Genomic DNA, 57333 nt, shown 5'->3' with positions numbered 1-57333 from the left:
GCACCGCCGCTCACTATGACGAGGGTCCGATCGCCTTCCGCTACCCGCGCGGCAACGGCGTCGGCGTCGACATGCCGGAGCGCGGCTCGGTGCTCGACATCGGCAAGGGCCGCATTCTCAAGGAAGGCACCAAGGTGGCGCTACTTTCCTTCGGCACCCGCCTGCAGGATTGTCTGATCGCCGCCGAGGAACTCGGCGCCGCCGGGCTATCCGCCACCGTCGCCGACGCCCGTTTCGCCAAGCCGCTGGACGAGGATCTCGTGCGCCGGCTCGCCCGCTCGCATGAGGTGCTGGTGACGGTGGAAGAGGGCGCGGTCGGCGGCTTTGCCAGCCAGGTGCTACAGTTCCTCGCTCATCAAGGCCTTCTGGAAGGCGGCCTCAAGGTGCGCCCGCTCGTGCTGCCGGACGCGTTCACCGATCACGCCAAGCCCGAGAAGATGTACGCCGATGCGGGCCTGGACGCGGCCGGCATCGTGCGCACGGTGTTCGCCGCCCTCGGCCACGCGGCCAGCGCCAGAAGCGCCTGACTCAAGATATCAGCATCCTGAATCGCTTTGCCGGCTTGCTGTCGTAATCGATTGTTTACGCTGCCATTTGGCGCTTTGCTTACCCTGTCTCTTGGCCGTTTCTCAACGGCGGCCTGCTAGAAGCCTGCCGAGGGATAGGGGCAACGACAATGAACAGGTTTCTGTGCGGCATCGCCTTTTTGGCGCTCGCCGCTGGACCGGCGAAGGCCGAGACGCGCTACGACCGCAATCTCGAAAAAGCGGCTATTGACATAGTCGCCGGCAAGATCGGCGGCATCCGCGGAGGCTTCTCCTACAAGCAGGTTCCGCAGCTCGTCGTGCTGCCCGAGACCGCGCCGGCGGTGCCGGTCGAGCCGCAGCCCCGGCAAGCTTCCGGCGACAGGAATGACGGTCTGGCGCCCGCCGTCGAACGGCCGGTTTCGCGGACCATCTTCTAATCCCCTTCTTGCCTTCGCGACCGGCTTTCGCCAAGGAAGGCCGATGAACTCCACTTTGCCAGCCAGCGCGCGCCTCAGGCTCGACGAACTGCTCGTCCAGCGCGGCCTGTTCGCCAGCCGCTCGCGCGCCCGCGACGCCGTCGAGCGCGGCACCGTAACGGTTGACGGCACCATCGCCCGCAAGCCCGGCCAGAGCGTCCAGGCCGATTGCCTCGTTGCAATCGACGACCCAGCGCAGGCCTATGTCTCGCGCGCGGCGCTGAAGCTGATCGCCGGGCTTGACCGGTTCGGCCTCGACCCCACCGGCAGCGAAGCGCTCGATATCGGCGCCTCGACCGGCGGCTTCACCCAGGTGCTGCTCGAGCGCGGCGCCGCGCACGTCACCGCGATCGATGTCGGCCACGGCCAGATGCATCCGGAGATCTCAGGCGATCCGCGCGTCACGGCCATCGAGGGCCTCAATGCCCGCGATCTCTCGTCCGCCGACCTGGGCGGCGTTGTCCCCGATTTCATCGTCTGCGATGTCAGCTTCATCTCGCTGAAGCTGGCGCTGCCGCCGGCTCTTGCCCTCGCCGGAGATGGCGCCAGGGCGCTGCTTCTGGTCAAGCCGCAATTCGAGGCCGGCCGCGAGGCGATCGGCAAGGGCGGCCTGCTCAGGGATCAGGCTGACGCCGAACGCATCGCCGGCCTGCTCGGCGACTGGCTTGGCGGCATTCCCGGCTGGCGCGTGCTGGGGCGGCATCCTTCGCCGATCGAGGGCGGCGACGGCAACCGCGAATTCCTGCTCGCCGCCATCAAGGATGAAAAATGAGCGCGCGTTTCACCATCGCCAGGCTTGGCTCGCAGGGCGACGGCATCGCCGAGGCCGACGGCGGCGAGGTCTTTATTCCCTTCACGCTGCCGGGCGAGACGGTCACCGCCGCCCGCGAAAAGCACCGCGCCACGCTGATGTCGGTGCTGGAGGCATCGCCGCTCAGGATCGATCCGGCCTGCCGGCATTTCACCGAATGCGGCGGCTGCGCGCTGCAGCATTTCGAGGCTGAAGCCTACCGCCAGTGGAAGCGCGACAAGGTTATGCAGGCATTGAAGGCCAAGGGCATCGCTTTCGATGTCGCGGCGCTGGTGCCATGCGCGCCCGAGACCCGTCGCCGCGTCGTCTTCAGCGCCCGGCGCACCGAGGCCGGCATGCTGCTTGGTTTCGTGCGCGCGCTTTCCTCGGAGATCATTCCGATCGAGGAATGCCCGATCTCGCTGCCGGCGATCGTTGCCGCGCTGGGTCGCCTGCGGGCGTTGGCCGACCTGGTCTGCGCCACTTCGAAAGCCTTCCACATGACCGTCACCGTGACCGCATCCGGTCTGGATGTCGCGGTCCAGGACGGAGGCAAGCTCGGCGATCATCAGCGCCGCATCGCGTCGAATTTCGTCACCGCCGAGGGGTTGGCCAGACTATCGGTCGATGGTGAGATCGTCGTCGAGCCGAAGAAGCCTGTGGTGCAGTTTGGATCGGTCGCCGTAGCCGTGCCGCCCGGCGCTTTCATGCAGGCGACCGAAGCCGCCGAGCGGACCATGGCCGAGCTGGTCGGCCAGCACCTGTCGCGCGCAAAAAAGGTCGCCGACCTGTTCGCCGGCTGCGGCAGCTTCGCGCTGCGGCTTGCGGCGAAGTCGGAGGTTCATGCCGTCGAAGGCGACGCGCCGGCCCTTGCAGCGCTCGACCGCGCCTTCCGTTTTGCCAACGGACTGAAGCGGGTGACCAGCGAGCGCCGCGACCTGTTCCGGCGGCCGCTGACGTTCAAGGAATTGAACGCCTTCGACGGCCTGGTCTTCGATCCGCCGCGCGCCGGAGCCGAGGACCAGTCGAAGCAGATCGCCCGCTCGGACGTGCCGCTGGTGGCCGCAGTGTCCTGCAACCCGGTGACGCTGGCGCGGGATCTGCGCATCCTGATCGATGGCGGTTACGCGCTGAAAAGTGTCGCTCCGATCGACCAGTTCCTGTGGTCGCCGCATGTCGAGGCCGTCGCACTGCTGGAGAAGCCGAAGCGAAGGCGGTAATCGCTCAAACCCTGGTGCCGCCGACCGTCATCTGGTTCATCCTCAGGTGCGGCTGGCCGACGCCCACCGGCACGCCCTGTCCGGCCTTGCCGCACATGCCGATGCCGTTGTCGAGCTTCATATCGTTGCCGACCATGGTGACGCGGTGCATGGCGTCCGGCCCGTTGCCGATCAGCATCGCGCCCTTGATCGGCTGCGTCACCTTGCCGTCCTCGATCATGTAGGCCTCGGTGCAGCCGAAGACGAATTTGCCCGACGTGATGTCGACCTGGCCACCGCCGAAGGAGACCGCGTAGATGCCGTTCTTGACCGAGGCGATGATCTCTTCCGGCTGCATGTCGCCGGCGGTCATGTAGGTGTTGGTCATGCGCGGCATCGGCTGGTGCGCATAGCCTTCGCGCCGTCCGTTGCCGGTCGCCTTCATGCCCATCAGCCTCGCGTTCTGGCGATCCTGCATGTAGCCGACCAGCTTGCCGTCCTCGATCAGCACGTTGCGCGCCGAGGGCGTGCCCTCGTCGTCGACGGTCAGCGAGCCGCGCCGTTCGGGTAGCGTGCCGTCGTCGACGACGGTGACGCCTTTCGCCGCCACCTGCTGGCCCATCAGCCCGGCGAAGGCCGAGGTCTTCTTGCGGTTGAAGTCGCCCTCCAGCCCATGGCCGACGGCCTCGTGCAGCATGACGCCCGGCCAGCCGCTGGAGAGCACGATGTCGAATGTGCCGGCCGGCGCCGGCACGGCCTCGAGATTGACCAGCGCCTGCCTCAGCGCCTCCTTGGCTGCGTGCTTCCAGCTCTCCTCGACCAGGAACTCGCCGAAGCTCTTGCGGCCGCCCATGCCGTAGGAGCCGCTTTCCTGGCGGTCGCCGCTGCCGACCACGACCGACACGTTGATCCTGACCATCGGGCGGATGTCGCGCACCATCTGGCCGTCGGCGCGCACGATCTCGACATGCTGCCAGGAAGCCGCCAGCGAAGCCGTCACCTGACGCACGCGCGGATCCTCCGCGCGCAGCCAGGCGTCGATCTCCTGCAGCAGCTTCGCCTTGGTCTCGAAGGAAGGCGAGGGGATCGGGTTTTCCTCGCCATAGAGATGGCGGTTGGTGCGGGCGGGCGGCGCGGCAAGCGTGCCGGAATAGCCGCCCTTGACCGCCGAGACGGCGTCGGCCGCGCGCAGCAGCGAGGCTTCGGAAAGATCGCTCGAATGCGCATAGCCGCTGGCCTCGCCGGCCACCGCGCGCAGTCCGAAACCCTGGTCTGTGTTGAAGTTGGCGGTCTTCAGCCGGCCATTGTCGAACATCAGCGCCTCGCTCTCGCTGTATTCGAGGAAAAGCTCGCCGTCGTCGGCGCCGCTGATGGTCTCGGCGACGATCTTCTTGATGCGATCGTCGGAAATGTCGAATTGGCCGATCAGGCTGTTCATGGCAGGTCCGTCCGCAGGATTGGTCGTTTCCCCCGATGTAGGGGCGAAGGCGCGCCGAGACAATCGGCAACAGCGCCGATCACCGGCGGTGTCAGGCCCCCGACGTCGTCGAAGCCTTGCCGGCCAGGATCAGGGGAGGGCGGCAAAACCGTCGGCGAAACCCTTGAGGTCGACGGGAATGCCGATGCCTTCTTCCGGCGTCTGGAAGACGATGAAGGTGGCCGAGGTGCCGGTCTTCAGCGTATCGAGCAGCGGCTTTTCGAGGATCACCTCGGCATAGCAGCCGTCCTGGAAGCAGCGCACGAAATAGGCCCGCCCGATGTCCTTGCCGTCGACGTTGAGGCCAAGCCCGTTGGGCAGGAGAACGCCGAGCGGCGCCAGCACGCGCAGGATCTCGGCCTTGTTGTCGGCGGTGCGCAGCACGACCACCGACAGCCCCATCTCCGGACGGTCCTCGGCGACGACGTTCTGCATCATCACGCATTGCTCGGAGGTCGCGCCCGCCGGCGTGTCGCAGATGATCGACCACGCGCCATGCGTCGAGCGCACCGTGCCGCTCGGTTGCTGCGCGGCATTGGCCTGGGCAGCATTCGACGCGCCAGTTCCGGACAGGCCGGCGCCAAGCACGGCGGCGAGAAAGATGACCTTCGCCAAGGTTCTCGAAAGCCAGGATCTCATGACGGCTCCATTGCGAATCACGGCACTTTGAAGCCGCGCGACTGCCAAGTAAAGGACGGTGCCGGGGCCGGCCCGCCCGGATATGGGCAATCAAGCGCTTTTCCAAGCCAATTTCGCCCGAATTGCGACCGTCCGGCGGACGGCTCCGGGGTGTTCGTCGCCGATCACGCGGCGGTGATCGGCAGAGGCCGCTTTGCCCTCTTCAAGGCGCGGCTGCACTTGCGCGCAAAAATGCCGCACGGTTTCCTCCGCTCCTTTCTTGCGGAGGCAATTAGAGTATGGTTTGAACCACCCTTGGGACTGTCCGGGATTCCCGTCCCGGCGCTATTCGATATTCTTGCGCGCACGGCCGCGAGGAAATGGGAGATGATGAGGGCGATGAGAAAATTCCTAGCAAGCGCCGCTGCCGCCGCCGCAGTCTTTGCCGGCGCATCCGCCCATGCGGCCCAGCCGCAGCCGTGGGAGATGACCTTCCAGCCCGCCGCCACCGACATCATGCGGCAGGTCACCTGGTTCGAGCACTACACGCTGTGGTTCATCGTGCCGATCACGCTGTTCGTGCTGTTTTTGCTCGCCTATTGCATCGTGAAGTTCCGCGCCAGCGTCAATCCGGTGCCCTCGCGCACCAGCCACAACACGCTGATCGAGGTGATCTGGACGGTCGGGCCGGTCGTCATCCTGCTTTGCCTTGCCATCCCTTCCTTCCAGCTGCTGACCGCGCAATACACGCCGCCGGAAGAAGCCAAGCTGACCCTGAAGGCGACCGCAAACCAGTGGAACTGGGACTACGAGTACCAGGTCGACAAGACGCTCACCTTCAACTCCGCGATCCTCCAGGACGCCGACCGCGCAGCCGCCGGCAAGGAAGACCGCAAGCTTTATCCGCGCCTGCTGGCCGTCGACAATGAGATGGTCGTGCCGGTCAACACCATGACCCGCGTCCTGGTGACGGCGACCGACGTGATCCACGCCTTCGCCATGCCGTCCTTCGGCGTCAAGACCGACGCCGTGCCCGGCCGCATCAACGAGATCTGGTTCAAGGCCGAGAAGGAAGGCCTCTACTACGGCCAGTGCTCGGAACTGTGCGGCAAGGACCACGCCTTCATGCCGATCGCCATCCGCGTCGTCTCCGACGCGCAGTACAACACCTGGCTGGCCGCAGCCAGGACCGACCTGCCCGGCGCCAACAAGGCGCTGATGGCCGAGGTCGATGCTCAAGACAAGGTAGCGGCCGCCGGCAACTGATGCCGCGGCCAGGAAAGATTCAGGGAACGGAGCGGAACATGGCAGAGGCTGCAGCTCACGACGATCACGACCACAAGCCCTATCATGGCTGGGTCCGCTGGGTCTATTCGACCAACCACAAGGACATCGGCACGCTCTATCTGATCTTCGCGATCTGCGCGGGCATCATCGGCGGCGCGCTCTCGGTCGTCATGCGCATGGAGTTGCAGGAGCCGGGCATCCAGATCTTCACCGGTCTGGCGCAGATGGTCTACGGCATGAGCGGTGACGCCGCCATCGACGGCGGCAAGAGCATGTACAATGCCTTCACCACCGCGCATGCGCTGATCATGATCTTCTTCATGGTCATGCCGGCGCTGATCGGCGGCTTCGCCAACTGGATGGTGCCGATCATGATCGGCGCGCCGGACATGGCCTTCCCGCGCATGAACAACATCTCGTTCTGGCTGCTGCCGCCGGCCCTGATCCTGCTGCTCACCTCGATGTTCGTGCCGAGCGCGCCGGGCGCCTTCGGTGTCGGTGGCGGCTGGACGATCTATCCGCCGCTGTCGACATCCGGTCAGCCTGGGCCCGCCATGGACCTGGCGATCCTGTCACTGCACATCGCCGGCGCCTCGTCGATCCTCGGCGCCATCAACTTCATCACCACCATCTTCAACATGCGCGCGCCGGGCATGACGCTGCACAAGATGCCGCTGTTTGCCTGGTCGGTGCTGATCACCGCCTTCCTGCTGCTGTTGTCGCTGCCGGTCCTGGCCGGCGGCATCACCATGCTGCTCACCGACCGCAATTTCGGCACCACCTTCTTCACGCCGGATGGCGGCGGTGACCCGATCCTGTTCCAGCACCTGTTCTGGTTCTTCGGTCACCCGGAAGTCTACATCCTGATCCTGCCGGGCTTCGGCATCGTCAGCCACATCGTCTCGACCTTCTCGAAGAAGCCGGTGTTCGGCTACCTCGGCATGGCCTACGCCATGGTCGCGATCGGCGCCGTCGGCTTCATCGTGTGGGCGCACCACATGTACACGACCGGCCTGTCGCTCGACACGCAGCGCTACTTCGTCTTCGCCACCATGGTCATCGCGGTGCCGACGGGCGTGAAGATCTTCTCCTGGGTCGCCACGATGTGGGGCGGGTCGATCTCGCTCAAGACCCCGATGCTGTGGGCGATCGGCTTCATCTTCCTGTTCACCCTGGGCGGCGTCACCGGCGTCCAGCTCGCCAATGCCGGCCTCGACCGCCCGCTGCATGACACCTATTACGTCGTCGCGCACTTCCACTACGTGCTGTCGCTCGGCGCCGTCTTCGCCATCTTCGCCGGCTGGTACTACTGGTTCCCGAAGATGACCGGCTACATGTACTCGCCCGTCATCGCCAACACCCATTTCTGGGTCACCTTCGTCGGCGTCAACCTGATCTTCTTCCCGCAGCACTTCCTCGGCCTTTCGGGCATGCCGCGCCGCTACATCGACTATCCGGATGCCTTCGCCGGCTGGAACATGGTCTCGTCCTACGGCTCCTACATCTCGGCCGTCGGCGTCGTGATCTTCCTCTATGGTGTGTTCGAAGCCTTCCAGAAGAAGCGGGTGGCCGGCGCCAATCCGTGGGGCGAGGGTGCGACCACGCTGGAATGGCAGCTGCCGTCGCCGCCGCCGTTCCACCAGTGGGAACAGCTGCCGAAGATCAAGTAGGCGGCAGCCTTGCTTGAATACGAGACCGCCGGCTCGTCCGGCGGTTTTGGCCAACGGAAATAATGGACTTTAAGTACGCATGGCCCTTGTCGACGAGAGATTGATTGACGAAGCGGGCTTTCGCATGTCGGAAGCGACGGCGGGTGATTTCTTCGCCCTCCTGAAGCCGCGCGTCATGTCGCTGGTGGTGTTCACCGCCTTTGTCGGCCTGGTTGCGGCGCCCGTCACCATCAATCCGCTGCTGGCGGTGATCGCCATCCTGTCGATCGCCATCGGAGCGGGCGCCTCCGGCGCGCTCAACATGTGGTACGACGCCGACATCGATCGGGTGATGACCAGGACCAAGAGCCGTCCGGTTCCGGCCGGCCGCGTCACGCCCGGCGAGGCGCTGAGCTTCGGCCTGGTGCTGTCGGTGCTGTCGGTGATGACGCTGGGCGTGCTGGTCAACTGGCTGTCGGCGTCGCTTCTTGCCTTCACCATCGTCTTCTACGCCGTCATCTACACGATGTGGCTGAAGCGCTGGACGCCGCAGAACATCGTCATCGGCGGTGCGGCCGGCGCCATCCCGCCCGTCATCGGCTGGGCGGCGGTGACCGGCAATGTCAGCCTGGAAAGCCTGATCCTGTTCCTGATCATCTTCCTGTGGACGCCGCCGCATTTCTGGGCGCTCGCGCTGTTCAAGTCCGAGGACTATCAGCGCGCCGGCATCCCGATGATGCCGAACGTCGCCGGGCAGGCCTCGACCCGCCGCCAGATCTTCGCCTATTCGCTCATCCTGGCGCCGGTTGGCGTGCTGCCCTGGGCGCTTGGTTTCACCACGGCAGCCTATGGCGCCGTTGCCGCCGTGCTTGGCGCCGGCTTCGTCTGGTACGCCTGGAAAGTGCTTGGCATGGCCGATGACGACAAGGAGATGAAGCCGGCCAAGGCGCTGTTCGGTTATTCGCTGCTCTATCTCTTCGCCATCTTCGCCGTCTACCTCGCCGACTGCGTGGTCGGGCGCGCGCTCGCCATGGGGGGGATGTGATCGTGGCCGACAAGAACCTCGAGCTCGTAACGCTGACCGAACGCCAGCAGAAGGCGCGGCGCAGCCGCTCGGTCGCCATCGGCGTGGCGCTAGCGGTGCTGGTCATCATCTTCTACATCGCCACCATCGTTAAGTTCGGCCACAATCTCTCCGGGACGATGTGAGGTCGATCATGGCGCGCGAAACGGTCACCGATCCCACCAAGAAGAACACCAACCGCGTCGTCGCCGGCGTCTGCATCGCCTTCTTCGGCGGCATGATCGGCATGGCCTATGCCGCAGTGCCGCTCTACACCATGTTCTGCCAGGCCACCGGCTATGGCGGCACGGTCAAGCGCGCCACCCAGCAATATGCCGACCGGGTGCTCGACCGCGACATCACCGTCCGCTTCGACGCCAACACCGCCGGGGTTCCTTGGGAGTTCCAGCCGGTCGCCCGCTCGGTCACCATCAAGATTGGCGAGACGGTGCAGGCGCATTTCAGCGCCACCAACAAGTTCGACCGCCCCTTCACCGGCCGCGCCACCTTCAACGTGCAGCCGGAATTGGCCGGTCCCTACTTCAACAAGGTGGAGTGCTTCTGCTTCACCGACACGACGCTGAAGCCCGGTGAATCGCTGGACATGCCGGTCGTGTTCTATGTAGATCCCGACATCGTCAACGTGCCGGAACTGAAGGACTTGAAGACCATCACCCTGTCCTACACCATGTTCCCGGTCGACAAGAACAAGCCCGTCGCATCGTCGGCGCCGGCCCAAAGCACCAACAAAGTTCCGAATACCGAAGCAAGCCTCGGGGGTTGATATGGCAGACGCACACGCAAAACCACAGCACGACTACCATCTCGTCGACCCCAGCCCGTGGCCGTTCCTGGGCTCCGTCGGCGCCCTGGTGACCGCCATCGGCGGCGTCTGCCTGATGCAGTATCTGAAGGCCGGCAGCTTCCCGATCTTCGGCCACAACATCGCCAATCCGTGGCTGTTCTTCATCGGCCTCCTGATCGTGATCTACACCATGTTCGCCTGGTGGTCCGACACCATCAAGGAAGCGCATGAGGGCCATCACACCCGCGTCGTGTCGCTGCATCTGCGTTACGGCATGATCATGTTCATCGCTTCCGAGGTGATGTTCTTCGTCGCCTGGTTCTGGGCCTTCTTCGACGCCAGCCTGTTTCCGGGCGAGACGCAGCAATATGCCCGCACCGCGTTTACCGGCGGCGTCTGGCCGCCGAAGGGCATGGAGGTCCTCGACCCCTTCCACCTGCCGCTCTACAACACCATCATCCTGCTTCTGTCGGGCACGACGGTGACCTGGGCGCACCATTCGCTCATCCATGGCGACCGCAAGGGCCTGATCAACGGCCTGGTGCTGACCGTCGGCCTCGGCATGCTGTTCACCATGGTGCAGGCCTACGAGTACATGCACGCGCCGTTCGGCTTCAAGGATTCCATCTACGGCGCCACCTTCTTCATGGCCACCGGCTTCCACGGCTTCCACGTCATCATCGGCACCATCTTCCTGCTGGTCTGCCTGGTGCGCGCGATGAAGGGCGACTTCACCCCGAAGCAGCATTTCGGCTTCGAGGCGGCTGCCTGGTACTGGCACTTCGTCGACGTGGTCTGGCTGTTCCTGTTCAGCGCCATCTACGTCTGGGCCTCGAACGGCGCGATGATCGAAGCCCACTGACAGCAGTCCGAGGAATGTGACGAGGCGGCTGCGGCGACGTGGCCGCCTTCTTCTTTTCGGCGCAATGGCCCGCCATCGGTAGCCGATGTCAGCGAGAATTCTTTCTGCGTTCTGCGCATGCATGGTCTGGGCTTTCCCTGCGCTTGCAGGGGAGCAGGTCTATCTGGTTCGGGTCGAGAAATCGGAACGGCGACTTGATCTGATCGGCGATGGCGGCAAGATCCTTCGCAGCTACGGCATTGCGCTGGGCGGGGAGCCGCTTGGCCACAAGCGCCAGAAGGGCGACGAGCGAACACCCGAAGGGCGCTACGTTCTCGACTGGCGCAACGCAAACAGCGCGGCCTACAAATCGATCCACATCTCTTATCCAAACGCCGAAGATCTCGCGGCGGCAAAGGCTCGCGGTGTCGACGCCGGCGGGATGATCATGATCCACGGCCAGCCAAATGGTTTTGGCTGGCTGGGTTGGCTGCTTCAATTGGTCGACTGGACCGACGGCTGCGTAGGGGTTACCGACTCCGACATGGATGAAATCTGGACAATGGTGGCCACCGGCACACCGATCGAGATCAGGCAATGAGCGAGGACAAGGCAATCTGGCCACCGATCGAGCCGATCTCGGCCGGCCTGCGCGGCCGCTGCCCGCGCTGCGGCGAGGGTAAGTTGTTTTCGGGCTTCCTCAGCGTCGGCAAGCGCTGCGTCAATTGCGGCCTCGACTATTCCTTCGCCGATGCCGGCGACGGGCCTGCCGTGTTCGTCATCCTGATCATCGGATTCATTGTCGTCGGCCTGGCGCTGTGGATGGAGGTGACGCTCGGGCCGCCGCTCTGGGTGCACCTGCTGCTGTGGATACCGCTGGCACTGGCGCTGTGCCTGACGGCGCTCAGGTTGATCAAGGGTGTGCTCCTGACGCTGCAATACCGCAACAAGGCCGCCGAGGGCAGGCTGGACACCGACCAATGAGCGGGGCATCCGGCGTGGCGGCGGGCCGCTCGCGGCCGAAGCGGGCGTTGCTGCTCATCCTTGGCATGGCGCTGTTCGCCGTCCTGATCGGCCTTGGCACCTGGCAGGTCCAGCGCCTGCACTGGAAGGAAGGCCTGCTCCAGACCATCGACCAGCGCACACATTCGGCGCCACGCCCTCTGGCCGAGCTCGAAAAGCAGTTCGTAGCCACAGGTGACGTCGACTACACGCCGGTCACGGTGACCGGCACCTTCCTGCACCAGGGCGAGCGCCATTTCTTCGCCACCTGGGAGGGCGCCTCCGGCTTCGACGTCTTCACGCCCCTGCAGCTCGACGACGGCCGCTTCGTGCTCGTCAACCGCGGCTTCGTCCCCTACGACCTGAAGGATGCTGCCAAGCGGCCGCAAGGCGAGGTCGCCGGCAAGGTCACAATTGCTGGGCTCGCCCGCAATCCGCTGGCGGGGAAGCCCTCGATGATGCTTCCCGACAATGATGTGCAAAAGAACATCTTCTACTGGAAGGACCGCGATGCGATGGCTGCGAGCGCCGGCCTGCCCGCCGGGGCCGGACTGGTGCCGTTCTTCATCGATGCCGACAAGACGCCGAATCCCGGCGGTCTGCCGGTCGGTGGCGTCACCATCATCGATCTGCCGAACAGCCACCTGCAATACGCCGTCACCTGGTACGGCCTTGCCGCCGCCCTTGCCGGCGTCCTGCTGTTCAGGCTCCGCCGCCCGGCGAAAGCAGGGTGATGGAGACGCTGCCCTTGACAGGGCAGGGGTGCGCGCCTCATTTCGCGCGCTAGGTATTCGCGCTTGAGTTAGTTCCGATCAACCGGTCCGCAATCATGCTTCAGACAAAGCCACCGCTGACGATCAGGCTCTGCCAGCCGCGCGGCTTCTGCGCCGGCGTCGACCGCGCGATCCAGATCGTCGTGCTGGCGCTGAAGAAGTATGGCGCGCCGGTCTATGTCCGCCACGAGATTGTGCACAACCGCTATGTCGTCGAGGGGCTGCAGAGCCTGGGCGCGGTGTTCATCGAGGAACTGTCCGAGATACCTGCGGAGCATCGCCAGAGCCCGGTCGTCTTTTCCGCGCATGGCGTGCCGAAATCGGTGCCGGCCGATGCCCAGGCGCGCAACCTCTTCTACCTCGACGCCACCTGCCCGCTGGTGTCCAAGGTGCACAAGCAGGCAATGCGTCACCAGCGCCTCGGCCGCCACGTGCTCCTGATCGGCCACGCCGGCCACCCGGAGGTGATCGGCACCATGGGCCAATTGCCGGACGGCGCCGTCACGCTGATCGAGACCGAGGCCGATGCCGCCGTCTTCGAGCCGGCCGACCCCGCAGCCCTCGGCTTCGTCACCCAGACGACGCTCTCGGTCGAGGACACCGCCGGCATCATCCGGGCGCTCGAGCAGCGCTTTCCAGAGCTGCACGCGCCGGCCGCCGAATCGATCTGCTACGCCACCACCAATCGCCAGGAAGCGGTGAAGGAGACCGCCGCCGGCGCCGATCTCTATCTCATCGTCGGCGCCCCCAACTCCTCCAACTCGCGGCGTCTTGTCGAGGTCGCCGAACGCGCCGGCGCCAAGATGTCGCTTCTCGTGCAGCGTGCCGCAGAGATTCCGTGGAATGACATCGCCAGTATCTCGACGCTCGGCCTGTCGGCGGGCGCCTCGGCGCCCGAGATCATCGTCGACGAGATCATCGATGCCTTCCGGCAGCGCTTCGACGTGACGATCGAACTGGCGGTGACGGCGACCGAAACGGAGGACTTTCCGGTGATGCGGGTTCTGCGCGATGTCGAACTGACGGCGGCCGACATGGCCTTCGTCAACGGAGCCGCGTGAACAGCCCATGGCCGTCTATACCGATGTCAACGAGGGCGAGCTCGGCGCGTTCCTGAAGGCCTATCCGGTCGGCGAATTGCTGTCCTACAAGGGCATCGCCGAAGGCACCGAGAATTCCAACTTCCTGCTGCACGCCACCAGCGGTTCCTACATCCTGACGCTCTACGAAAAGCGCGTCGACAAGGCCGACCTGCCGTTCTTCCTCGGCCTGATGGGCCATCTCGCAAGGAAAGGTATTTCCTGCCCGCTGCCGGTCACCGCGCATGACGGCACCGTCATCGGCCAGCTCGCCGGCCGGCCCGCCGTCATCATCACCTTTCTCGAAGGTCTGTCGCTGCGGCGGCCGACAGCGGCGCATTGCGGCGAGGTCGGCAAGGCGGTGGCCGAACTCCATCTTGCCGGCCGGGATTTTGCGATGCGGCGACCGAATGCGCTCGCCATCGATGGCTGGCGCAAATTGTGGGACGCTTCTCGCGACCGTGCCGACGAGGTTGAGCCGGGCTTGGCGGCCGAGGTCGATGCCGATTTCGCCGATTTCGAGCGCAACTGGCCGAAGGACCTGCCGCAAGGCATCATCCATGCCGACCTTTTCCCGGACAATGTCTTCTTCCTCGGCGAGAAACTGTCGGGGCTGATCGACTTCTATTTCGCCTGCGACGACCTCTACGCCTATGACGTCGCCACCTGCCTCAACGCCTGGTGCTTCGAGAAGGATTTTTCCTTCAATCTGACCAAGGGCACGGCGCTGCTAGCCGGTTACCAGAGCGTGCGGCCGCTTTCCGGCGACGAGAAGGCGGCGCTGCCGATGCTGGCTCGCGGCTCGGCGCTGCGCTTCATGCTGACCCGGCTCTACGACTGGCTGACCATTCCCAATGGCGGGCTGGTGATGAAGCGCGACCCGACCGAATACATCCGCAGGATGCGGTTCCATCGGGCGATCAGATCTCCTTCCGAATACGGATTGCTATGACCAAGCATGTTGAAATCTTCACCGACGGCGCCTGCTCGGGTAATCCGGGCCCTGGCGGCTGGGGCGCCATCCTGCGCTTCAACGGCAAGACCAAGGAACTGTCGGGCGGCGAGGCCGAGACCACCAACAACCGCATGGAGCTGCTTGCCGCGATCTCCGCGCTTGAAGCGCTGAAGGAGCCCTGCGCGGTCGAGCTTCACACCGACAGCAAATACGTCATGGACGGCATTTCCAAGTGGATCCACGGCTGGAAGAAGAACGGCTGGAAGACCGCCGACAAGAAGCCGGTCAAGAACGGCGAGCTCTGGCAGGCCCTCGATGCTGCAAATAGACGCCATCAGGTGACATGGAACTGGGTCAAGGGCCATGCCGGCCATGTCGAGAACGAGCGCGCCGACGAGCTCGCTCGCGAAGGCATGGCGCCATTCAAGAAGGGCCCGATCAGGCCTGCCGCCGCGCCGCAGCCGGCGGCACAGGCAACACGATCGACGGTCGCAAAGGCACGGCGCTCGACGCAGAGCTATTGATTGCGGGAGCGGTCCGCTCGCCGGCAGGAAGTCCTCTATCGTGCTGATCGCATACTACATCACGCATCCCCAGGTTCAGGTCGATGCCAATGTTCCGGTGCCGGAATGGGGGCTGTCCGACATCGGAAAGGCAAGGGCGGTCGCAATGCTCGACCAGCCCTGGATCGGGTCGATCCGGCGTATCGTGTCGTCGGCTGAACGCAAGGCGAGGGAGACCGCCGAAATCCTCGCAACGCGTCTGCGCCTCGCGGTCGAGGTAAGGGAGCGGATGCATGAGAACGACCGGTCGGCGACGGGTTTCCTGCCGCCGCCGGAGTTCGAAGCCGTCGCCGACCAGTTCTTCGCCAATCCAGACGACAGCATTCGCGGATGGGAGCGGGCCATCGATGCCCAGCGCCGCATCGTCAGCGAGGTCGACGCGGTGCTCGGCAACGACGATCCCGGCGATACCGCTTTCGTCGGCCATGGAGGCGTGGGGACGCTCCTGCTGCTTTCTCTGACCGGGCGGACCCGCCGGCGGGCGGCGGCAACTATTTCGCCTACGATATCGGCGCCCGCAGCCTCATCCACGGATGGCGGCCGATCGACAGGTCCGCACCGCGCCTCGGCGGTTGAGTTGGCCGGAACGGGACAAATCGAGGCTTCGGATTAAATTCAATTTTACGCGTGACGCGATAGACTGCCGCGATCGACCTGGGACGAGGTATTGCGGAGATGTTCGGGCGCAGGACCTTCGGCAAGCAAAAGCACAGCTTTGCCGACCTCAAGAAGATGATGCGTCCGACGCCCGATTCCGACGGCGTCACGCGCGTCTTCTCCAAGGAACTCTGGAACGATCCGAAAATCGGCTCGATGCTGCGCGAACTCGGCTTCGCGCCGGACGACCAGCGCAACATCATGCGCACGGCCGACGACTACATCGCCCTTTTTGCAGCTGCCCGGTACCGGCTTCAGCAGCGCACCGAGACCTTCAACAGCGAGATGACGGCACGCCATGGCTATTGCCGTGCCGCCCCCTTCCTGGTCATCGGCGACACGATCTGGGACGGCGAGCACGGGGCGTTCCTCTATGCCCAGATGGATCTGATCGGCTTCGACGACTGGAATGTCGTCATGCTGGCTGCGGATGCGCGGACCACGCAATTGTGCGGCCTGCCGGCGCATCCGGGCTCGGTGCCGGCGCACACCCAGGCGATGACCGGGCATGTGATCAGATGGAAGACGCGCTACGAATTCGCGCTGGAGGAATTCGGCGTCACCGCCACCGGCGGTCAGGGCATCACGCGAGAGCAGTTCGAGGCGCAGAAGGGCGCGCTGCGCCAGGAAATCATCGATACTGTCGCCTCGATGAAGCCACGCGCCGCCAGCGGATCGTGACCCTTCGGGCCGTCCCTCAGCGGATCAGCAGGGCGGTGCCGTAGAGCCCGAGCGCGAACACCGTGTGCGCGACGAGGTTGAGGGCGCGGATCTGCATTGGTTTTGGCCGCTTCGAGGCGGCCCAGCCGGCGCCCATGCCAGGCGCAAGCAGGAACCAGCCGGCGCCGACGGTGACGATCCCGAGGACGAAGGCCGGCAGGAAGGTCGGCTGGGCGAGCCAGGCCGTTCCGGCGAGCACGACCAGGATGATGCCGTAGACGATGCCGACGAAATAATGGAAAGCCCAGCCCAACGCCACTTCATGCCGGTAGGGCACGGCATCGCCGATGTCGTCGTGGAAGATTTTGCTCCTGAGATGCCAGACCCAGCGGCCGACCGGCCCCCAGTTCGGCCGCGGCTGGGCAAAGGCCTTGTGGAGGAAAACGGCCCAGATATCCATCAAAGCCGTGGCGCCAATGCCGATCGCCACGCTGCGCCAGATCACGTCGAGCATCGGTCAGGTCCCCCAATAGGCAAGAAACGCCAAGCGCTGTCGGGCGCGATCCTTGGCGGTGTGTGGCTCGTCCCGGCTGCGGGCTAGAGCTGTTCCAGGATGTGAGCAGCGCCCGACGTGTCGACACCGGGCTTGGTCTCGACGTTGAGAGCGGCGACCTTGCCGTCCTCGACGATCATCGAAAAGCGCTTCGAGCGCAGCCCCATGCCGCTTGCCGAAAGGTCGTTGTCGAGACCGACCGACTTGGCGAAATCGCCACTGCCGTCGGCCAGATAGAGGATCTTGTCTTCGCCGCCGGTGAAGCGCGCCCAGGCGCCCATGACATGCGCGTCGTTGACAGAGACGACGGCGATCGTGTCGACGCCGCGCGCCAGAATGGCGTCACGGTTTTCCAGATAGCCGGGCAAATGGTTGTTGCTGCAGGTCGGCGTGAAGGCGCCGGGCACGCCGAACAGCACCACCTTCTTTCCCCCGAAGATCTCGGCCGCCGTGATCGGCTTCGCGCCGTCGGCGGTCATCGTCTTGAAGGTCGCTTCGGGCAGTTTGTCGCCAACAGAGATCATGGAATACCTCGTTCGATGATTGGGGGAGATGGAGGGCAGGACGTGCCCCTGCGATAGCGAAGTCGGATGCTGCCCGCAACTGCCGGGCCGCCTGGAGCAAGAGATGTTGCGATCTGCGTCACGGGAAGGGTAGCAGACCCTCGACCGCGCCGTCGGCGCTGGTCAGCGTGTAGTGCAGCCCGCCATCGGTTGGCGTCGTCGACGGCCGGTCGAGGATCGGCACCGTGAACACCAGCTTGCCGTCCTTCTGGCTGCGCAACGGGGCGCCGAACATATAGTCCCGCTCGCCGGCGACGAAGAAGTCGGCCGCTTCCGGATCGCCCGGGAAGCTCGCTTCGACGACCAGCGTCTCATGGTCGCCCGGCAGCACGTTGACGCCGAAATCGGGCCGTGGCGGCGCCGGCAGCGCCGCGAATGCCGCCTTCACCTGCGCCGCATCCTTGGCGTTGTCCGCGTCGGAAGCCGGGTCGATGGTCAGTCGCGTCTGCACAGGAATGCAGATCGTCTCGCAGATGCCGAGGAAGACATCGGCCACGATGATGGCCGGCTGGTCGGCGGCCGACAGCGTGAAGGTCACCGGCAGCGACACCGGATGGTCGTAGCCGGCCCATTTGCCGTAGCCGTCGTCATGGCGCTGCGGCGGCGGAAACGAGAAGGCGGCGCTCGCCACGTTGGTGCTCGGCGAAATGTCGATCTGCGGCGGCACGCCAGCATCGCCAGGGTCGCGCCAATAGGTTTTCCAGCCGGGCTTCAGCGCAATGTCGAGCACGCCCTGGACGCGCCCGGCCTCGTCGGGCTTGCCGCTGGTGACGAGCCGCACCTGGCCGCCTTCGCTGTTGTACCAGATCGAGGAGGAGGCCGAGGCGGGAATGCTCGTTCCCAATCCAAAGGCGGAGCAGAGCAGCAGGATCTTCAAGCTTTGCATGGCGGTGATTTGATCGTCAGTTCATGGCTGCGCAATGATTTCATCAGCCATTCGGTATCATATTTGCGTGACATCGTGCGGGTGCCAAAAAAGCGCGCGGCGCAATCGGCAGCGGCACGCCGGCCGCAAATCGCGCGCGGCGCATCTTTCCGACGCCCGGGAAACGCGTTACCCTCCCATCCATGGACTTGTTGCGCCACAAGAAGACGGCCGCCGGACGCGGCTTTCTCGACGATCAGTTCCTGATTGCCATGCCCGGCATGAAGGACGACCGCTTCACGCGCTCCGTCATCTACATCTGCGCCCACAGCGACGAGGGCGCGATGGGCCTGATCATCAACCAGACGCAGCAGATGCTGTTTCCGGATCTTTTGGTGCAGCTCGGCATCATGAACGAGCAGGAGGCGATCCGCTTGCCGGCGCATGCGCGCGATTTCGTCGTGCGCAACGGCGGGCCGGTGGACCGCAGCCGCGGCTTCGTCCTGCATTCCGGCGACTACCGGGTGGAATCCTCGCTCAGCGTTTCCGACGACATCTGCCTGACCGCCACCGTCGACATATTGCGCGCCATCTCGTCCGGCCGCGGTCCCCGCCATGCGCTGATGGCGCTCGGCTATTCCGGCTGGGGCGCAGGCCAGCTCGAAAGCGAGATCGCCGAGAATGGCTGGCTGACCTGCCCGGCGACACCGGAGCTTCTGTTCGACGCCGACATCGAGCGCAAATACGACCGCATCCTCGCCTCGATCGGCATCGATCTCGCGCATCTCAGCCTGGCCGCCGGCCACGCCTGATCAGGCCTGCGTCAGCGGATACTGCTCCTTCAGCGTCTTCAGCACCTGCTCGCCGGGCATCGGCGCGCCGAACATGAAGCTCTGAACGTATTCGCAGCCCATCTGGCGCAGCTCCAGCGCATCGCTTTCGTCCGAGATGCCTTCCGCCACGACGGACAAGCCAAGCTCGTGCGCCATGTTGACCATGGACTTGAGCAGCACGGCGCGTTTCGGCGTCGCGTCGTCGACGAAGCTCTTGTCGATCTTGATCGTGTCGAAGGGGAAGCGCGTCAGATAGGACAGCGACGAATAGCCGGTGCCGAAATCGTCGAGCGAAAGCCCGATACCGAGCTGCTTCAGCTTGGTCAGCACATGCGAGGTCTGCTCGGGATTGTCCATCACCAGCGATTCGGTGAGCTCGAGGCGGAAGCAGCGCGGCTTCAGATTGGCGCGCGCGATGACCGAGCGCACGTCGCTGACCAGGTCGCGGCGGATCAGCTGGCGGCTGGAGAGGTTGACCGAAACCGACAGCGGCGCGTCGCCGATCTGCTTCTGCCAGGTCGCCAGGTCCTCGGCCGCCTGCTGCATGGCGAACAGGCCGAGCTGCACGATCAGCCCGCAATTCTCGGCGACGGGAATGAAATCCGCCGGCGGGATCATGCCGCGGCGCGGATGGTCCCACCTGAGCAGCGCCTCGAAGCCGGCGACGCTGCCGTCCTCCAGCCGCACGATCGGCTGGTAGGCGAGGGTGAACTCACGCCGTTCGATGGCGCGGCGCAGGTCGGATTCGAACTGCAGCCGGTCGGTGCCGACGGTGCGGAAGGCCGGCCGGAACGGTTCGATCCTGTCGCCGCCGAAGCGCTTGGCCTGGTGCATGGCAAGCTCGGCGTCCTTGACCATGTCCTCGGACGAGGTCTGCGCCGTCGTCCAGGTGATCAGCCCGATCGAGGCGGTCAGCACGATCTCGCGCTTGGCGAAGGTGATCGGGTTGTTGATTGCATGCTTGATGGCGTCCGCCACCGCGGCGATGCGGGCCGGATCCTGTTCCGACAGCAGCATCAGCGCGAACTGGTCGCCGGCAAAGCGCGACAGCGAATCCTTCGGCTTCAAGAGCCGGTGCAGACGGCGCGCGATGGTGAGCAGGATGGTGTCGCCGGCCGAGATGCCGAGGCCGTCATTGACCTGCTTGAAGCGGTCGATGTCGATGACGAAGACGGTCGGGCGCACCTTGTCTTCGGTGCGGGCGATCGAGATGATCGCCTCCAGCCGGTTCATGAACAGTTCGCGGTTCGGCAGGCCGGTCAGATTGTCGTGCACGGCATCGTGCAGCAGCCGTTCCTCGGATTTCTTCTGCTCGGTGACGTCGACCATGGTGCCGACGCAGCGGATCACCTCGCCGTCCGAGCCGATCACCGGGCGGGCGCGCAGCGCGAACCAGTGATAGTGGCCGTCGGCGCCGCGCAGGCGGAAATTCTGCGCCACCCGGCCGCGACGGTGCTCCAGCACAACGTCGAGCGTGGTGCGGAAGGTGTCGCGGTCGTCGGCGTGCAGTACCGGCAGCCAGTTGCGGGCCGCCCCGCCGAGGCTGTTGGGGGCAAGGCCAAGTTGCAGGCTGACATCCGGCTTGGTGACGACACGGTCGCGCAGCACGTCCCAGTCCCAGACGATGTCGCCCGATCCGGCGACGGCGAGCGCCTGCCGTTCGAGATCGGAGAACAGGCCCTGATGGGCGCCACCGCCGGCGAAGGCGTGCTGCATGACGGTGAAGCCGATCAGAAGGATGATCAGGATCAGGCCGCCGCCCAGCGCTGGCTGGGCGATATCGTTGTCGAGCATGCCGGTGATCGCCATCCACGACCCGCATAGCCACAGCAAGACCATAACCCAACTCGGCACCAGCATGATCGCACGGTCATAGCCACGAATGCCGAGGAAGATGATCAGGCCGAGCCCGGTAAGCGCGGTTGCCGCGAACGAGATGCGGGCGATGCCGGCCGCCACCGCCGGATCGATGATGGCGACGCCGGCGATCAAGAGCAGACCGAGGATCCAGACCAGCGCGCCGTAGCTGAAATGGCCGTGCCATCGGTTGAGGTTGAGATAGGCGAACAGGAACACAACGAAGGTCGCCGCCAGCGCCACCTCCGTTCCGGCGCGCCACATCTGCTCATTGCCGGGCGATATCTCGATGATCTTGTTGAGGAAGCCGAAATCGACGCAGATATAGGCAAGCACCGCCCAGGCAAGCGCGGCCGTCGCTGGGAACATCGAGGTGCCCTTGACGACGAACAGGATGGTCAGGAACAGCGCTAGCAGGCCGGCGATGCCGATGACGATGCCGCGGAACAGCGTGTAGGAATTGACCGAGTCCTTGTAGGATTCCGGATCCCAGAGGTAGACCTGCGGCAGTTTCGGCGAGGCAAGCTCGGCGACGAAGGTGACCACAGTGCCGGGGTTCAGCGTCACCCGGAAGACGTCGGCATCGGGGCTGGTCTGGCGGTCGAGCGCGAAGCCTTCGCTGGGCGTGATCGCGGCGATACGTGTCGCGCCGAGATCGGGCCAGAAGATGCCGGAATTCACCAGCCGGAAATGCGGCGCCACGATCAGCCGGTCGAGTTGTTGGTCGGTGGTGTTGGCGAGCGCGAACACGGCCCAGTCGCCACTCGATCGCGAATCCTTCGCTTCCACCTCGATGCGCCTTACGATGCCGTCGGGGCCGGGGGCTGTCGAGACCTGGAAATTCTCGCCTTGATTCGGGTACAGATCGAAGGCGCGCGAGAGGTCGAGCGCCACGTCGTCGCGGGCGATCTTGATCGGCTCGACGGCGAACGCCGGCGAGGCTGCGCAGAGCGCAACGACCATCGCCAGGACAAGGGCGAGCAGCGACGCGAATCGCGAAAAATTCGTCAACAATCAGCCCTTCGTTCCAGCGCCCGGCGGATCGTCCGCGATCCGGGCGTAGAGGTAATGATCCTGCCAGATACCATTGATCCTGAGGTAGGATCGCAGAAGTCCTTCGCGCCGGAATCCGGCTTTTTCAAGCACGCGGATCGACCGGGCGTTGTCGGGAATACAGGCCGCTTCGATCCGGTGCAACCTCAGCGTATCGAAGGCGAAGCGCGACACCAGCTTGACCGCCTCAGTCATCAGGCCGCGGCCGCCATAGCGCTCGCCGATCCAGTAGCCGATATGGCCGCTTTGCGCGACGCCATGGCGGATGTTGCCGAGGGTGATGCCGCCGGCGAGCTTGCCGCTCGACTTCTCGAAGATGAAGAAGGCGATCGCGGTGCCTTGCGCGTAATCCTCGCGATAGCGGCTGATGCGCAGCCGCCATGCCGTGCGGTCGAGCTCGTCCGGCGTCCAGCGCGGCTCCCACGGCTCCAGAAAGGCGCGGCTTTCACCGCGCAGCGTCGACCAATCGCGATAGTCGTTGGTCAGCGGCACGCGCAGCATGACCTTGTCGCCCTTCAGTGCCGGCAGGTCGCGGCGAAAGAAAGGGAGCGCGAACATGGCGCTTGAGCAGGACTAGACGGCGAGCTTGCGGGCCGTCGTCTGCGGACCCGAAAGCGAATCGAGAATCGCCTCATAGGGCGCCAGCGTCCCCACGGGTCCGACGGCGGTGAGCGTCGGCTTGGTCGAAAACAACCGCGACGAGAGATCGGTGAGCCGCTCGGTGGTGAGCGCCGCCAGCCGTTCCATCAGCTCTTCCTTGGCGATCGGCCGGCCGAACAGAAGCAACTGCCTGGCGATCTGCGAGGCGCGGCTGGCCGGGCTTTCGGCCGACATGATCAGACCGGCGCGGTATTGCGCGCGCGCCCGGTCGAGCTCCTCCTGCAGGATGTTCTCGCCGGCCTTCTGCAATTCGTCAATGATGACCGGCACCAGCTTGGCGATATCGCTCTGCCCGGTCGCGGCGTGGACGCCGAATATGCCGGTGTCGGAAAAGCCCCAGTGGAACGCGTAGACCGAGTAGCACAGGCCGCGTTTCTCGCGCACCTCCTGGAACAGCCTCGACGACATGCCGCCGCCAAGGATCATCGACAGCACCTGCGAGGCGTAGAAATCGCGCACATGATAGGCGCGGCCCTCGAAGCCGAGCACGATCTGCGCGTCCATCAGGTCGCGATCCTCGCGGAAGTCGCCGCCGACATATTGCGCGTATTGCGGAATGCTGCTCTCGGCCTTGGCGCGGAAACCGCCGAGTCGCTTCTCCACCTCGCGCACGAAATTGTCGTGCTTGATGTCGCCGGCGGCCACGACCACCATGCGCTCGGCGCCGTACTGGCGCTCGATGAAATTGTGCAGCTGCTTGGAGGTGAAGGATTTGACCGTTTCCGGGGTGCCGAGGATCGAGCGGCCGATCGTCTGGTGGCGGAAGGCGGTTTCGGTGAAGCGATCGAAGACGATATCGTCGGGCGTGTCGTGCGCGGCGCCGATTTCCTGCAGGATCACATGCTGTTCGCGCTCGAGTTCTTCAGGGTCGAATTCGGACTCCTGCAGGATGTCTGCCAGGATGTCGACCGCCAGCGGCACGTCGTCGGAGAGCACCCTGGCGTAATAGGAGGTGGTCTCGACGCTGGTGGCGGCGTTGATCTCGCCGCCGACATTCTCGATTTCCGAGGCGATCTCGAAGGCGGTGCGCCTTTTCGTGCCCTTGAAGGCCATATGCTCGAGCAAATGGGCCATTCCGTGCTCTTCCTCACGCTCATTGCGTGCGCCCGACTTGACCCAGGCACCGAGGGCAACGGATTCGAGGCTTGGAAGGGTTTCGGTTGCGACTGTCAGGCCGTTCGACAGACGGCTTACCTCAACACCCATATGGCAAGTACTCCTTAACGCGCCGCCCGCGTGTGGCGTCCGACGTAATCTTCCACCATTTTCAGGTCGGAGGGAAGTACCGTGTATTTTTCGTCGGCTGTCATCAATGCGCCCAGCCATGCCGGCAGGGCCGGCGTGATGCCGCTGGCGGCCTCGACCGCGGCCGGGAACTTGGCTGGATGCGCGGTGCCCAGCACCACCATGGGGACTGCGCCATCGACCTTGCCGGCGGCAACGTGCACGGCCGCCGCCGTGTGCGGGTCGAGCAGATAGTTGCTCGCCGCGAGCGTCGAACGGATGGTGGCGGCGACCTCGTCGACGCTTGAGCGGCCGGCGTCGAATTCGGCGCGGATCTTTGCGATTTCGCCCGCCTCGATGGTGAAGGCGCCGGACTGCTTCAGCCCGTTCATGTAGCGCCGCACGGTCTCGGCATCGCGGTCGGCCGCCTCGAACAGCAGGCGCTCGAAGTTCGACGACACCTGGATGTCCATCGACGGCGAGGTCGTGGCGAACACGCCCTTGGTGCGGTATTCGCCGCTCGCCAGCGTGCGCGCCAATATGTCGTTGTCATTGGTGGCGATGATCAGCCGATCGATCGGCAATCCCATTCTTTTCGCGGCATAACCGGCGAAGATATCGCCGAAATTGCCGGTCGGCACGGTGAACGACACCGGCCGGTCGGGCGCGCCGAGCGACAGCGCCGAGGAGAAATAATAGACGATCTGGGCCATGATGCGTGCCCAGTTGATCGAATTGACGCCCGACAACGAGACCCGGTCGCGAAAACCGTGGTCGTTGAACATGTCCTTCACCAGGCCCTGGCAATCGTCGAAATTGCCTTCGATCGAGAGTGCATGCACGTTCGCCGCGCTTGACGTCGTCATCTGCCGCTGCTGCACCGGCGAGACCTTGCCGTGCGGGAAAAGGATGAAGATGTCGGTGCGGTCGCGGCCGGCGAAAGCATCGATCGCGGCGCCGCCGGTGTCGCCGGAGGTGGCGCCGACGATTGTGGCGCGCTGACCGCGCTCGGCCAGCACATGGTCCATCAGTCGCGCCAGCAGTTGCATGGCGACGTCCTTGAAGGCGAGCGTCGGGCCGTGGAAGAGTTCGAGCACGAAAGTGTTCGCCCCGGTCTGCACCAGCGGGCAGACGGCCTCGTGGCGGAAGGTGGCATAGGCCTCGCGCACCAGCCGCTCGAAGACGGGCGCCGCGATCTCGCCGCCCAGGAACGGCGTCAGCACGCGAATGGCAAGGTCGGGATAGGCGAGTCCGCGCATGGCGCGGATGTCGGCGGCGGAAAACTGCGGCCATTCGCGCGGCACATAGAGCCCGCCGTCGCGGGCCAGCCCGGCCAGCACCGCGTCGGAAAATCCAAGCACGGGCGCGTCCCCGCGGGTACTCACATATTGCATCGTCACAAGTCCATTGCAGCCGGCGGGTTCATCCACCGCCAATTGGTTAATTTTCCGAGCCGGCTCAGTCGCATTTTCGCCGCGCCGTTGATATACGTCACCAGCTTTGCGAGAGGGAAGTGGAGTTCATGGCGTTTCATTCGGTCAACCGTCGTTTTGTCGCGGGTCTGGCGCTTGCCGGCTTTATGCTTGCCGCCGCCGGCTGCCAATCGAGCGACAATGGCATACTGAGCTTTGGTCTGGGCAAGAAGGACACCCAGGCGCCGCCGCCGCCGCAGGACCCCAAGGTGCTTGCCAGCCAGTTGGAGGCCTATTGCCCGAAAGTAACGCTGCGCGACGGCACCGCCTACTTCAACACCTATGCCAAGGGCGGCGCCAAGCCCAGGAAGAAGGCCGACGCCGCGCAGGACGCCGAGGCCGCCGCCGCCCAGACCGCGCCTGATGGCACCATTGTCGATCCCGATCGCGATCCCGCCAAGGTCATCTATCAGGCCTCGATCACCGACGTGACCCGCGATTGCATGCGCGCCAACGGCCAGCTGTCGATGAAGATAGCGGTGGCCGGCAAGGTCGTGCCTGGGCCGATGTTCGCGCCCGGCACCATCACCATGCCGATTCGCGTCGCGGTGATGCACGGCACCGATGTGCTCTACTCGCAGATCCACCAGTACCAGGTCCAGGTCTCCGACCCGTCGGCCGCGACGCAGTTCGTCTTCACCGACCAGAACGTCCTGGTGCCGGAACCGACCGCCAAGGACTACCAGGCCTTTGCCGGATATGACGAAAACACGCCGAAAGCCGCGACCGACAAGGGCAAGCGGAAGAAAAAGGCCGCTCCGGCGACAAACTGAGGTGGGCTGGGGCGGACGCTTCAAGCGTCCGCCGACCATTCCGACAGCGCGGCAATCACGCTTTTCAACTCGGCCCAGCGGCGGATGACCGTCTCCGCGCCGGCTTCGGTCAGCGCGTCGGCGTGGCCGGGATAGCTGTGCGCGGCGCCGGTGAAGCCGATGACGCGCATGCCGGCCGTCCTGGCGCCGGTGACGCCATGCACCGAGTCCTCGATGACGAAGGTATTTTTCGGATCGGCGTTGAGCCTTTCGGCGGCGTAAAGGAACACGTCCGGAGCCGGCTTGGTCTTTTTGCTGGGGATGTCGAGCCCCGAAAAGATGCGGCCGGCGAAGAACGGCAGTAGCCCCACCTTCTCCAGCATGAACTCGACCCGCTCCGTGCGCGAATTCGAGCAGACGCAGCGCCGCACCGTCACCGCCGCGACCGCCTCGCGCGCGCCGTCGATGGCGCGCACGTCGCTGCGCAGCTTGCGGTCGACCAGCTCTTCGGCGCGGCCGATCAGCGAGGCCTGGAACGGGATGGCCGATTTCTCCTCGACCCGCATCATGATGTCCTTGAAGGTCAGTCCGGCATAGGTCTCGGCCAGTTCCTCGGCCGAGATCTCATACCCGGCCGAGGTCAGGAGCTCGGCCTCGATGCGCGCGGCGATGATTTCGGAATCGACGAGCACGCCGTCGCAATCGAAGATGACAAGGTCTGGCTGGGGCATGGCAATCCGGAACGCGGGAGAAAGCTGGCCTGATACGGCTCAGGCGGCGCGGCATACACCAAGCGGCCGGGCTTCGCAAATTCACGGCAGGTCTCGACCGGGGCAGTCCCGCCCTTCACCGAATATTTACGCTGATCGGTAACCATAACGGACAGTAAACAGTAACGCGTGCCTTGGGTGTAAAAATGTCAGCCGTGCGTCTTCTCGACGAGCTCTCCCGCGCTCCCCAGCAATCCGAATGGCTGAACACCATCCTCAAGGGCGACTGCATCGCGGCCCTCGAGCGGCTGCCCGAAAAGTCCATCGACGTCATTTTCGCCGATCCGCCCTATAACCTGCAGCTCGATGGCGACCTGCACCGGCCCGACCAGTCCAAGGTCGATGCCGTCGACGACGACTGGGACCAGTTCGAGAGTTTCGAGGCCTATGACGCCTTCACCCGCGCCTGGCTGCTGGCGGCGCGGCGCGTGCTAAAGCCGAACGGCACCATCTGGGTCATCGGCTCCTATCACAACATCTTCAGGGTCGGCGCCAAGATGCAGGATCTCGGCTTCTGGATCCTCAATGACGTCGTCTGGCGCAAGACCAACCCGATGCCGAACTTCCGCGGCCGCCGCTTCCAGAACGCGCATGAGACGATGATCTGGGCCTCGCGCGACCAGAAGGCCAAGGGCTACACCTTCAACTACGAGGCGCTGAAAGCCTCGAACGACGACGTCCAGATGCGCTCCGACTGGCTGTTCCCGATATGCACCGGCCAGGAGCGGCTGAAGAACGACAATGGCGACAAGCTGCATCCAACGCAGAAGCCGGAAGCATTGCTCGCCCGCATCATGATGGCCTCGACCAAGCCGGGTGACGTCGTGCTCGATCCCTTCTTCGGATCCGGCACCACCGGCGCGGTGGCAAAGCGCCTCGGCCGCCACTTCGTCGGCATCGAGCGCGAGCAGGCCTATATCGACGCCGCCAATGAGCGCATCGACGCGGTGCGGCCGCTGGAAGGCGCCGACCTGACCGTATTGTCCGGCAAGCGCGCCGAGCCGCGCGTCGCCTTCATCAGCCTGATCGACACCGGACTGATGCAGCCCGGCGCCACCCTCTACGACGCCAAGAAGCGCTGGGCGGCCAAGGTGCGCGCCGACGGCACGGTGGCGATCGGTGACAGCGCCGGCTCGATCCACAAGATCGGCGCCGAGGTGCAGGGGCTGGACGCCTGCAACGGCTGGACCTTCTGGCATTATGAGCGTAGCGGCGGCCTCACCCCGATCGACGAGCTGCGCCGCATCGCCCGCCTCGGCATGGAGCGGGCAGGGGCCTGAGATCCCGCTGTTAAAGTTGAATCAGAACTTCAGCGGATCGTCCGAAGCGATTCAAATCAGGCCCTGATCCCGTAACGCTCGAGGTCCGCCTTGAGCGTTACGGCGTCGGTGAACAGCACCGACTGCCAGCCGGCCGCCCTGGCGCCGTCGACATTCTTCTGGCTGTCATCGATGAACAGCGTCGCGGACGGTTCGAGGCCGAACGCGGCGACATGATGATCGTAGATGGCGCGATCCGGCTTGATCTGCCGGATGTCGGCCGAAACGGTCACGCCGCGCGGACGGTTGAGGAAGCCGAAACGCTGCCGGGCTTCGGCAAGCGTATCCGAGGCAAAGTTGGTCAGCATGGTGACATCGTGGCCGGCCTCGATCAGGCCGATCATGATGGCGACGCTGTCGTCATAGGCATGCGGCACCATCTCGTGCCAATGCCGGCGGAAATTGCGAATATTCTCCGCATGGCCCGGGTATTCGCCGATCAGCAGCGCTTCGGCCTCTGCCCATGTCCGGCCGCGGTCCTGCTCGAGGTTCCAGTCATGCGTGCAGACATTGTCGAAGAACCATTTCCGCTCCTCGGCATCGGGGATCAGGCGGCTGAAGGGAAGGTCCGGATCGTAGTGGATCAGCACCCTGCCGATGTCGAACACGATGTGGCGGATTTCGGTCATGCCTGTCCTTTCAATGCGGGCGCTGCCTTAGCGCATGTCACCCAAAAGTGCAGCGGTTTGGGATAGCGTGTCGCGCGTGACCGGGTCACACGCGACGCGCTTTGGTCGCGCCCGGTATCGCTGCCTCGATTACCTTTTTCATGACGGTGGGCAGCGCCTCCCCGGAAATCTCATGGGCCAGCGACCAGAAATGCCCTTCCGGCGCATCACCTTTCATGTGGGCATGAAAGACTTCGAGTTCGAGCGCGAAATGGGTGAAGACATGCGCGATCCGGCCGGCGCGTCGCCAGTCAGCCGCAAACGGCGCCCCAGCCTCCGTGGTCGCGCCGTCCACCCTTGCGCTCCACGCCGTCGTCGGCACTTCGGTCATGCCGCCGAGCAGGCCCTTTTCCGGGCGCTTGCGAAGCAGGATGGCGCCATCCCTGCGCTGGGCCACGAAGGCCGCACCCCGCCTGAGCGGCTTGTCGTCCTTGGGCCGGCGGACGGGGAAACGCTCGGGATCGCCCGAGACAATGGCGCTGCAATCCGCGCGCAGCGGGCACAGCATGCAGCGCGGCCGCCGCGGCGTGCAGATCGTGGCGCCGAGATCCATCATCGCCTGGGCGAAATCGCCCGGCCGCCTTGCCGGAACCATCCGCTCGACCAGCGCGCGGATTTCTGGCTTGGCCTCCGTGAGCGGCGTCGCGATCGAATTCAGCCTGGACACGACCCGCTCGACATTGCCGTCGACGACGGCCGCCGGCCGGTCGAAGGCGATGGCCGAGATCGCCGCCGCCGTGTAGGTGCCGATCCCCGGCAACTCCCTGAGGCCGGCCTCCGTGTCCGGAAAGCGGCCGCCGCGCTGAGCGACAAGATCGGCGCAGGCCTTGAGGTTGCGCGCCCGCGAATAGTAGCCGAGCCCGGCCCAGGCCTTCATGACGTCCTCGGCGGGCGCCGCCGCCAGCGCCCGGACGTCAGGCCATTTTTCGAGGAAGGCGCGAAAATAGGCTTTGACCGCTTCGACCGTGGTCTGCTGCAGCATCACTTCCGACAGCCAAACCCGGTAGGGATCGGGGTTGGCTCCCTCCGCCAGCGCCTTGGGCGCGACGCGCCACGGCAGGTCGCGGTGATGCGCGTCGTACCAGTCAAGCAGGCGGGAGGCGACTGAAACGGCTTCGCTGCTTTCGCCGGATGCGGCCTTGCGGGTCTGGTCGTGCGATGCCATTGATCGGGTGAGCTCGGGGATTGGAGAACGCACATGGCAGGGAAAAGGCCCTACGGCAATCCCGTCCCGGTGAGCGATCTCGCAACCGAGATCCTCGATCCGGTGCTGAAGAAGCGGGCCGGCATCTCGATCGGGCTGGTGCAGTCCTGGGAGGAGATCGCCGGGCCCCGGCTAGCCGGCCGCTCGCGCCCGGAAAAGATCCAGTGGCCGCGCCGCCTGCATGAGGACGATCCGTTCGAGCCGGCGCTGCTGATCATCGCGTGCGAGGGCATGGCGGCGCTCCACCTGCAGCACGAGGCAGGCGAAATCATCAATCGCGTCAATGCTTTCCTCGGCTTCAACGCCATTGGCCGCATCAAGATCGTGCAGAAGCCGGTGCTGTCCGAAAAGGCCCGGCCGAAACCGGCGCCGAGACCGCTCAACGACGCCGAGAAGGCGAAGCTTTCGCGAACCGTGGGCAAGATCGAGGACGATGGCCTGCGCGCCTCGCTGGAGCGCCTCGGCGCGACAATTCTGGGGCAGAAAAGACCATAGGATTGTCGCTAATCTCGCGTATTCGTGAACGCACGCCAAAATTTGGCGATTGGAATGGGGACGGCGATGCCTTAATTCGCGCCAACTCTCGCCTTTTCTAGCCTTTGCATTGCAAAATCCAACCGATATCAGGTGATTCGCATGAACCGTCCTTTGTCTCGCAGAAACCTTCTGACCTCGCTGGCCGCCATTCCGGCGGTGGCTCTCATCGCCGCATGCAGCGACTCGGGCGAGGACGCAAAGGCCGCCGATGTGAAGCCCGCCAACCCGTCGACGCCCGCCAAGCCGGCAACGCCGGCGGCCGCAAAGGTGCCGGAAGCGCAGGGCACGGTCGACATGGCGCAGCTGCTGAAGCCGGGCGCGCTGCCCGAAAAGCAGCTTGGCAAGGACGACGCCAAGGTCACCATCGTCGAATATGCCTCGATGACTTGCCCGCATTGCGCGCACTTCAACGAAACCACCTTCCCTGAGTTGAAGACCAAATACATCGACAGCGGCAAGGTGCGCTACATCCTGCGTGAATTTCCCTTCGACCCGAGCGCCGAGGCCGGCTTCATGCTGGCGCGTTGCGCCAAGGATAACTATTTCCCGATGGTCGACGTGCTGTTCAAGCAGCAGCCCAGCTGGGTCGGCGTCAACAACACCAAGGAAGCACTGCTGCAGATCTCCAAGCTCGCTGGTTTTACACAGGAGTCCTTTGAGGCCTGCTTGACGGACCAGAAACTTCTGGACGATGTGAGAGCAGTCCAGAAACGCGGCGCGGACGAGTTCAAGGTCGACTCGACGCCGACCTTCTTCATCAATGGAAAGACCTACAAAGGGGCGATGTCGATTGAGGAAATGTCGGCCATCATCGACCCTCTGCTCTGACGTCCAGGCCGCGCCGAAGCGGCTCGGCTTCGGCGCGCGCGCCTGTAGTGTGGGGCGGCGCGAATGAAATTTTCGCGCCTTCGCCTCCTCGGTTTCAAGTCCTTCGTCGAGCCCGGCGAGTTCGTCATCGAACGCGGGCTTACCGGCATTGTCGGGCCGAACGGCTGCGGCAAGTCGAACCTTGTCGAGGCGCTGCGCTGGGTGATGGGCGAAAGCTCCTACAAGAACATGCGCGCGTCCGGCATGGACGACGTCATCTTTTCCGGCTCGGGCACGCGGCCGGCCCGCAATACCGCCGAAGTCACGCTTTTCCTCGACAACACCGACCGTACCGCGCCTGCAGCCTTCAACGACGCCGATGAATTGCAGGTGTCGCGCCGCATCGAGCGCGAGGCGGGCTCGCTCTATCGCATCAACGGCAAGGAAGCCCGCGCCAAGGACGTGCAGCTTCTGTTCGCCGACCAGTCGACCGGCGCGCGCTCGCCCTCGATGGTCGGGCAAGGCCGCATCGGCGAGCTGATCCAAGCCAAGCCCCAGGCGCGTCGGGCGCTACTCGAAGAGGCGGCCGGCATTTCCGGCCTGCACACGCGCCGCCACGAGGCCGAACTGAGGCTGAAGGCCGCCGAGCAGAACCTCGAACGGCTGGATGACGTCGTCGGCGAGTTGGAGAGCCAGATCGACAGCCTGAAGCGCCAGGCGCGCCAGGCCTCGCGCTTCAAGAACCTGTCGGCCGATATCCGCAAGGCCGAGGCGACGCTGCTGCATCTGCGCTGGACGCTGGCCAAGACCCAGGAAGGCGAGGCGCGTTCCGCTCTGGCCGCCGCGACGACGCTTGTCGGCGATCGCGCCGCCGCGCAGATGGCCGCCGCGAGAGAGCAAGGCATCGGCGCCCACCGGTTGCCGGACCTGCGCGACGCCGAAGCTGCCGCGGCCGCCGCCTTCCAGCGCCTGTCGATCGCCAAGACACAGATCGAGGAAGAGGCCGGCCGCATCCGCTCCCGCCAGGCCGAGCTTGAGCGCCGGCTGCAGCAGCTCGACGGCGACATCGCCCGCGAGGAGCGCATGGTGCGCGACAATGCGGACATCCTCGAGCGCCTTCGCACCGAGGAAGCCTCGCTCAACTCCGAGAACGCCGGCGCCGCCGAGCGCGAGGCCACCACCCGGGCCGCCTTCGAACAGGCCGGCGCGACGCTCGCGCAGAGCGAGGCAAAGCTTGCCGCGCTGACCGCCGAACGCGCCGAGGCGGCTGCCTCGCGCCATCAGATCGAGCGCACTTTGCGCGAGACCGCCGAACGTCGCGACCGTTTTGCCCGCCAGCTCGCCGAGGTCGATCGCGAGCTTTCCGACATCGTCGCCCGCATTTCCGGCCTGCCCGATCCGGCCGAGAAGCGGCTGCTGGTCGAGGATGCCACGGCGCGGCTGGAAGAGAGCGAGGCCGGCGCCATTGCGGCCGAGCAGGCGGTCGCCGAGGCGCGCGTCGCCGAAAGCGCCGCCCGTCCGCCGCTACAGGACGCCAAGGCTGAGTTGCAGCGCATCGAGACCGAAGCCCGCACCCTTTCCAAGATTTTGAATGCCGTCAGCGGCGATCTTTTCCCCTCCGCGCTGGAGCAGCTCAGCGTCGAGCGCGGCTACGAGACGGCCCTTGGCGCCGCCCTCGGTGAGGATCTCGACGTGCCGCTCGACCGCAGCGCCCCCGTGCATTGGGGCGAGAGCGCCGTCCAGCCGGGCGACGCCGCGCTGCCCGAAGGCGTGAAGAGCCTTGCCAGCGTGGTGCGAGCGCCCTCCCAGCTTGCCCGCCGGCTGGCGCAGACCGGCATTGTCGAGGCCGCCGACGGCCGTCGTCTGCAGGCGCTGCTTGCGCCCGGCCAGCGGCTGGTCAGCCGCGACGGCGCGCTGTGGCGCTGGGATGGTCTGACCGCAAGCGCAGACGCGCCGACCGCCGCCGCGCAGCGGCTGGCGCAGAAGAACCGACTGGCCGAGCTAGACGCCGAGGCGGTGCAGGCCACCCGCATCCTGCGCGAGGCGGAGGCAGCCCTTGCCCAGGCCGAACAGGCGCTGCGCCAGGCAAGCGAGGCCGAGCGCAATGCCCGCCAGGCCGGCCGCGACGCTCAGCATGGGTTGGATGCTGCCCGCAACGCGCTTGCCGAGGCCGAGAAGGCCGGCGGCGAGCTGGTAAGCCGGCGTGCCGCGCTCGACGAGGCGCGCGCCCGCGTCGTCGACAGCCATGAGGAAACCCAGGCGGCTTTCCTGGAAGCCGAGATGCTGCTGCAGGACGCGCCCGATCTCGGCGACCTGCAGCTGCAGCTCGAACAGTCCTCGGCCAATGTCTCGCGCGATCGCGCCACCCTCGCCGACGCGCGCGCCGTCCATGAGGGCTTGCGGCGCGAGGCCGAGGCCCGCACCCGCCGCCTCGAAGCGATCGGCGCCGAGCGCCGCAACTGGCTGGAGCGGGCCGAGAACGCCTCGACGCAGATCGCCGCTCTTGGCGAGCGCAGGGCGGAAGCCGAGGCCGAGCGCGAGCGGTTGGCCGACGCTCCGGACGAGATCGACGCCAAGCGTCGCGCGCTGCTGTCGCAATTGACCGAGGCGGAGACTCTGCGCCAGGCGGCGGCCGACCGTTTGCAGGAAGCGGAGAACCGGCAGGCCGAGCTCGACAAGGCCGCGACCGCGGCGATTCAGTCGCTGGCCGAGGCGCGCGAAACCCGTGTCCGCGCCGAGGAGCGGCTGACGGCCGCCGATGAGCGGCGGCTGGAGGTCGAGGCGCGTATCCAGGAGACGCTGAACACGCCGCCGCACCTGGTCATCCGCCACACCGGTCTGGAAGCCGATGACCCGATGCCCGAAATGGCCGAGGTCGAGCGCCAACTCGACCGGTTGAAGGTCGAGCGCGAGCGGCTCGGCGCCGTCAACCTGCGCGCCGAGGAAGAGCAAAAGGAGCTGTCCGACCGGCTGGAGACCATCGTTTCCGAGCGCGAGGACATCATCGAGGCGATCCGCAAATTGCGGCAGGCGATCCAGAGCCTCAACCGGGAAGGGCGCGAGCGGCTGCTGTCGGCCTTCGAGGTGGTCAACGGCCATTTCCAGCGCCTGTTCTCGCATCTGTTCGGCGGCGGCACCGCCGAATTGCAGCTGATCGAATCCGAGGATCCGCTGGAAGCCGGGCTCGAAATCCTTGCCCGCCCGCCGGGCAAGAAGCCGCAGACCATGACGCTGCTCTCCGGCGGCGAGCAGGCGCTGACGGCGATGTCGCTGATCTTCGCCGTGTTCCTCACCAATCCGGCGCCGATCTGCGTGCTCGACGAGGTCGACGCGCCGCTCGACGACCACAATGTCGAGCGCTTCTGCAATCTCATGGACGAGATGTCCCGCACCACAGAGACGCGCTTCGTCATCATCACCCACAACCCGATCACCATGGCCCGCATGGACCGGCTGTTCGGCGTCACCATGGCTGAGCAGGGCGTCAGCCAGTTGGTCTCGGTCGACCTGCAGGCGGCCGAAGCCATGCGCGAGGCGAGCTGAATATATCGCCCGCAACGCGCGGCCTTGCTCCGGGGGTGTTGGCGGGGTCCTTAGTGGCCCGCTTAGCTGACTATCGAGGTGCTTGTAGTTGGGCGGTGCATCAGCGCGCCCTTGGTCCCAGAATACGCGCGACATGCTCGGCAATCGCCAGGCTGGACGTCAGTCCGGGGCTTTCGATGCCGAACAGATTGACCAGGCCTTCGATGCGATGGGTTGCCGCATCCTGGATGACGAAGTCGCTGTTGGCCTCGCCGGGTCCGGAGAGCTTTGGGCGGATGCCGCTATAGGCTGCCTGCAGGCTGCCGTCGGCGAGCTCCGGCCAGTATTTGCGGATGGCATCGTAGAAGCGCTCGCCGCGCGCGGGGTCGACGCGGTAGTCGAGCCTGTCCGTCCATTCGACATCCGGCCCGAAGCGCGCCGTGCCGGCGAGGTCGAGCGTCAGATGGACGCCGAGCCCGCCGGGTTCGGGCACCGGATAGACAAGCCGCGAGAACGGCGCCCGCCCGGCCACCGAAAAATAATTGCCCTTGGCGTAGCGAAGCGTGGGCAGGAACTGCCGGTCGAACCCGTCGAGCGAGGCGGCAAGCGCCACCGCGCCGAGACCGGCTGCGTTGATCAGGTGTGAGGCGGCGATCTCGAAACGCTCGCCGCTTGCGCTGTCCATCGTCTCGAGGACGATGCCGCCGCCGGCGCCGATCCGGCCGGAAACGACGCGCGTGTTGAGCGACAGCATGGCGCCGTTCTCTTCGGCCTCGCCGAGCAGGGCGAGCATCAAAGCGTGGCTGTCGATGATGCCAGTGGAGGGCGACAGCAATGCCTTGGTGCAATGCAGCGCCGGCTCCAGCGTTTGCGCCTCGGCTGCGGAGAGAAACCGCAGGTCGTCAACGCCGCAAGCGGCGGCATTGGCGCGAATGGAGGCAAGCACCGGCTCCTGTGCCTCGTTGGTTGCGACGATGAGCTTGCCGCAGCGCCGGTGCGGGATCGACCGCTCCGCGCAGTAGCGGTACAGAAGCTCGCGCCCGTCAACGCAGTACCGCGCCTTCAGTGACCCCTCTGGGTAGTATATGCCGGCGTGGATGACCTCCGAATTTCGCGAGCTCGTCTCGGTTCCGATGGCGTCGGCGGCTTCGAGGATCAGCGTGTCGAGGCCTTGTGCGGCCATGGTGCGCGCAACCGCCAGGCCGATGACGCCGGCGCCGGCGATGATGCAATCGACCTGTTCCATGCCCCCGTCCATTTTGGTTACGCAAGCGGCGCCTCACAGCCTTCAAGGATCATAGCCTTGTTGTCCAGTGCCGGCGATCATGCGCCTGGCCGCGGCATTGGGGTGGTGCGAAGCAGCGTTGGGAACTGCATGGCGCTATCGATCATGACAGAGCGGCTCTTGCGGCCGCCTGCCGCCATGATGCATCAAGCCTCTCAAATGCGAGGCGGAACCTTGGACTTCTCATCACAGAGACGGTCTGTTTGGCCCGCACGCCTGCAGACAGGAGCCAGCATGGACGCCCAACCCAATTCCCCTGAAGCCCGCGACATCCGCTACCACCTGCATGCCTACACCAATGCCCGCAAGCATCAGGAAACGGGTCCGCTGGTCATCGAAAAGGGCGACGGCATCTATGTCGAGGACATTGCCGGCAACCGCTATATCGAGGCGATGGCAGGGCTGTGGAGCGTTGCGGTCGGCTTCTCGGAAAAGCGCCTGGTCGAGGCCGCGACCCGGCAGATGTCGAAGCTGCCTTTCTATCATGACTTCGGATCGAAAGCGCATTCGCCGCTGATCGACCTGGCCGAGAAGCTGGTGCAGATGGCGCCGGTGCCGATGAGCAAGGCCTATTTCACCAATTCCGGCTCCGAGGCCAACGATACGGCGCTCAAGATGATCTGGTACCGCTCGAACGCGCTCGGTCAGCCGGCGCGCAAGAAGGTCATCAGCCGCAAGCGCGGCTACCACGGCGTCACCATAGCCGCGGCAAGCCTGACCGGGCTGCCGAACAACCATCTCTCCTTCGACCTGCCGATCGCCAATGTGCTGCACATCTCGACGCCGCACCATTAGCGCGACGCCAGGCCGGGCGAGAGCGAGGAGCAGTTCTCGAGCCGTCTCGCCGACGAGTTGGAGAGCCTGATCCTTGCCGAGGGACCGGAGACCATTGCCGCCTTCTTCGGCGAGCCAATCATGGGCGCCGGCGGCGTCGTCGTACCGCCTGCCTTCTATTGGGAGAAGGTCCAGGCCGTGCTGACGAAATACGACATCCTGCTCGTTGCCGACGAGGTCATCTGCGGCTTCGGCCGGACCGGCGAGATGTTCGGCTCGCAGGCCTTCGGCATCAAGCCCGACGTCATGGTCCTGTCGAAGCAGATTTCCTCTTCATACCTGCCGATCTCGGCCCTGCTCATCAACGACAAGGTGTTCGAGCCGATTGCCGACGAAAGCAATCGCATCGGCACCTTCGGCCATGGCTTCACCGGTGGCGGCCATCCGGTCGCGGCAGCGGTCGCGCTTGAGAATGTGAAGCTGATCGAGGAGCGCGACCTTGTCGGCAATGCGCGCAAGGTCGGCGCGCATTTGCAGGCTCGATTACGCAAGCTCGCCTCGCATCCGCTGGTCGGCGAGGTGCGCGGCGTTGGCCTGATCGCCGCCGTCGAGCTGGTCGCCGACAAGGCGAGCAAGGCGCCATGGGGCAAGCCTGCCGCTCTCGGTGCGCTGGTCAACGGGTTGCTGCAGCAGAATGGCGTCATCTCGCGCAACATGGGCGACGCCATCGCTTTCTGTCCGCCGCTGATCATCACCGAGGCTCAGGTCGATACGCTGGTCGATGCGTTCGAGCGGTCGCTCGATGCCGCCCTGCCGCAAGTTCATGCGCAAGGCTGAAAACGGGCCGCTCAAAGCGACAAGTCGCTGATGTCTCGTGCTGCTGGTTTGGCTGGGGCGCCAGGATTCGAACCTGGGAATGTCGGTACCAAAAACCGATGCCTTACCACTTGGCGACGCCCCAACAGCCGCAACGTGCCGTTGCGCGCGGCCTTATAGGACGAGCCGGCGCAAAGCTCAATGCTCGGACAGGTCTCATCCAAGGTAATCTTGCCGCATGTTTCGCCGTCGACTGACCGGCGCGCCTGTCCGAGGGGCGGCCCGAGGACCGGTCAGTTTGCGTCTATTCGCCCCAGACGGCCAGCTCGTTGCCGGCCGGATCGGTGAAATGGAAGCGTCGTCCGCCTGGAAACGAGAAGATCGGCTTGACGATGGCGCCGCCGGCATTCTCGACCGCCGCAAGCGTTTCCTCCAGCGCCTCCGAATAGAGCACCGGCAGCGGCTTCGCGGCGGCTTCGCCGGCATCGGCCTGGAAACCACCGTCCAGCCCCTCGGCAAAGGCCGAATAGGTCGGCCCGTAGTCGGTGAACGACCAGCCGAGCGCGGCGCTGTAGAAGGCTTTCACGCTATCCAGCGTGCCGCCGGTCGCCGGCAGTTCCAGATAGTCGAGCTTCCCGGTCAGTTTCATGGCGCAACTCCTTACTATGTTCTTGTTATGTTCTATTACGCCAAGCGTCGTCCTGCAAGTCCGTCCGGGGCAGGTCTGTGGGATAGCGTGCGCCCGGTCTCGGCTGGGCGCCCGTTCAGCGTGCGCGGCCGGCGAGGCGACGATAGAGCTCGGTGTAGGATTTTCCCATCCTGTCGGCGGTGAACAGGCGAACGTAGCGATCGCGCGCCGCTCGTCCCCAACCGGCCGCTTCCGTCGGCGAGGCAATCAGTCGGTTGATCGCTTCGGCAAGCCGTTGCGGATCCGAGGGAGGGACGACGAGCCCGGTTGTACCGGCCTCGTTGACATAGCTGGTACCCGTTCCGATTTCGCACGAAATCATCGGCTTGCCGCACATCGCCGCCTCGACCAGCGAAAGCCCGTAGGCTTCCGACCTCTGGTTGGAGGGAAAGACGAAGCCGAGGCAATTGTCGAGCAGCGCCATCTTGCGCGGCTCCGTCACCTCGCCAAGGAAGATCACATTGTCGCGGCGCAGCGTCTCGGCCTGCAGCTTCAGTTGGTTCTCGATGGGACCGGATCCGGCGATGACGATCTTGCAACGCACCTGCTCGGCGGCCTGGATCAGGACGTCCAGCCCCTTGTAGTAGCGCAGGACGCCGACGAACAGCACGAACGGCTCCGGGATTGTCGACCGGCACCAGTCGTTGTCCGCCTCGGTTGGGGAAGGGTAGGTGCCTTCGTCGATGCCGATGGGAATGACCGTCGACTTGGCTCTGAAAGCTCCGAGAACGGGGCTCGATTGCAGATAATCCGGCGATGTCGGCACGATCGCGTCGACATCCCCAAGGAAGCGCATCATCAACGGCCGGTAGAAAGGCAGGATGAGCCGCTGCTTGACGATGTCGGAATGGTAGGTGACGAGCGTCGGCTTGCCGTGGCGGGACTGAAAATGCACAACGTCCATGAGCGGCCATGGGAAGTGATAGTGGATCAGGTCGGCCTTTGCCGAGAGCGCCCGGAACTTGCGGAAAACCTGGCCCGAGAACCCGGTCGACGCCAGCTCGAAATCCAGCCTCGCCTTTGTCGCCAGATGTCCATCAAGGGGGCGCGTCGCCTCATCGGGCGTGCGGCTGAGCGAGAGCACTTCCGTATCGATGCCGTGGCGCGCCGTGCTCCGGGCAATGGCATGGATCGTCCGCTCGACGCCGCCAAAGGTGTCCGGCCAGTAGGTCTTGAAGAAATGCAGGACTTTCAAGCGGCGGTCCTTCGTCTTTGTCCTGCGGCCTGTTCGAAGATCCCGAGCATGCCCTTGGCGTGGTTTTCCCAGGTGAAACGCGCCGCATTGCGGCGGGCGCCGGCCGCGCTTCTGTTTCGGAACCCCGCATCGCCATGGAGACGGTTGAAGGCCTCGGCAACCCTGACAGGTTCACGGCTGAGGATGCGTACGCAGCGTAACATCAGCTTTGCCGAGGGCTTTCCGCCGCGCCTCGTCGATCACGTCTTGCATCGCCGCTATGAACCGCTCCCGCGTGAACGCCGCAGCCCGGGTTTCGCAATCGTGCCGCATCGCCGCCGCCCGCTCTGAGGGTAGGTCCCGCACTGCCTTGATCAAATCTCCGTCTGTGAAGTCAGGAGACAGCAAAATGCCTGTCTTGCCAGGTTGGATGGTCTCCAACAAGCCGCCCTCCGCGACCCCGATGACTGGCTTGCCGGCTGCCATCGATTCCACCGGCGACATACCGAAGTCCTCGTCGAATGGCAGATAGATGGTCGCGATCGCACTGCCCATAAGATCCATCAGTTCCTCGTCACTGGTCCAGCCGCGAAATTCGATGTTCGTGGCACTGCCTGCCCGGCGCTTGAGGCGATGGAGTTCATCACCGCCGGAAGCGACGATCAGCTTCTTGTCTGGCATCTTGAGAAAGGCATCCACGATGCGATCGACCCGCTTGAGAGGCGAAAGGCGTGCCGTAGAGAGGTAGTAGCCTTCCTGCCCACGCCATCTGAACCGGTTGGTTTCCACCGGAGGATAGACGACCGTGCAGTCGAGGCCGAGATAACGACGAAGGCGCGAGCGCGTATTGTTGGAATTCGCGACGATTACGTCCATCCGAGAAATGGCCTTCCGATAGCGCTTCTCGAAGAACCTCGTGATGGCCGGCGCGGCGAGCCGGGCCGGCCCGGGCAGCTTGCCGAAGAAGTGTTCTCGCTGGTCATAGAGGAACCGGGGTGGGGTATGACAATAGAAAATATTCACGCCGCCTGCCTGGCGATCTGGGGCGGCAAGGGGTGCAAAGGCGCCGCTGAAGATTCGCGTTGAGTAGCTGCGCATCATCTTTTGGACTCGGGAGAAGCGCCAAGCCAGTACCAGGGCTCGGATAGCGGGCCTGCGCAACGGTCGTGAGAGATTGAAGTCGACGGATGGGCCAAACATGCTGCTGGGGTAGCTTTCATTTTCTCTAAAGCCGTAAACCATGTCCGCTTCCAACGCTTGCGCGAGGATCAGGGCCAAACGCTCGCCGCCGCCGCGAATGGCAAAGTAGTCATGCACAACGGCGATTCCGCGCTTAGCCAACCCCGCTTGGCTAGGCTTGAATGAAAGGCTTGTGCCTTGATCGTTTCGCAAATCGTCTGCGTGGCGGCGATTGGGGGGGGAAGTCAAGACAGTGGTTTCGCAGGTGTGCCGACATATGTACCGGCTTGCTCGATGTTGCGAATGACGGTCGCACCCGCGCCGACGATAACGTTGTCGCAGATGCCAACTCCGTCGATAACGGTAGCCCCCGCGCCAATCATCACGTTGCTACCGATACGGCTCTTTCCCGCCAAGGTAGCGTTCACGGAAACATGAGAAAAATCCCCCACCTCGCAATCATGCTCGATGACCGCCGCCGTGTTGACAATCACACCCACGCCGATCCGTGTGAATGGACCGACATGAGCATGGCGTCCGACCAGGGTCCCTTGGCCGATCTCGGCCCTCAATCCAATCGAGGCGCTTGGCGAGACAAGTGTCGCCAGCCTGTCGGTACCGCCGGCGCACACCATTTTCCGGATTCTGTTGTCTCCGATGGCGGGGAATACCGCCCACTCATCTTCGATCTGAACCGGCAAGCTGCGCAATAAGACAAATCCTGCCAGGGCTTCCACTTGGGCCGGGTTCGGATCCACGAAGACAAGGTTTTCGATGCCGATCTCGGAGGCAATGTCAGCGACGCTGCGGCCATGCCCACCCGAACCCAGAATGTAGAGTCCCCGAGGGATATTCCTTGGCATTAGACTGGAACCGCTTGATGATCCGCCACTATGCGATCGAGCATCATGATATGCTCCAAAACCACGTCCTCCCACGTCCGCTTTGAAAACACACTGTGGCACAAGTCCCGCCGCAAGCCACAAAGCGAGTGCATAATTGGCTAGCGCCCATTTCGATCTCGTCGGCTAAGGACGGCCAGTCATGGATTCGACCATTTCCGTGCGACCGACAGACACCAGCTTTCCAAGGATTTCCGACCTCGCCGCAGTGAAATACACAGATCAGGTCGTTTCCGCATGCCGTGTTAGCGGCCTGGCGCCCCCTAGACAAGCCGTCTCAATGCTTATAGCTCATCGCTCCTGACTCGAGATACCGAAGGGCGTAGCCTTGTCTGGGAAACCCCGTAGAGCACTCTGGCTCATCAATCACAGCACGCTTCGCCAATTTGAGGTTCCGCTCTTGGAGTCTCTTGGCTACGAAGTGTTTCTTCCTAAAATATATCACTATGATGAAGCAAATTTAAGTGCTTCGGTTGACTTCAGCCGGGACAAGGGATTGACGATTCCCCCCGATGATTTGAAGGAACTGAACGATCACAATTTCTACCTTGGCATGTCGCCAAAGGTGACGGATATTGTAAATAGGCATTTTGATATCGCCTTCTGCGCATTCTTTCCGGCTCAATTCGCGTCTTTGGTAAGAGAATTCAGAGGTCAGGTAGTACTTAGGCCGTTTGGCTTGTCAGGAAGCGCAACCTATACGAATTTGACTATTGAAAATCTGGAATTCTACTTTCTACACGAGATCGAGAGGCGGCAAGAGCAATTCTGGTTCGGTCAGGCTTACGACCATCTCGCCTCCATTGAGGCCGGTGTATTTAGGCGAAGAGCGTTGACGCTTCCGCTTGGCCTAAAGAATGCTGAGGTAGAAAATACTTGGGTTGGAGACGACAAGCGAATACTTTTCGTTTGCCCTCGTATTGCTACGTCATCGTACTACGCCAAGATATATGAAGATTTTAAGAGATTGTTTGGAAAATATAGTTATATTGTTGCCGGATCTCAGCCGATACAAATTGAAGATGATTTAAAAGTTACTGGCCGGTTGTCGGATGAAGATTATAAACGAGTAATGCGTGACTCGCGCGTGATGTTTTATCATGGCCGCGAAGAGCGACACCTTCACTACCATCCACTTGAGGCGGTGCGTGCCGGCATGCCGCTTATTTTCATGGCGGGTGGCATGCTCGATCGCTTAGGCGGAATGGACTTACCTGGACGTTGTATCAGCGACAAACAGGCTCGAAGCAAGGTTGATAGGATATTAAAGGGTGACAGGAAGTTCACTCAGTCTGTTGTCTCCTCTCAAGCCAAACTTCTGAACCAACTGTCGAGCGCCTACTGTGAACCAATCTGGCGAGCCCAATTCGCCAAGATTGAACAAGCCGCTCAATCTCTGTCTAACCCGCCGTCCAAACCGATAAAGCGCAGGCGCCGCGTCGCTGTGATATTGCCTCTACCTTTCCGAGGAGGTTCGCTGAATATCGCAAAGATGACCGCCAAAATGCTCATGATTGGAGCGGAAAGAAATAACGAAGAAATTGAAGTTGTATTTGCGCATCCAGACGAGAAGATATATTCTGACATCGATTTTGCTGACTTGAAAGAACTTGGTGTACGAACAAGAGCATATCGATGGAGGGTAATTTCAAGAGAAGAGCTCGCTCGGATTCAAAGATTAACTGGATACGGCAATAGGCCGATTGAGTCAGCTTACTGGCTACCCGTTGATGGTGCGACAGATTTTCTTGATTGCGATTTCTGGATTATGTCGACAAACAGCATCGCCTGGCCTCTTGCGCCCTTGAGGCCATATTGTGTGTTTGCGCAAGACTTCCTACAGCGCTATGTGCCGGAATCAATGGGTGACCACTACGAGAATGGCGCCATACAAACCGCGCGGCATGCAACGGCCGTCTTTGCAAGCACCCCTCATACGTTGGAAGACGTCGTCCAGTACGTTGGGGTGCCGCGGGCGCGGACGGCCTTGGCGCCAATGGTTGCGGATTTTAGCAAGCTCCATGGAGGGGCGCAGGCAGATCGTGAGCAAGCCGCCTACATGATTTGGACAACTAATGCCGCGCCCCATAAGAATCACATCATGACGCTAGAGGCCCTCCTACACTATTACACGAACCTGGAAGGCAAGCTCGATTGCTACGTCACTGGAGTGAACACTCATCAACTGTCGCCCGGGTTCCAAGATGACGACGATCGGTCTGTGCTCGCGAAATACCCAAAGTCAGTCCGATCTTTTCTGCGCGCGAGTCCAATTCTTCGCAGGCGCATAAAGTTCCTGGGGGACCTTCCAGAAGATCGCTACGTTTCGGTTCTAAGCGGAGCTCGCTTTTTGCTGCACAACGTTATCATGGACAACGGCACCTTCTCGGTTGCCGAAGCGGCCTATGTTGGGACCCCCTCGCTGTCGAGCGACTATCCACCCATGCGTTACCTTGCCGAACGATTCGATTTGAAGCTCGATTTCTTCGACCCGAGAAACCCTATCGAACTGGCACGGCAGATGAAGAAGATGGAGGACGGCTGGAGAGCGAAGTCGAGCGGTTTGCCACAGCGACATATGCTGGAGTTGAACAGTTGGGATGCTCGAAGCGCTGAGTTTTACAGGCTTATGCTGCCGCACCTCGGAGTCGCCTGATGAAGATTGGGCTGTTTTTGGCTTATCGCCCCAACACGCCGTTCACCAATCAAGGTCTCGGCCGCCTTATGGCTGAACTCCTGCAGGGCTTTTCCCAGAATTCTGGAGAAGCGGTCACCGTTGTCTGTCCGTCTTGGCTGGCTCGTGACATTCAAAAATTGACATCTCGTTTGCCCGAAGGCGCTATCCATATAGTTTCCCCGCCCAACATACCTGTCATTGTTCGGATTCATAAAACGATTTTAAGGCAGCGTGCCCAACCCAAGGAGGGACTGCTAAGGAGGTCATTTCACTGGGCAAAAAGGGTTGCGTTCAATGGGGCGGTTGCGACATTTGGTGCAATTATGGCCGCCTTGAGCACAAGGAGCCTCCCAGTCTTTTTCGTCGCTGCGCTTTCGCTGGCAATTGCCGTCGCAACCGTGTCGATCGCGCTCGCTCCAGTGTTCTTGATTGGTCTCTTTGCCGCATTGGTTCTCTACGGAATCCCGAGGCTGAGGACGCAAGTGGGGATGTTTCGCAAGCTCGCTTCGTTAAGGCGAGCCGCTATTAATTTCGTAAATCGCGCTTTTGGTGACCGCCCTTCGATAGTGACGGCCATTTATAATACAGTTCACCGAAAAGAAATATCCAACATGCTTGCTATTATAGAGGGTATGAACGATATTGATATCTGGTATAGCCCGACGGTTTTTTGGCCAGAATTTAGTAAGATTAGAAAGCCTACTGTTCAGTGTTTTCCAGATATGGTCCTAGGAGAATTTCCAACCAGATTTGCGTTCAGCTCGCGTAGTGATCGGATCGATACTGTATATTCTCAAGTAATAACTGCGATACAGTCCGGAAAACATTTTATTGCGTATAGTGAGACGACAGCTGGTCCGTCACTTCACGATAGATTTGGCGTTCCTCGCAATAAAATTACAACAATACCGCACGCCGCGATGGATTTGTCCAAAAATGTACGTGTCCTGGGTACCCCCGACCCCGAGGCGGCCACGGACAATTTTGCGCGGATGAAGCTGACAGAGTTTCAGAGGATTAGATGGAACAAAGACCGGTACTTGCGTGATTTCGACTTCTCTGACTGCCAATACTTGTTCTATGCGTCTCAGTTTAGACCAAATAAGAATATCGTTAATCTGCTAAGAGGTTATGAGATAGCTCTAAGAAAGAATTTTTGTCAATGCAAATTGATTCTCACTGGCCACCTAACGGATGCCCCGGAGGCAGCGAAACTTCTAGAGGAGCGTCGCTTACAGTACGATGTAATATTGGCGCAGAATGTGTCCGATCAGATGCTCGCTGCGCTGTATCGAGGCGCTGCCCTGGCGGTAAATCCAACCCTCTATGAGGGAGGCTTCCCATTCACATTCACGGAGGCGATGTCCGTTGGAACTCCGGTCGTCATGAGTCGAATCCCCCAGACCGAGGAATTCATCCAGGGAGAACTCGCTGACCAGATGCTCTTTGATCCACTGTCGCCCGAAGAAATTGCTGAGAAGATCGTATTTGGCCTCAGCCATCGAAGTGAGCTCTATGAGCTGCAACTGCCGCTCTATGAGCGCCTGCGCGAGCGCACTTGGCGGGACGTGGCAAGAGAACATGTCGCCGCCTTTGAAAGAATTCTAGCCGACCATGATTCACGGCCCGGTCGGACGACAGGATAGGTCGATCACCCTCACTGCGAAATCCGCTGACGTAGGGGCGCCAAAAAAAAGGCATGTCGCCCAAAAGTGACTTCAGTCTTGAGAAAACGACAAGCATGAAACAAAGAGCTAAAGCGCGGCGCATGAGGCCGTTAAGGCGCGGCGCGCTTAGCTAGCCGCAACCCCATTGATGCGACAATAGGCGGCGACAGCATCCTCAATCGGGCCATCAAAGGCAACGCTGCCATGATGGAGTACAACTCCGCGTGAGCAAAGCGACCGCAGCGTGCCGAAGTCATGCGAGGCGAGAACAAGGATTTCGGCGTTGTCCACAAGCTCCATAATGCGCGTCTTGGCTTTCGCCATGAAGTTCGCATCCCCTGCACCGACAATCTCGTCAAGCAGGAGTACATCGCCGCCGACTGCGGTGGATATGGCGAAAGCCAACCTCACCTGCATTCCGGCCGAATAGGTCTTGATCGGATAATCGATGAACTCACCCAGATCCGCGAATTCCGCGATCTCTTTTTCGACCGACCGCATGAATTTCGGCGTCAACCCAAGCAGAAGACCTCGATAGAGGATGTTCTCCCGCCCCGTAGCATCCGGCTCGAAACCAAGGCTGAGATCGAAGAGCGACCGTACAGTGCCTGTCACCGTCCGCGTTCCCGATGAAATGGGATATAGTCCGGCGACCACTTTAAGGAACGTGCTCTTACCTGCCCCGTTGTGCCCGAGCAGGCCAACCCGCTCTCCCTCTTCTATCTGGATGTCGATGTCCTTCAGCGCGTGAATGTCCAGGACCTCCTTTTTCTCGCGCTTAAAACTGAAGGAAGAGGCGAGGATGGTCTTTAGCGAGGATTCGCGAAATGCCGTCGAGGCATAGTGCAAATTGACGTCGTGAAGCCGTATCGCATTTCTCATAGGTAGAAGATCACCTTCTTTTCGGCGCGACGGCCGACGGCTACGGCTAGCACCGCTATCAGCGCGCCGGTACCGATGCACCATCCATAGTTCGAAAGCGTAGGCCACTCCCCCCGCAAGAGCGGGGCTCTGACGATCTCGAGCAGGTGGTAGATAGGGTTGTAGTCCAGGAGGACATGCAAATTGCCCTTACGGAACACCGAGGTCTCGAAATAGATAGGCGAGACAAACCACATGGCCTGCATGATAAGGCCTAGTGCGTGCGGCAGGTCACGGAAACGTGTGCCGACATAGGCCATCAGGGTTGCCCATGGCCAGGCGATCATCGCCAGTATCGGAAAAATGGTAAGAGCAGCGAGCCAACTCCATGACAGATTGTGCGGAAAAACAACGAGCACCCAGACCACAAGCGCCGTGCTGGCGAGGCCGAGCACGAACAGTCCCGTCAAAACGTTGCGCAACGTATAAATCGCAAGCGGGTGTCTGGTCTGCTTGATGTAGGCGTCTGCCTGAACAAAAGCCAAGGCACCGCCGATGACGGTCGACATAACGTACTCCCAGATGATCATTCCTGAGAGGATATAAGGTGCGTAGGCCCCGAGAGAGCTTCCAAAGATATTACTGAAGACAACGGACAAGAGCAGCGTCAGCCCGAGCGGTTGCAGGATGGACCAGAATACGCCGAAAAAGGACCGCCTCCAGCGCGCCCGGAGATCGGCCATGGACAGATGCCACCAGAAGTGGCGCGCCGCCCAGACGCCCTTCATGTATTCAAGCAAGCTCATATCAGGTTCTGTCGGAAAAAGGACGTGATGGACCCGCAGATGCGCTCAGACTGTTCAGAGGTCAAACCTGGATAGCTCGGCAGATTAATTCCGCGAGTGCTTATGCTCTCTGCTGCGGGCAGTGTGACGTTCGCCCGGCAATGCGGCATGAGATGGGCAGGCGGGAAAAAAGGCCGCGTCTCGATCTGGCATTCGGCGAGATGTTTGCGCAGCGGGTCCCGCTGGACGTGGTCATCGACGAGAATGGAGCACATCCAGAAAGAATGGTCCACCGGCCCGACCGGGTCATGGGTCCGCAAAGGCAGTCCAGCGAGTGCTTGTTTGTAGCTCTGCGCGATAGCTTTTTTGCGCGCAAGAAGGCTATCGGCGATCTCGATCTGCGCCAATCCGATTGCCGCCTGGATGTTGGTCATCCGATAATTGTAGGCGAGGATGTCATGCCAATATTCACGCGTTGGGGAAACGCCTTGGCTCTTCAGGCGCCGGCATTTGTCCATCACATCAGCCGATCGCGCCAGCACCATCCCCCCTTCGCCCGTCGTGATTGTCTTGTTCCCGAAAAAACTGAACGTGGCAACATCACCGAACGTGCCGACGTGCTGACCCTTCCAGCGGGTTCCGAAGCCTTCCGCGCAATCTTCGACGAGCAATAGATCGTGATCGCGACAAAGGGTTGAGATCGCATCCATATCGCAAGGATGGCCGTACAGATGCACCGCCATGACGGCGCGCGTTCTCGGGGTTATGGCGTTTCGTATCGCTTGCGGATCCACCTGCAGTGTGTCTTCCAACGAGTCGACGTAGATCGGCGTTGCGCCGGTCTGCAAAATGGTGTTGACGGACGCAATATAGGTGAAACTTGGAACGATGACTTCGTCGCCGATGCCGATACCAAGTGCATCCAATGCAAGATGAAGGGCTACAGTGCCGTTCGCGACGCTTGTCGCTTGTGGGGCGCCGACATATTCTGCGAATGCCTTTTCAAACCTAGATATGAAGGCTCCACGCGAAGAAATCCAACCCGTAGTCAAACATTCATTGACGTACAGAGATATATTTCCGCCGAGATAAGGCTCGTATACTGGAATAATCGCCATATTACTATTCTTTACGAGCAAAGAGTTGATATCCGCTTTCCTTGAGGAGCTGATCTCGTTGTGCGCTCTTATAGTCCTCCTGAATCATTTCTTTCACAAGATCAATAAACTTTATCCTAGGTTCCCAACCAAGGTTATTTCGAGCTTTGCTAGGATCACCAAGAAGTGTGTCGACTTCCGTCGGGCGGAAATAAGCAGGATCCACTGCCACGATGCATTCGCCGGTTTCGGTGTCATATCCTTTCTCATCGACGCCTTTTCCTTCCCACCGGACGTCGATATCCAGCTCCGCAGCCGCAAGGGTCACAAACTCACGCACCGAGTGTTGCTCCCCAGTTGCGATCACGTAATCCTCGGCCGTCTCCTGCTGCAGCATAAGCCATTGCATCTCGACGTAGTCTTTGGCGTGTCCCCAGTCGCGCAGGGCGTCGAGATTGCCCAGGTAAAGTCTCTCTTGTATGCCAAGCTTGATACGTGCGAGGGCGCGGGTAATCTTGCGTGTCACAAAGGTTTCGCCTCGCATAGGAGACTCGTGATTGAACAAAATGCCGTTGCAGGCGTAGATACCGTACGCTTCACGATAATTGACTGTAATCCAATACGCATACAATTTGGCCACAGCGTATGGAGACCTTGGGTAGAACGGCGTGGTTTCCTTTTGGGGCGTCTCTTGCACAAGCCCGTACAGCTCGGACGTGGACGCCTGATAGAAACGGCTCTTCTTCTCCAAGCCAAGAATGCGAATGGCTTCCAAAATTCTCAAGGCGCCAAGAGCATCGGAATTTGCGGTGTATTCGGGTTCCTCAAATGAAACGGCTACGTGGCTCTGCGCCGCCAGATTGTAAATCTCATCCGGCTGCACCAGCTGGATGATGCGCATCAGACTTGACGAGTCGGTCAAGTCGCCGTGGTGTAATGTCAAGTCCACACCCTTCTCATGTGGATCATGGTACAGGTGGTCGATACGGTCCGTATTAAAAAGGGAGGTGCGACGCCTTACGCCATGCACGGAATACCCCTTTGCCAGCAGGAGTTCCGCCAGATAGGCGCCGTCCTGTCCGGTGATGCCGGTTATCAATGCTGTCTTTGTCATCAATGCTCTCGGTGTGTCTGATGTTTGCCCCGTCCCAGCCCCTGTGTGTGAAGTTTTTGCCCGCCAGCCCTGCGAGCCAATGAATTGTCAGGTGCGACCGTATACGTCGTCGAACCGCACGATGTCATCCTCGCCGAGATAATCGCCGCTCTGGACTTCGATGATCACCAGGTCGATCTTGCCCGGGTTCTCGAGCCGATGCTTGTGGCCGCACGGGATGTAGGTCGACTGGTTGGTCGCCAGGAACAGCTCCTCGTCGCCGTTGACGATCTTTGCCGAGCCGCTGACCACGACCCAGTGCTCCGAGCGATGGTGGTGCATCTGCAGGCTCAGACGCCGGCCAGGCTTCACCTCGATGCGTTTGATCTTGAACCGCTCGCCCTCTTCGAGAACCGTGTAGGTCCCCCATGGCCGGTGCACGGTGCTGTGGAGCAAGTGTGCTTCATGTCCCGAAGCCTTGAGGGATTCGAACAGTTTCTTGACGTCCTGGACGCGGTCGCGGGCTGCTACCAGCAATGCGTCCGGGGAATCGACGATCACCAGGTCGCTGACGCCGACCGTGCCGATGAGGCGTTTGTCGGAGCTGACGTAGCTGCCCGCGGTGTCGACCATGCGAACGTCGCCGCGAATTCGATTGCCGCTCTGGTCGGGGGCGACCAGTTCGGCCATCGCGTTCCACGATCCGATGTCGTTCCATTCCATGTCGCAGGGAACGACGGCCAGGCTTTGCGCCTTTTCCATCACCGCATGGTCGAGTGAAATGCGCGGCGCCACGGCGAAATGCTCCGCCGAGAGTTCGATGTTCGCAAAGCCTTCGCCCCGGCTGATCCGGCTGTCCTCATAGCTGGCGAGAACGGCCTCCATCACCGCGGGACAATGCTTGGCCATTTCGTCGAGCATGACCTGCGCTTGGAAGCAGAAGATGCCGGCGTTCCAGGAAAAGCGCCCGGACGCGACATAGGCCCTGGCGGTCTCCAGATCCGGCTTCTCGACGAAGCGGACGACCTTTTCGCCGTCCGCCTCGATATAGCCGAAGGCCGTGTCCGGTCTGCTTGGGTTTATGCCCAGCGTCGCGATGCGTCCTTGCCCGGCATGTTCGATGGCCCTGGCCATGGCGCTGTGGAATGCCGCCACGTTTCCAATCATGTGGTCCGCAGGGAAAATGCACAGAATGGCCTCGGGGCCTTGCGTTGTCCTGACGTGGATCGCGGCCGCGGCCACGGCGGCGGCGGTATCGCGCCCCTCCGGCTCGAGCAGGAAGGTGCGCTGCGCAACGACGGGGTCGAGTTCGTCGAAATCGTCCGTCGTCAGGAAGAGGTGCTCCCGCGACGTCACGGTGACAAGCTCGACGACGTCCTTGATCGAGGCGGCGCGCAAGGCGGTGTGCTGGATCAGCGAATGCCCGTCCGCCACCTTGAGGAAGGGTTTGGGGTGCGACTGCCGCGAGGCGGGCCACAGGCGCGAGCCGGCTCCGCCGCTGATGATGACCGGAACGACTTTCATGACGCGACCTCTGGGCCGGTGGATGCGAATGCCCGCGCCTTTTCCAGCGTCAGCGCCACGATCGCAGTCGCCCCGTCATAGGTCGCGGCCTCCGAATAGCACCGCAATTCCGGCGCATTTCCGGACGGCCGCAAATGGATGATCTCGCCGCTATCCATCCGCGCCCTGAGGCCGTCGGTTTCATCGATTTCGGCGACGGTACCGAACGGGGCCAGGAACTGCTGCAGCGCATCCGGGCCAGCGAGCTCGGTCATCAATCTGCGCGAGCTCTCGAGCGGGAAGTTCTCGAGGCGCTCGCTGGCGCAGAATGGAAGGTGCCAAAGCTCGCGCAAGCGCGACAGTGGTCTTTTCGTCGATGCGACGGTGCCAAGCACGGCCAGGATCGGGAGGAGCGAGTCCCGCGTCGGCAACGCGGCCAACGTCTTTCCATTCAACTGGCAATTCGACCCCAGGAGTACGCCGCCATTGGCCTCGAAGCCGATGACGACCGTGCCATCGCGGTACGCCGCTTCCATGCCGGCGATGACGAAGGGGGACCCGACCTTCGTTCTCCTCACCTCGAAACCCAGGGCATCTGAAATGCCCGAATTGGAGGTCACGGGCGTCACCACCGTATCCGCCGCGACGAAAAGAGCCGTAACCAGCCCGATCAGGTCGCCCCGGAACAGATCACCGTTCCCGTCGGCGACAAGCGGGCGGTCGGCGTCGGCGTCCGTCGACACGATGGCGTCGAGCGCGAATTCGCGGGCCCAGCCCTTCAGCTTCGCAAGCGTGCCTGCATCCACGGCTTCGGTATCGACGGGCACGAAGGTTTGGCTCTTTCCGACAGGAACTGCCTCGGCGCCGAAAGAGCTAAGGACCTGCACCAGCAATTCCGCCGCGACCGAACTGTGCTGGTAGACGCCGATTCTCATTCCGGATAGCGAATCCGGCCCCAAAATGCCGTTGGCGCGCTCTAGGTAGCCGGCAACGGCTTCATCGTGATGCGATGGCCAGGCCGTTTCGGCAGGCGCCGGCGGATCGTACACGTTTGACCTTTCGGCGACATACTGCGTTATCGCAGCCTCGTCCGCTTTGTCGATCTCGCCATTCGGGCGATAGAATTTGATGCCGTTGCGGTCGGCGGGAATATGGGAGCCGGTCACCATCAGGGCGGCCGCGCCATGCTTTTGGGCATAAAGGGCAAGGGCCGGGGTGGGGATGACGCCGCAATCGATCGGTTGGAATCCGCTCGCGGCCAGTGCCGCCATGCAATTGTCCGCAATCGCGGGGCTGCTGTCGCGCATGTCGCGGCCGACAAAGACCGGACCGCTCGACTGCAAGCCGCTTGAAGCCAGGCGCCAGGCGAACGCCGCGGTATAGAGTCCGCTGGGCTTCCCAACCAATTCCGAGGCCAAACCTCGGACGCCGCTCGACCCGAATTTCATCATTCCGCTTTTGCTGTTTGGAAAGTTAGGCCGGTAATATTGGAGTGGGGTTCGCTGTCAACAAAAAATCATACGGGCACGTCTGCTGACGTGGTTGACCGAAATCCTGGCCGCTCGATTTCGGCAGCGCCTCGATCTATCGCGCGGAATTTTAGCGGCTCTGCATTTTGCAATGTATTCCTGATGATGAGACCTATGACAGGTTGCATGGCGCTCTCCGGATACTCTTGTTGCATCCATTCTGGTGGCCTCGGACCATCCGGTCTTTTTGACGCAGCTTTTAGTTAATCGATTTTAGCGGTTTTCCTTAATCGATTGTAGCGGCCGGCCGGCTTTACCGACGCCTTGCCTTTCGCAGTGCAGCATCATATCGCTCGATTCGGACAGGGCGGAGCCAAGGCCACGGGCTTCGCCAACCTGCAATCTGCGACCGTTGGAGGGCGAGCATGACCAAGTGGGTTTACACCTTCGGCGATGGCGCTGCAGAAGGCCGTGCCGGCGACCGCAATCTTCTTGGCGGCAAGGGTGCCAACCTGGCCGAGATGTGCAGCCTCGGGCTGCCGGTGCCGCCGGGCTTCACCATCACCACCGAGGTTTGCAACGCCTATTACGCCAACGGCCGCACCTATCCGTCCGAGCTCGAGGCGGATGTCGCGGTGGCGCTTGACCATATCGGCCGGCTGACCGGCCGCCGCTTCGGCGATCCGGCGAAGCTGCTTCTGGTGTCGGTCCGCTCAGGCGCCCGCGCTTCCATGCCGGGCATGATGGACACCGTTCTCAATCTCGGTCTCAACGACGAGACGGTCGAGGCGCTGGCCACCGATTCCGGCGATGCCCGCTTTGCCTATGACAGCTACCGCCGCTTCATCCAGATGTATTCCGACGTCGTCATGGGTCTCGACCATGAGGTTTTCGAGGAGATCCTGGAGGACGAGAAGGCGAACCTCGGCCATGAGCTCGACACCGAGCTGACGGCACTCGAATGGCAGGGCGTGATCACGCTTTACAAGGCCAAGGTCGAGGAGGAACTGGGCAAGCCGTTTCCGCAGGATCCGAAAGAACAGCTCTGGGGCGCGATCGGCGCGGTGTTCTCTTCCTGGATGAACAACCGCGCCATCACCTACCGGCGCCTGCACGACATCCCCGAGAGCTGGGGCACGGCGGTCAATGTTCAGGCCATGGTGTTCGGCAACATGGGCGACACGTCCGCCACCGGCGTCGCCTTCACCCGCAACCCGTCGACCGGCGAAAAGCAGCTCTATGGCGAGTTCCTGGTCAACGCCCAGGGCGAGGACGTCGTCGCCGGCATCCGCACGCCGCAGAACATCACCGAGGCGGCGCGCATCGCCGCCGGCTCCGACAAGCCGTCGCTGCAGAAGCTGATGCCGGAAGCCTTCCAGGCTTTCGTCGACATTTCCAACAGCCTGGAAAAGCACTACCGCGACATGCAGGATCTCGAATTTACCATCGAGCGCGGCAAGCTTTGGATGCTGCAGACCAGGTCCGGCAAGCGCACCGCCAAGGCGGCGCTGAAGATCGCCGTCGAGATGGCAAGGGACGGGCTGATCACCAGGGAGGAAGCGGTCGCCCGCATCGATCCCGCCTCGCTCGACCAGCTCTTGCACCCGACCATCGACCCCAAGGCCGCCCGCGACGTCATCGGCGTCGGCCTGCCTGCCTCGCCGGGCGCCGCCACCGGCGAGATCGTCTTTTCCTCGGGCGATGCCGAGGACGCCAAGGCGCAAGGCCGCAAGGTGATCCTGGTGCGCATCGAGACCAGCCCCGAGGACATCCACGGCATGCACGCCGCCGAAGGCATCCTCACCACGCGCGGCGGCATGACCAGCCATGCCGCGGTGGTGGCGCGCGGCATGGGCAAGCCCTGCGTGTCCGGCGCCGGCTCGCTGCGCGTCGACTACAAGGCCGGGACGCTGATCTCAATGGGGCAGACCTTCCGCAAGGGCGACGTCATCACCATCGACGGCGCCAACGGCCAGGTGCTGAAGGGCGCGGTGGCCATGCTGCAGCCGGAATTGTCGGGCGATTTCGCCGCCATCATGGAATGGGCCGACGCCGCTCGCCGCATGAAGGTGCGCACCAACGCCGAAACGCCGCTCGATGCGCGCATGGCGCGCTCCTTCGGCGCCGAGGGCATCGGGCTTTGCCGCACTGAGCACATGTTCTTCGATGGCGACCGCATCGTCGCCATGCGCGAGATGATCCTGGCCGATACCGAAAAGGACCGGCGCGCCGCGCTTGCCAAGCTCCTGCCGATGCAGCGTTCGGATTTTCTCGAACTGTTCGAGATCATGGCCGGCCTGCCGGTGACGATCCGGCTGCTCGATCCGCCGCTGCACGAATTCCTGCCCAAGACCGAGGCGGAGATCGCCGAGGTCGCCGCCGCCATGAATGTGTCGCCCGACAAGCTCCGGCAGCGCACCGAGGCCCTGCACGAATTCAATCCGATGCTCGGCCATCGCGGCTGCCGTCTTGCGGTTTCCTATCCCGAGATCGCCGAGATGCAGGCGCGCGCCATTTTCGAGGCGGCCGTCGAGGCCGGCCACAAGGCCGGCGCGCTGGTGGTGCCGGAGATCATGGTGCCGCTGGTCGGCATCGTGAAGGAGCTCGACTACGTCAAGGCGCGCATCGACGCGGTCGCCGCCAGCGTCATGCAGGAAACCGGCACGAAGATCGACTACCTGACGGGTACGATGATCGAGCTCCCCCGCGCGGCCATCCGCGCCCATGTCATCGCCGAGGCGGCCGAGTTCTTCTCCTTCGGCACCAACGATCTGACCCAGACCACTTTCGGCATTTCGCGCGACGATGCTGCCTCCTTCCTGGAGACCTACCGGCAGAAGGGCATCATCGAGCAGGATCCGTTCGTGTCGCTCGACATAGAGGGCGTCGGCGAATTGGTGCGCATCGCGGCCGAAAAGGGCAGGGCGACGCGGCCCGGGATCAAGCTCGGCATTTGCGGTGAGCATGGCGGCGATCCGTCGTCGATTCGCTTCTGCGAGGAGGTCGGCCTCGACTATGTGTCGTGCTCGCCCTACCGCGTGCCGATCGCCAGACTGGCCGCGGCGCAGGCCGCGGTGAAGGTGGCAAAGACATCAGCAAAACGCGACTGATCCTTTCGGTCGCGGTGTCGCACGGATTTCCGACCGGAATCCGCGACAAAATCACAATCCTGGGCAGAGCATTCTCTGGCTTGCCAGGGAATGCTCCGGCTAGCCGATCGGCATGCCGCCTTACGGTTTTGTAAGCAAAGTCACGCGAACGTGCGCGTGGCGGCCCCCATTCTCGACATCGTTTCCGCCCAGTCTCCAGGGTCTCCGATCCCCCCGGCGCCCGAGACAGATGTTGCAGATTTCCCCCGCTCCCTTCCGCTCGATCCTCATTTTACAGACGAAGTTCATCGGCGATCTCGTTCTCGCCTCGGCGCTGGCCAGGAACCTCCAGCTCGGCTATCCCGGCGTCGGGATCGTGTTCCTTTGCGAGGCACGTTTCGCCAGCTTCCTCACCGCCCACGGCATCGCTTCCGATGTCGTCACGTTCCGCCGCGCCATGATGCGCGGATCGCCGCTGCAGCGAGGGCGCGAGCTGTATTCGATGGTGCGCAGGCTGCGCCGGCACCGCTTCGACATGACGATCGACCTGACCGATTCGAAGACCTCACGCCTCATCAGCAGCCTCGTCAACGCCCCGACCAGGGTCGGCTACCATCCGTCCGAAAGGCCCTTGCGCTGGCACGAGCGCCAGCCGGCCAACGTCCGGGCCAGGCCGTTCGGCTTCGGTGAGCGGCACTATCTCTACCGCTACCTTTCGCCGCTCGAGGCGCTTGGCGTCGACCTGCGCGTGAGAGCGCCGTCGATCCGCCCATTGGCTGTGGAAACGGCGCGGGCGCTCGCCTTGCTGGACAAATACCATCTCAGGCGAAGCGGTTTTGTCGCGGTGCATGCCGGGGCGAGTTTTCTCGGTCGGCGCTGGCAGCCGGAGCGCTTCGCCGCCGTCATCGACGAGATTGCGCGCGAGACCGGGCTGGATTTCGTGCTCGTCGGTGGCCCGGACGAGCACAAGGCGGCCGACGAGATTGCCGCGAGGACAGCCTCGCCGGTCGTCAACTTTGTCGGCGCGCTTTCGCTCGAAACGCTGTTGGCGCTGCTGAAGGAGGCGCGGCTTTTCCTCGGCAATGAGAGCGGACCGATGCATATGGCGGCGGCAGCGGGCACCCCTGTCGTCGGCCTCTACGGGCTGACCAATCCGATCCGCTGGGGGCCGGTCGGCGTGGCGAGCATCGCGCT

General features: G+C 63.1%; 50 protein-coding genes, 1 tRNA gene and 2 pseudogenes (2 of these 53 only partly in view). 29 read left to right on the top strand and 24 right to left on the bottom strand.

The window, feature by feature from the left end; genetic code table 11:
• From dxs to PU724_RS06935, 4 genes are all read left to right on the top strand, one after another.
• A protein-coding gene (gene dxs / locus PU724_RS06950) for a 1-deoxy-D-xylulose-5-phosphate synthase (protein WP_354420988.1) crosses the window boundary here: on the top strand, positions 1-527 show its final stretch. The gene continues 1387 nt to the left of window position 1, outside the view; 527 of the gene's 1914 nt are visible here — the last part of the coding sequence; the start codon falls outside the window, past its left edge; its stop codon occupies positions 525-527.
• A 149-nt stretch (positions 528-676) separates the two neighbouring features.
• Positions 677-964, top strand: coding sequence for a hypothetical protein (locus tag PU724_RS06945; protein ID WP_354420986.1), 288 nt, complete (start codon positions 677-679; stop codon positions 962-964).
• 43 nt (positions 965-1007) lie between these two features.
• On the top strand, positions 1008-1775 hold the full coding sequence (locus tag PU724_RS06940) for a TlyA family RNA methyltransferase (RefSeq protein ID WP_354420984.1): 768 nt from the start codon (positions 1008-1010) through the stop codon (positions 1773-1775).
• Positions 1772-3013: a class I SAM-dependent RNA methyltransferase gene (locus tag PU724_RS06935; RefSeq protein ID WP_354420982.1), complete on the top strand. Its 1242-nt coding sequence runs from the start codon at positions 1772-1774 to the stop codon at positions 3011-3013. Before PU724_RS06940 ends, PU724_RS06935 begins: the two co-directional genes overlap by 4 nt.
• A gap of 4 nt (positions 3014-3017) precedes the next feature.
• Here the strand turns inward: PU724_RS06935 and tldD are convergent, their stop codons facing one another.
• Positions 3018-4430, bottom strand: coding sequence for a metalloprotease TldD (gene tldD, locus PU724_RS06930; protein ID WP_354420980.1), 1413 nt, complete (start codon positions 4428-4430; stop codon positions 3018-3020).
• A gap of 129 nt (positions 4431-4559) precedes the next feature.
• Entirely contained in the window at positions 4560-5108 is a 549-nt protein-coding gene (locus PU724_RS06925) for an invasion associated locus B family protein (RefSeq protein WP_128274168.1), read from the bottom strand.
• Between the two features lie 378 nt (positions 5109-5486).
• Between PU724_RS06925 and coxB the strand changes: the two genes are divergently transcribed.
• From coxB to PU724_RS06855, 14 genes and pseudogenes are all read left to right on the top strand, one after another.
• On the top strand, positions 5487-6353 hold the full coding sequence (coxB, locus tag PU724_RS06920) for a cytochrome c oxidase subunit II (RefSeq protein ID WP_187331211.1): 867 nt from the start codon (positions 5487-5489) through the stop codon (positions 6351-6353).
• 38 nt (positions 6354-6391) lie between these two features.
• Positions 6392-8044: a cytochrome c oxidase subunit I gene (gene ctaD / locus PU724_RS06915; RefSeq protein WP_127282509.1), complete on the top strand. Its 1653-nt coding sequence runs from the start codon at positions 6392-6394 to the stop codon at positions 8042-8044.
• 79 nt (positions 8045-8123) lie between these two features.
• Positions 8124-9068, top strand: coding sequence for a heme o synthase (locus PU724_RS06910; protein ID WP_354420978.1), 945 nt, complete (start codon positions 8124-8126; stop codon positions 9066-9068).
• Positions 9069-9070: 2 nt separating this feature from the next.
• Entirely contained in the window at positions 9071-9232 is a 162-nt protein-coding gene (locus PU724_RS06905; RefSeq protein WP_127282507.1) for a hypothetical protein, read from the top strand.
• Positions 9233-9240: 8 nt separating this feature from the next.
• The gene (locus PU724_RS06900; protein ID WP_127392059.1) at positions 9241-9870 is read left to right on the top strand and encodes a cytochrome c oxidase assembly protein; all 630 of its coding nucleotides are present in this window, start codon (positions 9241-9243) and stop codon (positions 9868-9870) included.
• A gap of 1 nt (position 9871) precedes the next feature.
• Complete coding sequence (locus tag PU724_RS06895; protein WP_127282505.1) at positions 9872-10753, top strand: cytochrome c oxidase subunit 3; 882 nt, start codon at positions 9872-9874, stop codon at positions 10751-10753.
• A gap of 121 nt (positions 10754-10874) precedes the next feature.
• The gene (locus PU724_RS06890) at positions 10875-11333 is read left to right on the top strand and encodes a L,D-transpeptidase family protein (protein ID WP_354420975.1); all 459 of its coding nucleotides are present in this window, start codon (positions 10875-10877) and stop codon (positions 11331-11333) included.
• The gene (locus PU724_RS06885; protein WP_135908111.1) at positions 11330-11716 is read left to right on the top strand and encodes a DUF983 domain-containing protein; all 387 of its coding nucleotides are present in this window, start codon (positions 11330-11332) and stop codon (positions 11714-11716) included. Before PU724_RS06890 ends, PU724_RS06885 begins: the two co-directional genes overlap by 4 nt.
• Positions 11713-12468 carry an SURF1 family protein gene (locus tag PU724_RS06880; protein WP_354420974.1) on the top strand — a complete coding sequence of 252 codons (756 nt, stop codon included), beginning with the start codon at positions 11713-11715 and terminating at the stop codon, positions 12466-12468. The genes PU724_RS06885 and PU724_RS06880 overlap by 4 nt, the downstream gene beginning before the upstream one ends.
• Before the next feature lie 95 nt (positions 12469-12563).
• On the top strand, positions 12564-13568 hold the full coding sequence (gene ispH / locus PU724_RS06875; RefSeq protein WP_292167964.1) for a 4-hydroxy-3-methylbut-2-enyl diphosphate reductase: 1005 nt from the start codon (positions 12564-12566) through the stop codon (positions 13566-13568).
• Between the two features lie 7 nt (positions 13569-13575).
• Complete coding sequence (locus tag PU724_RS06870; RefSeq protein WP_354420972.1) at positions 13576-14538, top strand: homoserine kinase; 963 nt, start codon at positions 13576-13578, stop codon at positions 14536-14538.
• On the top strand, positions 14535-15065 hold the full coding sequence (gene rnhA, locus PU724_RS06865) for a ribonuclease HI (protein ID WP_354420970.1): 531 nt from the start codon (positions 14535-14537) through the stop codon (positions 15063-15065). The genes PU724_RS06870 and rnhA overlap by 4 nt, the downstream gene beginning before the upstream one ends.
• Positions 15066-15108: 43 nt before the next feature.
• A pseudogene (locus tag PU724_RS06860) lies at positions 15109-15680 on the top strand (histidine phosphatase family protein).
• 99 nt (positions 15681-15779) lie between these two features.
• Positions 15780-16442, top strand: a complete 663-nt coding sequence (locus PU724_RS06855; protein WP_354420968.1) for a hypothetical protein — start codon at positions 15780-15782, stop codon at positions 16440-16442.
• Between the two features lie 16 nt (positions 16443-16458).
• Here PU724_RS06855 and PU724_RS06850 read toward each other — a convergent pair whose 3' ends face one another.
• The 3 genes from PU724_RS06850 to PU724_RS06840 all read right to left on the bottom strand — a co-directional run bounded on the left by PU724_RS06850 (position 16459) and on the right by PU724_RS06840 (position 18423).
• Positions 16459-16935 carry a DUF2938 domain-containing protein gene (locus PU724_RS06850; RefSeq protein WP_354420966.1) on the bottom strand — a complete coding sequence of 159 codons (477 nt, stop codon included), beginning with the start codon at positions 16933-16935 and terminating at the stop codon, positions 16459-16461.
• Between the two features lie 83 nt (positions 16936-17018).
• Complete coding sequence (locus PU724_RS06845) at positions 17019-17498, bottom strand: peroxiredoxin (RefSeq protein ID WP_354420964.1); 480 nt, start codon at positions 17496-17498, stop codon at positions 17019-17021.
• A gap of 118 nt (positions 17499-17616) precedes the next feature.
• Positions 17617-18423, bottom strand: coding sequence for a protein-disulfide reductase DsbD domain-containing protein (locus tag PU724_RS06840; protein WP_128346055.1), 807 nt, complete (start codon positions 18421-18423; stop codon positions 17617-17619).
• A 182-nt stretch (positions 18424-18605) separates the two neighbouring features.
• Here PU724_RS06840 and PU724_RS06835 point away from each other — a divergent pair, with 182 nt between their 5' ends.
• Entirely contained in the window at positions 18606-19214 is a 609-nt protein-coding gene (locus tag PU724_RS06835) for a YqgE/AlgH family protein (RefSeq protein WP_127282495.1), read from the top strand.
• Here PU724_RS06835 and PU724_RS06830 read toward each other — a convergent pair whose 3' ends face one another.
• The 4 genes from PU724_RS06830 to thrC are packed head-to-tail and all read right to left on the bottom strand — an operon-like array spanning position 19215 to position 25423.
• The gene (locus tag PU724_RS06830) at positions 19215-22103 is read right to left on the bottom strand and encodes an EAL domain-containing protein (protein WP_354420961.1); all 2889 of its coding nucleotides are present in this window, start codon (positions 22101-22103) and stop codon (positions 19215-19217) included.
• A 3-nt stretch (positions 22104-22106) separates the two neighbouring features.
• Positions 22107-22703 (bottom strand): GNAT family N-acetyltransferase, encoded by a 597-nt coding sequence (locus tag PU724_RS06825; protein WP_354420960.1) that lies wholly within the window; start codon positions 22701-22703, stop codon positions 22107-22109.
• Between the two features lie 15 nt (positions 22704-22718).
• The gene (locus tag PU724_RS06820; RefSeq protein ID WP_127282492.1) at positions 22719-24011 is read right to left on the bottom strand and encodes a M16 family metallopeptidase; all 1293 of its coding nucleotides are present in this window, start codon (positions 24009-24011) and stop codon (positions 22719-22721) included.
• 14 nt (positions 24012-24025) lie between these two features.
• Positions 24026-25423, bottom strand: a complete 1398-nt coding sequence (gene thrC, locus PU724_RS06815) for a threonine synthase (RefSeq protein WP_354420958.1) — start codon at positions 25421-25423, stop codon at positions 24026-24028.
• 128 nt (positions 25424-25551) lie between these two features.
• On the opposite strand from thrC, the gene PU724_RS06810 reads away from it, so the two are divergent.
• A complete protein-coding gene (locus tag PU724_RS06810; RefSeq protein WP_127392249.1) occupies positions 25552-26274 on the top strand; it encodes a hypothetical protein in 723 nt (240 codons plus the stop codon).
• Positions 26275-26294: 20 nt separating this feature from the next.
• Here the strand turns inward: PU724_RS06810 and PU724_RS06805 are convergent, their stop codons facing one another.
• Positions 26295-26984, bottom strand: coding sequence for an HAD family hydrolase (locus PU724_RS06805; protein WP_127392250.1), 690 nt, complete (start codon positions 26982-26984; stop codon positions 26295-26297).
• Between the two features lie 185 nt (positions 26985-27169).
• Here PU724_RS06805 and PU724_RS06800 point away from each other — a divergent pair, with 185 nt between their 5' ends.
• Entirely contained in the window at positions 27170-28303 is a 1134-nt protein-coding gene (locus PU724_RS06800; RefSeq protein WP_127392251.1) for a site-specific DNA-methyltransferase, read from the top strand.
• A gap of 56 nt (positions 28304-28359) precedes the next feature.
• Here PU724_RS06800 and PU724_RS06795 read toward each other — a convergent pair whose 3' ends face one another.
• Both PU724_RS06795 and mutY read right to left on the bottom strand, forming a co-directional pair.
• Positions 28360-28971 carry an HAD family hydrolase gene (locus PU724_RS06795; protein ID WP_127392252.1) on the bottom strand — a complete coding sequence of 204 codons (612 nt, stop codon included), beginning with the start codon at positions 28969-28971 and terminating at the stop codon, positions 28360-28362.
• An 85-nt stretch (positions 28972-29056) separates the two neighbouring features.
• On the bottom strand, positions 29057-30175 hold the full coding sequence (gene mutY / locus PU724_RS06790) for an A/G-specific adenine glycosylase (RefSeq protein ID WP_127392253.1): 1119 nt from the start codon (positions 30173-30175) through the stop codon (positions 29057-29059).
• Positions 30176-30208: 33 nt separating this feature from the next.
• On the opposite strand from mutY, the gene PU724_RS06785 reads away from it, so the two are divergent.
• The 3 genes from PU724_RS06785 to smc all read left to right on the top strand — a co-directional run bounded on the left by PU724_RS06785 (position 30209) and on the right by smc (position 35101).
• Complete coding sequence (locus PU724_RS06785) at positions 30209-30709, top strand: DUF721 domain-containing protein (RefSeq protein WP_127392254.1); 501 nt, start codon at positions 30209-30211, stop codon at positions 30707-30709.
• Between the two features lie 141 nt (positions 30710-30850).
• Positions 30851-31579: a DsbA family protein gene (locus tag PU724_RS06780; RefSeq protein WP_127284006.1), complete on the top strand. Its 729-nt coding sequence runs from the start codon at positions 30851-30853 to the stop codon at positions 31577-31579.
• A 63-nt stretch (positions 31580-31642) separates the two neighbouring features.
• Positions 31643-35101 (top strand): chromosome segregation protein SMC, encoded by a 3459-nt coding sequence (gene smc / locus PU724_RS06775; protein ID WP_354420954.1) that lies wholly within the window; start codon positions 31643-31645, stop codon positions 35099-35101.
• A gap of 100 nt (positions 35102-35201) precedes the next feature.
• On the opposite strand, the gene PU724_RS06770 is transcribed toward smc, so the two are convergent.
• Positions 35202-36326 carry an NAD(P)/FAD-dependent oxidoreductase gene (locus PU724_RS06770; protein WP_354420952.1) on the bottom strand — a complete coding sequence of 375 codons (1125 nt, stop codon included), beginning with the start codon at positions 36324-36326 and terminating at the stop codon, positions 35202-35204.
• Between the two features lie 273 nt (positions 36327-36599).
• Between PU724_RS06770 and PU724_RS06765 the strand changes: the two are divergent.
• Positions 36600-37976 (top strand): annotated as a pseudogene (locus PU724_RS06765) (aspartate aminotransferase family protein).
• 49 nt (positions 37977-38025) lie between these two features.
• Here the strand turns inward: PU724_RS06765 and PU724_RS06760 are convergent.
• From PU724_RS06760 to PU724_RS06740, 5 genes are all read right to left on the bottom strand, one after another.
• Positions 38026-38100 (bottom strand) — tRNA-Gln (locus PU724_RS06760).
• Positions 38101-38259: 159 nt separating this feature from the next.
• A complete protein-coding gene (locus PU724_RS06755) occupies positions 38260-38604 on the bottom strand; it encodes a VOC family protein (RefSeq protein ID WP_127284010.1) in 345 nt (114 codons plus the stop codon).
• A 115-nt stretch (positions 38605-38719) separates the two neighbouring features.
• On the bottom strand, positions 38720-39838 hold the full coding sequence (locus PU724_RS06750; RefSeq protein ID WP_354420950.1) for a glycosyltransferase: 1119 nt from the start codon (positions 39836-39838) through the stop codon (positions 38720-38722).
• A 171-nt stretch (positions 39839-40009) separates the two neighbouring features.
• A complete protein-coding gene (locus PU724_RS06745; RefSeq protein ID WP_354420948.1) occupies positions 40010-41134 on the bottom strand; it encodes a glycosyltransferase in 1125 nt (374 codons plus the stop codon).
• A 107-nt stretch (positions 41135-41241) separates the two neighbouring features.
• The gene (locus PU724_RS06740; protein WP_354420946.1) at positions 41242-41859 is read right to left on the bottom strand and encodes an acetyltransferase; all 618 of its coding nucleotides are present in this window, start codon (positions 41857-41859) and stop codon (positions 41242-41244) included.
• Positions 41860-42226: 367 nt separating this feature from the next.
• Between PU724_RS06740 and PU724_RS06735 the strand changes: the two genes are divergently transcribed.
• Together PU724_RS06735 and PU724_RS06730 are read left to right on the top strand one after the other, a co-directional pair.
• Entirely contained in the window at positions 42227-44554 is a 2328-nt protein-coding gene (locus PU724_RS06735; protein WP_426213063.1) for a glycosyltransferase family protein, read from the top strand.
• Positions 44554-46221 carry a glycosyltransferase gene (locus PU724_RS06730; RefSeq protein ID WP_354420942.1) on the top strand — a complete coding sequence of 556 codons (1668 nt, stop codon included), beginning with the start codon at positions 44554-44556 and terminating at the stop codon, positions 46219-46221. The genes PU724_RS06735 and PU724_RS06730 overlap by 1 nt, the downstream gene beginning before the upstream one ends.
• A 147-nt stretch (positions 46222-46368) precedes the next feature.
• On the opposite strand, the gene PU724_RS06725 is transcribed toward PU724_RS06730, so the two are convergent.
• The 6 genes from PU724_RS06725 to PU724_RS06700 all read right to left on the bottom strand — a co-directional run bounded on the left by PU724_RS06725 (position 46369) and on the right by PU724_RS06700 (position 53029).
• Entirely contained in the window at positions 46369-47124 is a 756-nt protein-coding gene (locus PU724_RS06725; protein ID WP_354420941.1) for an ABC transporter ATP-binding protein, read from the bottom strand.
• The gene (locus PU724_RS06720) at positions 47121-47909 is read right to left on the bottom strand and encodes an ABC transporter permease (protein WP_426213062.1); all 789 of its coding nucleotides are present in this window, start codon (positions 47907-47909) and stop codon (positions 47121-47123) included. Before PU724_RS06720 ends, PU724_RS06725 begins: the two co-directional genes overlap by 4 nt.
• Complete coding sequence (locus tag PU724_RS06715; protein WP_354420939.1) at positions 47906-49006, bottom strand: DegT/DnrJ/EryC1/StrS family aminotransferase; 1101 nt, start codon at positions 49004-49006, stop codon at positions 47906-47908. The genes PU724_RS06720 and PU724_RS06715 overlap by 4 nt, the downstream gene beginning before the upstream one ends.
• 4 nt (positions 49007-49010) lie before the next feature.
• Positions 49011-50099, bottom strand: a complete 1089-nt coding sequence (gmd, locus tag PU724_RS06710) for a GDP-mannose 4,6-dehydratase (RefSeq protein ID WP_354420937.1) — start codon at positions 50097-50099, stop codon at positions 49011-49013.
• An 87-nt stretch (positions 50100-50186) separates the two neighbouring features.
• Positions 50187-51602, bottom strand: coding sequence for a mannose-1-phosphate guanylyltransferase/mannose-6-phosphate isomerase (locus PU724_RS06705; RefSeq protein WP_354420935.1), 1416 nt, complete (start codon positions 51600-51602; stop codon positions 50187-50189).
• Entirely contained in the window at positions 51599-53029 is a 1431-nt protein-coding gene (locus PU724_RS06700) for a phosphomannomutase (protein ID WP_354421263.1), read from the bottom strand. Before PU724_RS06700 ends, PU724_RS06705 begins: the two co-directional genes overlap by 4 nt.
• Positions 53030-53475: 446 nt before the next feature.
• On the opposite strand from PU724_RS06700, the gene ppdK reads away from it, so the two are divergent.
• A complete protein-coding gene (ppdK, locus tag PU724_RS06695; protein WP_354420934.1) occupies positions 53476-56160 on the top strand; it encodes a pyruvate, phosphate dikinase in 2685 nt (894 codons plus the stop codon).
• Between the two features lie 229 nt (positions 56161-56389).
• Positions 56390-57333, top strand: the 5' portion of a protein-coding gene (locus tag PU724_RS06690) for a glycosyltransferase family 9 protein (protein WP_354420933.1). The gene runs 172 nt beyond the window's last position; only the first 944 of its 1116 coding nucleotides appear in the window; the start codon lies at positions 56390-56392; the stop codon falls past the right edge of the window.

The sequence above is a fragment of the Mesorhizobium abyssinicae genome, assembly GCF_049887195.1.
Classification (GTDB): Bacteria; Pseudomonadota; Alphaproteobacteria; order Rhizobiales; family Rhizobiaceae; genus Mesorhizobium; species Mesorhizobium abyssinicae.
Note: the sequence above shows the minus strand (reverse complement) of the source record. Positions and strands in the feature narration are given on the sequence as shown.

Excerpts from the sequence above, each read along its gene's own strand:
- PU724_RS06900 (WP_127392059.1), top strand. The coding sequence starts at position 9,241 with ATGGCGCGCGAAACGGTCACCGATCCCACCAAGAAGAACACCAACCGC.
- PU724_RS06885 (WP_135908111.1), top strand. The coding sequence starts at position 11,330 with ATGAGCGAGGACAAGGCAATCTGGCCACCGATCGAGCCGATCTCGGCC.
- PU724_RS06720 (WP_426213062.1), bottom strand. The coding sequence starts at position 47,909 with ATGAGCTTGCTTGAATACATGAAGGGCGTCTGGGCGGCGCGCCACTTC.
- PU724_RS06770 (WP_354420952.1), bottom strand. The coding sequence starts at position 36,326 with ATGGAACAGGTCGATTGCATCATCGCCGGCGCCGGCGTCATCGGCCTG.
- gmd (WP_354420937.1), bottom strand. The coding sequence starts at position 50,099 with ATGACAAAGACAGCATTGATAACCGGCATCACCGGACAGGACGGCGCC.
- PU724_RS06725 (WP_354420941.1), bottom strand. The coding sequence starts at position 47,124 with ATGAGAAATGCGATACGGCTTCACGACGTCAATTTGCACTATGCCTCG.
- PU724_RS06850 (WP_354420966.1), bottom strand. The coding sequence starts at position 16,935 with ATGCTCGACGTGATCTGGCGCAGCGTGGCGATCGGCATTGGCGCCACG.
- PU724_RS06785 (WP_127392254.1), top strand. The coding sequence starts at position 30,209 with ATGGCAGGGAAAAGGCCCTACGGCAATCCCGTCCCGGTGAGCGATCTC.
- PU724_RS06730 (WP_354420942.1), top strand. The coding sequence starts at position 44,554 with ATGAAGATTGGGCTGTTTTTGGCTTATCGCCCCAACACGCCGTTCACC.
- PU724_RS06755 (WP_127284010.1), bottom strand. The coding sequence starts at position 38,604 with ATGAAACTGACCGGGAAGCTCGACTATCTGGAACTGCCGGCGACCGGC.
- PU724_RS06700 (WP_354421263.1), bottom strand. The coding sequence starts at position 53,029 with ATGAAATTCGGGTCGAGCGGCGTCCGAGGTTTGGCCTCGGAATTGGTT.
- tldD (WP_354420980.1), bottom strand. The coding sequence starts at position 4,430 with ATGAACAGCCTGATCGGCCAATTCGACATTTCCGACGATCGCATCAAG.
- PU724_RS06840 (WP_128346055.1), bottom strand. The coding sequence starts at position 18,423 with ATGCAAAGCTTGAAGATCCTGCTGCTCTGCTCCGCCTTTGGATTGGGA.
- PU724_RS06910 (WP_354420978.1), top strand. The coding sequence starts at position 8,124 with ATGGCCCTTGTCGACGAGAGATTGATTGACGAAGCGGGCTTTCGCATG.
- ppdK (WP_354420934.1), top strand. The coding sequence starts at position 53,476 with ATGACCAAGTGGGTTTACACCTTCGGCGATGGCGCTGCAGAAGGCCGT.
- PU724_RS06845 (WP_354420964.1), bottom strand. The coding sequence starts at position 17,498 with ATGATCTCTGTTGGCGACAAACTGCCCGAAGCGACCTTCAAGACGATG.
- PU724_RS06820 (WP_127282492.1), bottom strand. The coding sequence starts at position 24,011 with ATGGGTGTTGAGGTAAGCCGTCTGTCGAACGGCCTGACAGTCGCAACC.
- PU724_RS06890 (WP_354420975.1), top strand. The coding sequence starts at position 10,875 with ATGGTCTGGGCTTTCCCTGCGCTTGCAGGGGAGCAGGTCTATCTGGTT.
- PU724_RS06810 (WP_127392249.1), top strand. The coding sequence starts at position 25,552 with ATGGCGTTTCATTCGGTCAACCGTCGTTTTGTCGCGGGTCTGGCGCTT.
- PU724_RS06880 (WP_354420974.1), top strand. The coding sequence starts at position 11,713 with ATGAGCGGGGCATCCGGCGTGGCGGCGGGCCGCTCGCGGCCGAAGCGG.
- ctaD (WP_127282509.1), top strand. The coding sequence starts at position 6,392 with ATGGCAGAGGCTGCAGCTCACGACGATCACGACCACAAGCCCTATCAT.
- PU724_RS06740 (WP_354420946.1), bottom strand. The coding sequence starts at position 41,859 with ATGCCAAGGAATATCCCTCGGGGACTCTACATTCTGGGTTCGGGTGGG.
- smc (WP_354420954.1), top strand. The coding sequence starts at position 31,643 with ATGAAATTTTCGCGCCTTCGCCTCCTCGGTTTCAAGTCCTTCGTCGAG.
- mutY (WP_127392253.1), bottom strand. The coding sequence starts at position 30,175 with ATGGCATCGCACGACCAGACCCGCAAGGCCGCATCCGGCGAAAGCAGC.
- PU724_RS06705 (WP_354420935.1), bottom strand. The coding sequence starts at position 51,602 with ATGAAAGTCGTTCCGGTCATCATCAGCGGCGGAGCCGGCTCGCGCCTG.
- PU724_RS06940 (WP_354420984.1), top strand. The coding sequence starts at position 1,008 with ATGAACTCCACTTTGCCAGCCAGCGCGCGCCTCAGGCTCGACGAACTG.
- PU724_RS06795 (WP_127392252.1), bottom strand. The coding sequence starts at position 28,971 with ATGACCGAAATCCGCCACATCGTGTTCGACATCGGCAGGGTGCTGATC.
- coxB (WP_187331211.1), top strand. The coding sequence starts at position 5,487 with ATGAGAAAATTCCTAGCAAGCGCCGCTGCCGCCGCCGCAGTCTTTGCC.
- PU724_RS06780 (WP_127284006.1), top strand. The coding sequence starts at position 30,851 with ATGAACCGTCCTTTGTCTCGCAGAAACCTTCTGACCTCGCTGGCCGCC.
- PU724_RS06935 (WP_354420982.1), top strand. The coding sequence starts at position 1,772 with ATGAGCGCGCGTTTCACCATCGCCAGGCTTGGCTCGCAGGGCGACGGC.
- rnhA (WP_354420970.1), top strand. The coding sequence starts at position 14,535 with ATGACCAAGCATGTTGAAATCTTCACCGACGGCGCCTGCTCGGGTAAT.
- PU724_RS06805 (WP_127392250.1), bottom strand. The coding sequence starts at position 26,984 with ATGCCCCAGCCAGACCTTGTCATCTTCGATTGCGACGGCGTGCTCGTC.
- PU724_RS06925 (WP_128274168.1), bottom strand. The coding sequence starts at position 5,108 with ATGAGATCCTGGCTTTCGAGAACCTTGGCGAAGGTCATCTTTCTCGCC.
- PU724_RS06945 (WP_354420986.1), top strand. The coding sequence starts at position 677 with ATGAACAGGTTTCTGTGCGGCATCGCCTTTTTGGCGCTCGCCGCTGGA.
- PU724_RS06825 (WP_354420960.1), bottom strand. The coding sequence starts at position 22,703 with ATGTTCGCGCTCCCTTTCTTTCGCCGCGACCTGCCGGCACTGAAGGGC.
- ispH (WP_292167964.1), top strand. The coding sequence starts at position 12,564 with ATGCTTCAGACAAAGCCACCGCTGACGATCAGGCTCTGCCAGCCGCGC.
- PU724_RS06715 (WP_354420939.1), bottom strand. The coding sequence starts at position 49,006 with ATGGCGATTATTCCAGTATACGAGCCTTATCTCGGCGGAAATATATCT.
- PU724_RS06870 (WP_354420972.1), top strand. The coding sequence starts at position 13,576 with ATGGCCGTCTATACCGATGTCAACGAGGGCGAGCTCGGCGCGTTCCTG.
- PU724_RS06835 (WP_127282495.1), top strand. The coding sequence starts at position 18,606 with ATGGACTTGTTGCGCCACAAGAAGACGGCCGCCGGACGCGGCTTTCTC.
- thrC (WP_354420958.1), bottom strand. The coding sequence starts at position 25,423 with ATGCAATATGTGAGTACCCGCGGGGACGCGCCCGTGCTTGGATTTTCC.
- PU724_RS06855 (WP_354420968.1), top strand. The coding sequence starts at position 15,780 with ATGTTCGGGCGCAGGACCTTCGGCAAGCAAAAGCACAGCTTTGCCGAC.
- PU724_RS06895 (WP_127282505.1), top strand. The coding sequence starts at position 9,872 with ATGGCAGACGCACACGCAAAACCACAGCACGACTACCATCTCGTCGAC.
- PU724_RS06800 (WP_127392251.1), top strand. The coding sequence starts at position 27,170 with ATGTCAGCCGTGCGTCTTCTCGACGAGCTCTCCCGCGCTCCCCAGCAA.